The 55,209-nt window shown below is 71.7% G+C and carries 50 protein-coding genes (1 of these 50 only partly in view); 19 read left to right on the forward strand and 31 right to left on the reverse strand.

Annotated elements, in window-relative coordinates; genetic code table 11:
- Window positions 1-335: 335 nt before the first annotated feature.
- Window positions 336-3,239, reverse strand: coding sequence for a beta strand repeat-containing protein (locus tag FJ694_RS20285; RefSeq protein ID WP_157269144.1), 2,904 nt, complete (start codon window positions 3,237-3,239; stop codon window positions 336-338).
- A gap of 134 nt (window positions 3,240-3,373) precedes the next feature.
- Here FJ694_RS20285 and FJ694_RS20290 point away from each other — a divergent pair, with 134 nt between their 5' ends.
- Entirely contained in the window at window positions 3,374-4,261 is an 888-nt protein-coding gene (locus FJ694_RS20290) for an arsenate-mycothiol transferase ArsC (protein WP_157269145.1), read from the forward strand.
- Here FJ694_RS20290 and FJ694_RS20295 read toward each other — a convergent pair.
- From FJ694_RS20295 to FJ694_RS20320, 6 genes are all read right to left on the reverse strand, one after another.
- Window positions 4,258-4,737, reverse strand: coding sequence for a hypothetical protein (locus tag FJ694_RS20295; protein ID WP_157269146.1), 480 nt, complete (start codon window positions 4,735-4,737; stop codon window positions 4,258-4,260). The two genes, FJ694_RS20290 and FJ694_RS20295, sit on opposite strands and share 4 nt — an antisense overlap.
- Window positions 4,738-5,016: 279 nt before the next feature.
- Entirely contained in the window at window positions 5,017-5,811 is a 795-nt protein-coding gene (locus FJ694_RS20300; RefSeq protein ID WP_157269147.1) for a (5-formylfuran-3-yl)methyl phosphate synthase, read from the reverse strand.
- Window positions 5,808-6,383, reverse strand: coding sequence for a DUF447 domain-containing protein (locus tag FJ694_RS20305; RefSeq protein WP_157269148.1), 576 nt, complete (start codon window positions 6,381-6,383; stop codon window positions 5,808-5,810). The genes FJ694_RS20300 and FJ694_RS20305 overlap by 4 nt, the downstream gene beginning before the upstream one ends.
- Entirely contained in the window at window positions 6,380-7,810 is a 1,431-nt protein-coding gene (locus tag FJ694_RS20310; RefSeq protein WP_157269149.1) for a DUF6513 domain-containing protein, read from the reverse strand. Before FJ694_RS20310 ends, FJ694_RS20305 begins: the two co-directional genes overlap by 4 nt.
- Window positions 7,789-8,397 (reverse strand): flavoprotein, encoded by a 609-nt coding sequence (locus FJ694_RS20315; protein ID WP_232540146.1) that lies wholly within the window; start codon window positions 8,395-8,397, stop codon window positions 7,789-7,791. Before FJ694_RS20315 ends, FJ694_RS20310 begins: the two co-directional genes overlap by 22 nt.
- A 7-nt stretch (window positions 8,398-8,404) precedes the next feature.
- Window positions 8,405-10,444, reverse strand: a complete 2,040-nt coding sequence (locus FJ694_RS20320; RefSeq protein ID WP_157269151.1) for a sigma-54-dependent Fis family transcriptional regulator — start codon at window positions 10,442-10,444, stop codon at window positions 8,405-8,407.
- Window positions 10,445-10,707: 263 nt separating this feature from the next.
- Here FJ694_RS20320 and FJ694_RS20325 point away from each other — a divergent pair, with 263 nt between their 5' ends.
- On the forward strand, window positions 10,708-11,181 hold the full coding sequence (locus FJ694_RS20325; protein ID WP_232540147.1) for a dihydroneopterin aldolase: 474 nt from the start codon (window positions 10,708-10,710) through the stop codon (window positions 11,179-11,181).
- 87 nt (window positions 11,182-11,268) lie between these two features.
- Here the strand turns inward: FJ694_RS20325 and fae are convergent, their stop codons facing one another.
- From fae to FJ694_RS20360, 7 genes are read right to left on the reverse strand one after another with little or no spacing between them, the layout of a single operon-like run.
- Entirely contained in the window at window positions 11,269-11,781 is a 513-nt protein-coding gene (gene fae, locus FJ694_RS20330; protein WP_157269152.1) for a formaldehyde-activating enzyme, read from the reverse strand.
- Between the two features lie 58 nt (window positions 11,782-11,839).
- Entirely contained in the window at window positions 11,840-12,715 is an 876-nt protein-coding gene (locus tag FJ694_RS20335) for a triphosphoribosyl-dephospho-CoA synthase (RefSeq protein ID WP_157269153.1), read from the reverse strand.
- Entirely contained in the window at window positions 12,708-13,658 is a 951-nt protein-coding gene (locus FJ694_RS20340) for an ATP-grasp domain-containing protein (protein ID WP_375140242.1), read from the reverse strand. Before FJ694_RS20340 ends, FJ694_RS20335 begins: the two co-directional genes overlap by 8 nt.
- Window positions 13,655-14,647 carry a methenyltetrahydromethanopterin cyclohydrolase gene (mch, locus tag FJ694_RS20345; RefSeq protein WP_157269154.1) on the reverse strand — a complete coding sequence of 331 codons (993 nt, stop codon included), beginning with the start codon at window positions 14,645-14,647 and terminating at the stop codon, window positions 13,655-13,657. The genes FJ694_RS20340 and mch overlap by 4 nt, the downstream gene beginning before the upstream one ends.
- Window positions 14,631-15,806: an ATP-grasp domain-containing protein gene (locus FJ694_RS20350; protein WP_157269155.1), complete on the reverse strand. Its 1,176-nt coding sequence runs from the start codon at window positions 15,804-15,806 to the stop codon at window positions 14,631-14,633. The genes mch and FJ694_RS20350 overlap by 17 nt, the downstream gene beginning before the upstream one ends.
- On the reverse strand, window positions 15,766-16,668 hold the full coding sequence (locus FJ694_RS20355) for an NAD(P)-dependent methylenetetrahydromethanopterin dehydrogenase (RefSeq protein WP_157269156.1): 903 nt from the start codon (window positions 16,666-16,668) through the stop codon (window positions 15,766-15,768). The genes FJ694_RS20350 and FJ694_RS20355 overlap by 41 nt, the downstream gene beginning before the upstream one ends.
- Window positions 16,669-16,727: 59 nt before the next feature.
- Complete coding sequence (locus tag FJ694_RS20360) at window positions 16,728-17,771, reverse strand: beta-ribofuranosylaminobenzene 5'-phosphate synthase family protein (RefSeq protein ID WP_157269157.1); 1,044 nt, start codon at window positions 17,769-17,771, stop codon at window positions 16,728-16,730.
- 228 nt (window positions 17,772-17,999) lie between these two features.
- On the opposite strand from FJ694_RS20360, the gene FJ694_RS20365 reads away from it, so the two are divergent.
- Entirely contained in the window at window positions 18,000-20,126 is a 2,127-nt protein-coding gene (locus FJ694_RS20365) for a sigma-54-dependent Fis family transcriptional regulator (protein WP_157269158.1), read from the forward strand.
- Between the two features lies 1 nt (window position 20,127).
- The gene (locus tag FJ694_RS20370; RefSeq protein WP_157269159.1) at window positions 20,128-20,724 is read left to right on the forward strand and encodes a DUF3280 domain-containing protein; all 597 of its coding nucleotides are present in this window, start codon (window positions 20,128-20,130) and stop codon (window positions 20,722-20,724) included.
- An 18-nt stretch (window positions 20,725-20,742) separates the two neighbouring features.
- On the opposite strand, the gene FJ694_RS20375 is transcribed toward FJ694_RS20370, so the two are convergent.
- From FJ694_RS20375 to FJ694_RS20405, 7 genes are all read right to left on the reverse strand, one after another.
- Window positions 20,743-21,132, reverse strand: coding sequence for a hypothetical protein (locus FJ694_RS20375; protein WP_157269160.1), 390 nt, complete (start codon window positions 21,130-21,132; stop codon window positions 20,743-20,745).
- Entirely contained in the window at window positions 21,129-21,833 is a 705-nt protein-coding gene (locus FJ694_RS20380; RefSeq protein WP_157269161.1) for a hypothetical protein, read from the reverse strand. Before FJ694_RS20380 ends, FJ694_RS20375 begins: the two co-directional genes overlap by 4 nt.
- A 35-nt stretch (window positions 21,834-21,868) precedes the next feature.
- Entirely contained in the window at window positions 21,869-22,951 is a 1,083-nt protein-coding gene (locus FJ694_RS20385) for a trypsin-like peptidase domain-containing protein (RefSeq protein WP_157269162.1), read from the reverse strand.
- An 8-nt stretch (window positions 22,952-22,959) separates the two neighbouring features.
- On the reverse strand, window positions 22,960-23,874 hold the full coding sequence (locus FJ694_RS20390; RefSeq protein WP_157269163.1) for a quinoprotein dehydrogenase-associated putative ABC transporter substrate-binding protein: 915 nt from the start codon (window positions 23,872-23,874) through the stop codon (window positions 22,960-22,962).
- Window positions 23,874-24,275 (reverse strand): c-type cytochrome, encoded by a 402-nt coding sequence (locus FJ694_RS20395; RefSeq protein ID WP_157269164.1) that lies wholly within the window; start codon window positions 24,273-24,275, stop codon window positions 23,874-23,876. The genes FJ694_RS20390 and FJ694_RS20395 overlap by 1 nt, the downstream gene beginning before the upstream one ends.
- A gap of 181 nt (window positions 24,276-24,456) precedes the next feature.
- On the reverse strand, window positions 24,457-26,280 hold the full coding sequence (locus FJ694_RS20400) for a methanol/ethanol family PQQ-dependent dehydrogenase (protein WP_157269165.1): 1,824 nt from the start codon (window positions 26,278-26,280) through the stop codon (window positions 24,457-24,459).
- Between the two features lie 166 nt (window positions 26,281-26,446).
- A complete protein-coding gene (locus FJ694_RS20405; protein WP_157269166.1) occupies window positions 26,447-27,406 on the reverse strand; it encodes a LysR family transcriptional regulator in 960 nt (319 codons plus the stop codon).
- Window positions 27,407-27,546: 140 nt separating this feature from the next.
- Between FJ694_RS20405 and FJ694_RS20410 the strand changes: the two genes are divergently transcribed.
- From FJ694_RS20410 to tkt, 8 genes are all read left to right on the forward strand, one after another.
- Window positions 27,547-29,013 (forward strand): form I ribulose bisphosphate carboxylase large subunit, encoded by a 1,467-nt coding sequence (locus FJ694_RS20410; protein ID WP_157269167.1) that lies wholly within the window; start codon window positions 27,547-27,549, stop codon window positions 29,011-29,013.
- Window positions 29,014-29,036: 23 nt separating this feature from the next.
- Complete coding sequence (locus tag FJ694_RS20415) at window positions 29,037-29,462, forward strand: ribulose bisphosphate carboxylase small subunit (RefSeq protein ID WP_157269168.1); 426 nt, start codon at window positions 29,037-29,039, stop codon at window positions 29,460-29,462.
- Between the two features lie 16 nt (window positions 29,463-29,478).
- The gene (gene cbbX / locus FJ694_RS20420) at window positions 29,479-30,426 is read left to right on the forward strand and encodes a CbbX protein (protein WP_157269169.1); all 948 of its coding nucleotides are present in this window, start codon (window positions 29,479-29,481) and stop codon (window positions 30,424-30,426) included.
- A 2-nt stretch (window positions 30,427-30,428) separates the two neighbouring features.
- Window positions 30,429-31,220, forward strand: a complete 792-nt coding sequence (locus FJ694_RS20425; RefSeq protein ID WP_375140243.1) for an HAD-IA family hydrolase — start codon at window positions 30,429-30,431, stop codon at window positions 31,218-31,220.
- On the forward strand, window positions 31,220-31,906 hold the full coding sequence (locus FJ694_RS20430) for an HAD-IA family hydrolase (RefSeq protein WP_157269171.1): 687 nt from the start codon (window positions 31,220-31,222) through the stop codon (window positions 31,904-31,906). The genes FJ694_RS20425 and FJ694_RS20430 overlap by 1 nt, the downstream gene beginning before the upstream one ends.
- Before the next feature lie 49 nt (window positions 31,907-31,955).
- Complete coding sequence (locus FJ694_RS20435; protein WP_157269172.1) at window positions 31,956-32,996, forward strand: class 1 fructose-bisphosphatase; 1,041 nt, start codon at window positions 31,956-31,958, stop codon at window positions 32,994-32,996.
- Between the two features lie 182 nt (window positions 32,997-33,178).
- Window positions 33,179-34,057 carry a phosphoribulokinase gene (locus FJ694_RS20440; protein WP_157269173.1) on the forward strand — a complete coding sequence of 293 codons (879 nt, stop codon included), beginning with the start codon at window positions 33,179-33,181 and terminating at the stop codon, window positions 34,055-34,057.
- Between the two features lie 272 nt (window positions 34,058-34,329).
- Complete coding sequence (tkt, locus tag FJ694_RS20445) at window positions 34,330-36,357, forward strand: transketolase (RefSeq protein ID WP_157269174.1); 2,028 nt, start codon at window positions 34,330-34,332, stop codon at window positions 36,355-36,357.
- Window positions 36,358-36,693: 336 nt separating this feature from the next.
- Here the strand turns inward: tkt and FJ694_RS20450 are convergent, their stop codons facing one another.
- The 4 genes from FJ694_RS20450 to purT form a co-directional block, all read right to left on the reverse strand.
- Complete coding sequence (locus FJ694_RS20450; protein ID WP_157269175.1) at window positions 36,694-37,362, reverse strand: hypothetical protein; 669 nt, start codon at window positions 37,360-37,362, stop codon at window positions 36,694-36,696.
- Window positions 37,363-37,764: 402 nt separating this feature from the next.
- Window positions 37,765-38,775 (reverse strand): ribonuclease Z, encoded by a 1,011-nt coding sequence (locus FJ694_RS20455; protein WP_157269176.1) that lies wholly within the window; start codon window positions 38,773-38,775, stop codon window positions 37,765-37,767.
- 114 nt (window positions 38,776-38,889) lie between these two features.
- On the reverse strand, window positions 38,890-39,285 hold the full coding sequence (locus FJ694_RS20460; RefSeq protein ID WP_157269177.1) for a PilZ domain-containing protein: 396 nt from the start codon (window positions 39,283-39,285) through the stop codon (window positions 38,890-38,892).
- Between the two features lie 236 nt (window positions 39,286-39,521).
- The gene (purT, locus tag FJ694_RS20465) at window positions 39,522-40,733 is read right to left on the reverse strand and encodes a formate-dependent phosphoribosylglycinamide formyltransferase (RefSeq protein WP_157269178.1); all 1,212 of its coding nucleotides are present in this window, start codon (window positions 40,731-40,733) and stop codon (window positions 39,522-39,524) included.
- A gap of 225 nt (window positions 40,734-40,958) precedes the next feature.
- Here purT and FJ694_RS20470 point away from each other — a divergent pair, with 225 nt between their 5' ends.
- The 3 genes from FJ694_RS20470 (at window position 40,959) to FJ694_RS20480 (ending at window position 43,883) form a co-directional block, all read left to right on the forward strand.
- A complete protein-coding gene (locus FJ694_RS20470; RefSeq protein ID WP_157269179.1) occupies window positions 40,959-42,467 on the forward strand; it encodes an adenosine deaminase family protein in 1,509 nt (502 codons plus the stop codon).
- Between the two features lie 196 nt (window positions 42,468-42,663).
- Entirely contained in the window at window positions 42,664-43,155 is a 492-nt protein-coding gene (locus FJ694_RS20475) for a BLUF domain-containing protein (RefSeq protein WP_157269180.1), read from the forward strand.
- 14 nt (window positions 43,156-43,169) lie between these two features.
- Window positions 43,170-43,883, forward strand: coding sequence for an EAL domain-containing protein (locus tag FJ694_RS20480; protein WP_157269182.1), 714 nt, complete (start codon window positions 43,170-43,172; stop codon window positions 43,881-43,883).
- A gap of 14 nt (window positions 43,884-43,897) precedes the next feature.
- Here the strand turns inward: FJ694_RS20480 and FJ694_RS20485 are convergent, their stop codons facing one another.
- Complete coding sequence (locus FJ694_RS20485) at window positions 43,898-44,602, reverse strand: fumarylacetoacetate hydrolase family protein (protein ID WP_157269184.1); 705 nt, start codon at window positions 44,600-44,602, stop codon at window positions 43,898-43,900.
- 299 nt (window positions 44,603-44,901) lie between these two features.
- On the opposite strand from FJ694_RS20485, the gene FJ694_RS20490 reads away from it, so the two are divergent.
- Window positions 44,902-47,133 carry a CHASE3 domain-containing protein gene (locus FJ694_RS20490; RefSeq protein WP_157269185.1) on the forward strand — a complete coding sequence of 744 codons (2,232 nt, stop codon included), beginning with the start codon at window positions 44,902-44,904 and terminating at the stop codon, window positions 47,131-47,133.
- A gap of 7 nt (window positions 47,134-47,140) precedes the next feature.
- Here FJ694_RS20490 and FJ694_RS20495 read toward each other — a convergent pair whose 3' ends face one another.
- The 4 genes from FJ694_RS20495 to FJ694_RS20510 all read right to left on the reverse strand — a co-directional run bounded on the left by FJ694_RS20495 (window position 47,141) and on the right by FJ694_RS20510 (window position 51,535).
- Window positions 47,141-48,058 (reverse strand): sugar phosphate isomerase/epimerase family protein, encoded by a 918-nt coding sequence (locus FJ694_RS20495; protein ID WP_157269186.1) that lies wholly within the window; start codon window positions 48,056-48,058, stop codon window positions 47,141-47,143.
- A gap of 10 nt (window positions 48,059-48,068) precedes the next feature.
- Window positions 48,069-48,971: a VOC family protein gene (locus tag FJ694_RS20500; protein WP_157269188.1), complete on the reverse strand. Its 903-nt coding sequence runs from the start codon at window positions 48,969-48,971 to the stop codon at window positions 48,069-48,071.
- Window positions 48,972-49,034: 63 nt separating this feature from the next.
- A complete protein-coding gene (locus FJ694_RS20505; RefSeq protein WP_157269190.1) occupies window positions 49,035-50,054 on the reverse strand; it encodes a TRAP transporter substrate-binding protein in 1,020 nt (339 codons plus the stop codon).
- An 86-nt stretch (window positions 50,055-50,140) separates the two neighbouring features.
- Window positions 50,141-51,535, reverse strand: coding sequence for an MFS transporter (locus FJ694_RS20510; protein WP_157269191.1), 1,395 nt, complete (start codon window positions 51,533-51,535; stop codon window positions 50,141-50,143).
- A gap of 178 nt (window positions 51,536-51,713) precedes the next feature.
- Here FJ694_RS20510 and FJ694_RS20515 point away from each other — a divergent pair, with 178 nt between their 5' ends.
- The 3 genes from FJ694_RS20515 to FJ694_RS20525 are packed head-to-tail and all read left to right on the forward strand — an operon-like array spanning window position 51,714 to window position 54,399.
- Complete coding sequence (locus tag FJ694_RS20515) at window positions 51,714-52,520, forward strand: IclR family transcriptional regulator domain-containing protein (RefSeq protein ID WP_157269192.1); 807 nt, start codon at window positions 51,714-51,716, stop codon at window positions 52,518-52,520.
- A gap of 17 nt (window positions 52,521-52,537) precedes the next feature.
- A complete protein-coding gene (locus tag FJ694_RS20520; protein WP_157269193.1) occupies window positions 52,538-53,779 on the forward strand; it encodes an AAA family ATPase in 1,242 nt (413 codons plus the stop codon).
- Entirely contained in the window at window positions 53,779-54,399 is a 621-nt protein-coding gene (locus FJ694_RS20525; protein WP_259373174.1) for a DUF4276 family protein, read from the forward strand. Before FJ694_RS20520 ends, FJ694_RS20525 begins: the two co-directional genes overlap by 1 nt.
- Window positions 54,400-54,412: 13 nt before the next feature.
- Here the strand turns inward: FJ694_RS20525 and map are convergent, their stop codons facing one another.
- Window positions 54,413-55,209, reverse strand: the 3' portion of a protein-coding gene (gene map, locus FJ694_RS20530; protein WP_157269197.1) for a type I methionyl aminopeptidase. Its footprint extends 31 nt past the window's final position; 797 of the gene's 828 nt are visible here — the last part of the coding sequence; its start codon lies off the right edge, out of view; it ends in the stop codon at window positions 54,413-54,415.

Genomic DNA, 55,209 nt, shown 5'->3' on the forward strand with positions numbered 1-55,209 from the left:
CGAGGCGTCCAGGGCAGCGCGCCACGACGGGTCGTCGCTGCTGCCGGGATCGGGGCGTGCGGGTGAAGCGGCTGGAGGGGGAGTCATGGCGCGCACCAAGGACCGGGCCGCCGGCGCATGCCGGCGGCGTCAGGCCCGTGGGTACGCACAAGCACCCGCGGCGGATGCGGTGCCGGGCAACGAGAGTGCAACCCCGTGTATCACGGGCGGGCGCACGGGCGGGGCCGCGACGGGCCGCCCATGGCACGGGCATGTGTGGGACAAGAAAAAGCCCCGCCGAAGCGGGGCTGGCAGGCCCGGCGCGGCGTGGCGCCGGGAAAGGGAAGGCGGATCGCTCAGAACAGCACGATGCCGGCGTTGGTCAGCGCCGGGTGCGTCGTGGTGCCCAGCACGGCGAACTGGACGGCCTGGCTGTTCGAGCCGGAGCCGTCGGCGTCGAAATAGAGCGCACCGGACGTGGTGTCGTAGATGAAGCGCTGCGAGGCGTTCAGCGCCTGGGTCAAACCCGCGCCGGAGACGAAAGCCGAGGCGGCCAGCGTGCCGGTGACGCCGGAAAGGCTGCCCAGCCCGGCCTGGCTCACGTGAATGACGTCCTGCCCGGCGGTGAAGTCGGTGATCGTGTCCACGCCGTTGAGGCTGGCGCGGGAGGCCACTTCGTAGAACTGGAAGTAGTCGCTGCCCGTGCCGCCGGTGAGCTTGTCGTTGCCGAAGCCGCCCACCAGCGTGTCGTTGCCGCCGCCGCCGGAGAGCACGTTGCTGCCCGCATTGCCGACGATCAGGTTGTTCAGCGCGTTGCCGGTACCAGAGAAGTTCGCCGTCCCGACGAGCGTGAGGTTCTCGAAGTAGTTGCCCAGGGTCCAGCCGGACCGGGCGATGACCTGGTCGATGCCGCCCGCATCCGTGGCGTCGGTGCTGCTCACGGCCTCGCTGATCACGTCGCTGGAGATGTCGACGATGTAGACGTCGTTGCCCGCGCCGCCGAACATCGTGTCCCGCCCGGCGCCGCCATCGAGCGTGTTGGCGCCGGCGTTGCCGTTGATAAGGTTGTCCAGGGCATTGCCCGCACCGTAAGCGGCGCTGCCGGTGAGCGTGAGGCGTTCCACATAGGTGCCCAGCTTGAAGTTCACCGAGCTGGTCACTTGGTCGATGCCGCCCGCATCGCCCGTGTCCGTGTCGCTGCGCTGCTCGCTGACCACGTCATCCACGTTGTCCACGAAGTAGAGGTCGTCGCCGCTGCCGCCGAACATCGTGTCCACGCCGCCGCCGCCGTCGAGCGTGTCGTTGCCTGCGTTGCCCTGGAGCAGGTTGGCGCTGCCGTTGCCGATGAGTTCGTTGTTCAGCGCGTTGCCGGTGCCCACGATGGCGGAGCCGGTGAGCGTCAGGTTCTCGAAGCGGTCGCCCAGTGTCCAGGACACCGAGGACACGACCCGGTCGGTGCCGCCGGCGTCGCCGGCGTCGGTGCTGCTGATGTCCTCGCTGATCACGTCGCCGAGGCTGTCGACGGTGTAGGTGTCGTTGCCCGCGCCGCCGAACATCGTGTCGGCGCCGGCACCGCCGTTGAGCGCGTTGGCGCCCGCGTTGCCGATGAGCAGGTTGTTGAGCGCGTTGCCGGTGCCGTTGATGGCGGCGCTGCCGGTGAGCGTCAGGTTCTCGACGAAGCTGCCCAGGGTGTAGCTGACGGAGGCGAACACCCGGTCGGAGCCGCCGGCGTCGATGCTGCCGTTGAGGACGGTGGCCTCGCTGACCACGTCGAGGCTGCTGTCGACGGTGTAGCTGTCGTCGCCCGCGCCGCCGACCATGGTGTCGTTGCCCAGGCCGCCGTCGATCGTGTCGTTGCCCAGGCCGCCGCTGAGCGAGTTGTTGCCGGTGTTGCCGGTGAGCGAGTTGTTGAGCGCGTTGCCGGTGCCGTTGACGTTGCCGGCGCCGACGAGGATCAGGTTCTCGAGATAGTTGCCCAGCGTGTAGGCGACGGTAGCTCTGACCGTGTCGTTGCCGCCGGCATCGGCGGTGTTGACGGCGCTGACGGCCTCGCTGACCACGTCAGCCGTGCTGTCGACGATGTAGAGGTCGTTGCCCGCACCGCCGTACATCGTGTCGTTGCCGAGGCCGCCGTCGAGCGTGTTGTCGCCGTCGTTGCCGGTGAGCAGGTTGGCCACCGCGTTGCCGGTGGCGCTGAGGTTGGCGCTGCCGAGGAGCGTGAGGTTCTCGAAGAAGTTGCCCAGGGTCCAGGAGACGCTGGATTGCACCGTGTCGGTGCCACCGGCGTTGATCGTGCCGCCCAACACCGTGGCCTCGCTGACCACGTCCAGGGCGCTGTCAACGACGTAGGTGTCGTTGCCGGCGCCGCCCTCCATCGTGTCGTTGCCGGTGCCGCCATCGAGCGTGTTGGCGTTGCCGTTGCCGACGAGCGCGTTGTTCAGCGCGTTGCCGGTGGCGGTGAGGGCGGCGGCCGCGCTGGCAGCGAGCGTCAGGTTCTCGAAGTAGCTGCCCAGGGTCCAGTTGACGCTGGAAACCACCGTGTCGATGCCGCCGGCGTCGGCGGCGCCGGCGACGGTGCTGATGCCTTCGCTGGCCACGTCGCTGACGCTGTCAACGACGTACCGGTCGTCGCCCGCGCCGCCGTACATCGTGTCGTTGCCGGAGCCGCCGTCGAGCGTGTCGTTGCCCGCTTCGCCGTAGATGGTGTCGTTGCCCGCACCGCCGCTGAGCGAGTTGTTGCCCGCGTTGCCGGTGAGCACGTTGTTCAGCGCGTTGCCGGTGCCGCTGATGTTGGGGTTGGCGACGGGGACGCTGTTGAAGCTGTCGAGAAGCGTCAGGTTCTCGAGGTAGTTGCCCAGCGTCCAGCTGACGGTGGAGTACACCATGTCGGTGCCGCCGGCGTCGGCGCTGCCGGTGACGGTGGAGTTGCCTTCGCTGACCACGTCGAAGCCGCTGTCGACGTAGTACACGTCGTTGCCGGCGCCGCCGTACATCGTGTCGTTGCCCGCGCCGCCAATGAGCGTGTCGTTGCCGCCGCTGCCGTTGAGGCCGACGGTGCTGGCGCCGGAGACGGTGGCATCACCGAAGATCACGTCGTTGCCGTCGCCGCCCAGCATGCTGTCGTTGCCGGCATAGCCGCTGAGCGTGTCGGCGAAGGTCGAGCCCGTGACGGTGTCCGTGCCGCCCAGGGTGGTGACGTAGCTGGCCGTCAAGAACATGTTGACGCCGTTCGGACTGCCGTTGAAGTTCAGAATCGCCATGCCTCTTCCCTCGAACCGTAAGTTTGTTGTTGCTCTTGCGGAACGACCCGACTTCAGCAGTCACCGCTTGCCCAGACCCTAACTGCATGAGTCTGTAATAAAATGAATCATGCCTGATATGGCTATCGGCCACCTTGCAGTCATCGAAAAAATTTGCCGATCCGGCCTTAACGCGGCATCCCAGCAACAGTTGTAAGCGCGGCCAGCCGGACGAAGGCGGGGCGGGAGCCCGTGGCGGCGGTGCCGCGGCATGGCGCGCCCGCCGCGCGCCATCGCGCCGGGCCAGCCCGGGCACGGACGGCTGCAGGCGCCACTGCCGGCAGGATCTGCCCGGGGCGCATGCCACAATATTGCGTACGCTCCAGTATGACCTTGATTATTCGCTGAATATGGCGCACATGCCCGTCAAAAAATACCGAGAAGAGGGCGGCGCCGCCGAGAGGCTGAAGATCCTGGTGCAGCAAAACTTCGGCGGATTTCGCGGCCTGCGGCGCCTGCTGCTGACCTACACCGACCATCTGCTGGGCACCACCCTGAAATTCACCCGGCCGCAGCTCTCGGGCGTGGACCGGCTGGTATTCGTCTGCCTGGCCAATCTGCAGCGCAGCGCCTTCGCCCAGGCGGTGGCACGGCAGGCGGGCTTGCCCGCGGCCTCCTTCGGGCTGAATGCGGACGACGACGGCACCGTGCCGCCCCTGGCCGAGCGCATCGCCGCCGAGTTGGGCTGTCCGATCCAGGGACACCGGCCGACGCATCTCGCCGCCTTTGAGCCGCACGCCGGCGACCTCTACCTGGTGATGGAACTGCGCCACGCCCACCACCTGCTGGGCCAGGGCTTCCCGCCGCAGCGCATCGCCCTGCTGGGGCACTGGTCGCGCCCACGGCGGCTGCACCTGCACGACCCCTTCACCGCGCATGAGGATTACATGCGCACCTGTTTCACGCTCATCGGCTCGGCCGTGCTCAACGTCGCGCGCGAATTGCGGGAGCACAACCCGGGCCGGCCGGACGGGCGGCGCTAGGAGCCCGGACGGTCCAGCTCCCAACGCCAGCCCGGGCCGGCGGCGGGAACGATGCGCAGGTCGTGATAGCGCCCGCCGCCGAACTGCAGCACCGTCTCGCTGAAGCTCGATCCGCGCCCGGAAGCCGACCAGCCGTCCGGCGCCGCGGTCTGGCCGGCATGGCGCAGCCCCAGCACGTGCGGCCCGGGGGGCAGGCGCAGCAGCAGGTTCTCACCATCGCGGATCTCGGCCACCTCACGGCCGTCGAGCGTCAGCAGGGTCGGCATGGCCCGCCCCCGCGCCCGGGCCTCGCGAATGACGTGCAAGGTGGCCACCGGCTCGTTGGACGCCAGCGCCGGCATCCAGCGGATGCGCTCCACCGGCACGGGCCGGCTGCTCACCTCGACGGCGGCATGCCGGGTGGCGACCGACTGGAACAGCAGCACCGGAATGGCCACCGACAGCAACTGCATCAGCGTGGCGTGAAAGGCCTTCATTTCCGTGGGCAGACCTGAAAAGCTGGCAATTCATCGGCACAGGGCACTCCCGGAGAAACCGGGGCAATACCTTGCAAAAATCTTTCAAGCGGCTTGCGAATACCTTGCAGCATTCGAAATACCCTCAATCAAGATCGACGAATATTGTTGGCAGCTTTCGGGCCAAGCACGAGAAACCTCGGCCGAAATACGTGAGAATTTTCACGCCCGCATGTCCGGCCGCATGGGAACATGGTTTGGCTGGCGGGCCAAACGGTGTAAATCGTTGTTTCGAAAGTTTTACCGAAACTCGGCCGCCAGGGTGGCGACGCGCTGCGGATCGAGCGCCGAGCCGCGCCCGTCGGCGCACGCCGCGCCGCGAAAGCCCGCGATGTCCGGCGCGAGCTCGCGCACCAGGGGAATGTGCGCGAGGCGCAACGACCCGGCGACGCCGGCGAGCTTGCCGGCGCCGCGCACGCGGCCGATGAAATGGCGCAGCGCCACGGCGTCGAGCACGTCGGGCAGGCTGCCCGCGCGCTTGTCGGCGGTGTCGAGCATGAGCGCGGGAAACCGCAGCCAGCACGCCAGCGCCAGCAGCGCCTCGTCCAGCCCCTCGTCGGCGAAGAACACCGGCACCACGGCGGCCGGGCTGCCCGCCAGCGCCGCCAGCAGCGCCGTGGTGCCGTCACCGCGCGCGATGCCGACCTTGACCAGGTCCACGCCGCAGGCGGCCGTGGCGCGCACGCGCTCGAGCAGCGCCTCGCGCGCGGCACCGGCCGGAAAGTCGCCCACCGTGGCGCTGACCGGCTGCGCATGCCCGGCCGCGCGCAGTGCCTGCACCACCTCGTGCACCACGTGCAGCGGCACGGCGCCCAGCGCGCCCGCGTCGGGCTCCTTCAGGTCGATCAGGTCCGCGCCCGCGGCGGCCGCGGCCAGCGCCTCGCGCACGTCGCGCACGCTCACCAGCAGCCGCGCGCCACCCCGGGCGCCGGCATTTCGCGCCAGCCGTGCCGCCACGGCCTCGGCCCGCGGCGGTTGCGCGGGCGCGGCGCCGTCGCCGCCCCGCTCCAGGCCCACGCCCGTGTCCAGCGTCATGCCACCTCCCAGGCCCGGTGGTCGGCCACCGCCATGCGCAGCCAGTCCCAGGCCTCGTGCTCCTCGGGCCCGGCGGTCTTGTCGATGGCGATCTGCAAATAGCGCATCTCGCCCTCGACCTTCTCGCGCGGCAGCAGGTGCAACCGGCTCACCAGCACCGAGCCCTCGACCACCGCGGCCTGCGCGCGGTTGAAGCCCATGAACTCGCCGTGCGATTCCTCGTGCACGCGCACCATGCGCAGCGACGGGCGCTGCGGGTCGTCCTGGGTGTGCAGCAGGCGCAGCTCCAGGTGGCGCAGCGCGCACTCCAGCCGCACGCCGCGCACCACGCGCGCCGGCAGCACGGGCCAATTCCGCCGCCCGGTGACGCAGCCGGCGATCACGCGCGTGTCCACCACCACGTTGAGCACCGCGCAGCCCGTGCCCAGCAGGTTCATCAGCGTCGTGGACGGCTTGAAGGGCATCAGCACCACCTCGTTGCCGCGGTAGCGCACGCCCAGCGGCGCGTGGTGCGGCTGGCCGTCCGGCGACAGCGTGCTCACCACCACCTCGAAGATCTGGTCGTTGGTCATGACTTCCCGTCCTTTTTTCGCAGCGTGGTGCCCGGCGCGCACCACGTGTCGAGGTTGTCCCTGTTGCGCGCCACGGCGCAGCCCCAGTCCAGGGGCTGATCCTGCACGTAGCGCTTGCCCAGCTGCCAGGCGACTTCCGCCCGCGCCAGCTCCACGCCCATGTAGAAGGCATGCGCGCCATCGGCTTCGAGCTTCAATCCGGGCCACAGCGCGAAGGCGTCGCGCTCGACCCGGTGCCCGTCGCGGTTGTAGACGTGGATGCCGTCGCCGGCCACCTGCACCCGGAAGTTCGGGTCGCGCACCCCGGCGGCGTTCTGCGCGATTTCTTCCGGCGTATCGGGAAAGGGCCGGCGGGCGTGCACGGTCAGCAGCTCGTCGGTGAAGCCCTTGGCCAGGCTGCGCCCGGCGTGCGCGGCGTGCATCAGGCGCCGCGCCACGTCGGCCTCGCGCACCGCGCGCCGGGCGTGGGCACCGACCTGCGTGGTCAGGATCGCCGAGGCCTGCAGCTCCTCGCACAGTCCCAGCAGCAGCGCGTTCATGCCGGCGGTGTCGGCGTCGGTCAGCTCGGTGACGTTGCCCACGCCGACCAGGATCTCCACGTCCGGGAAGCGATCCCGCAGCCGCTGGTAGCGGCACAGCGACTTCAGCAATCCGAAGGGCAGCGGGTCGAGGATGGCGTCGGCCAGGAACGGCCGCCCCTTGGCCCGCATCGCCTCGATCGCCTCCGCCAGCGAGGCCTCGTCCTCGGGCGTCCTCGGGATCAGCACCGGCGTGCTCGGCACCTCGTCGGCGATCCACAGCGTGTCGGCATTGAGGCTGAGCAGGTAGTCGGCGCCGGCGCGCCCGCCGCGCAGCAGCTCGGCGGGGTCCAGCGAATCGACGCTGACCCTGAAGCCCTCGGCTTTCAGGGCCCGGACGCCGTCCTCAAGGTGCGGAAAGGGCGTGGCCGGCAGCCCGCCCAGGTCGATCACGTCGGCGCCGTCGGCGGCATAGGCGCGGGCACGCTCCACGATGCCGGCCACGTCCAGCCGCGGCGCGTCGACGATCTCCGCGAAGATCCTGACCCGGTACTTCGACAGGTCCACGGCCTTGGCCTGGCGGTTGAAGAAGGCGGGCAGGTCCTTGAGCTCCTCCGGGCCGCGCTGCACCGGGATGCCGTAGTGGGCTTCGAGCGCGGCGACGTCGCCGCGGCAGCGCCCGGGCAGCAGCAGCCGGTCGGCGCGCCGGGGCGCGCCGCCTTCGGCCTCGGGCTCGGACAGCACCGGCGCGGCGACGCGGCGGCGCACCATGTCGGCGGTCATGAGCCCGGCGACCTGCAGCCCGATGTCGCGCACTTCCCAGGTGAAGGGCGCGTCCGGCAGGGACGCCAGGACGCGCTGCAGCGCCGGCTGGGCCAGGTGGCCGGTCAGGAAGACGATGTGTTCCATTCCAGGGACAACTCGCGCAGCCGCCGCGAGAGCTCGGCCTCCAGCTCCGCGGGCGAGCACACCACGCGGCAGTGGTCGATGCCGCGCAGCCGCTGCACGTTCTCCAGCTCGATGCGGCGCGGATGCAGCGTGACCCACTCGTGCGGCGCCTTGGTGATGACGGTGGGCTCGGTGTCGCACGCGAACACGATGCCCGGGATGCCCAGCTTGCCGGCCTGCGCGAACATGTTGGTGGGCAGCGTGTCGGAGATGCCCAGGGCGCACTTGGCCACCGTGTTGCTGGTGGCGGGCGCAACGATCACGGTGTGGTAGACGTCCGAATAGAGCATCCCGACCGGCACCGAGCTGGCGCTCTTGTCGCGGAACACCTTGAACGTCTTCCTCAACGACTCCAATGTAAAGCCGTACTGCGGCAGCACTTCCTCGGCCGCGGCGGAGAGGAACAGGTCCGTCGCCGGCAGCCGCACCGCCAGCGCCATGGCCTCTTCGAGGTAGTGGCCCGAGCCGGTGACGGCGAAGGCGAAGCGCGAGCGCGGCGGGCCGTCGGGAGCGTCCAGGGCCTGCAGCTCGGCTTCTTCGTGCAGCACGTCCTCCTCAAGCCCGCTGGGAGACGGCAATCTGGAGCTTGTGGAGCTTTCGGTAGAGGGTGTTTCGGCTGACATCGAGCGCCTTGGCGACATTGCTCACGTTCCAGCGGTGCTGCTCCAGCAGTTGCAGCAGCACCTGTCGCTCATGCGACTGGATCAGGTTCAGGCCCTGCGGGGCCGCCGGCGCTTCCGCAGGAACCATGCCCGAGGCCAGCAAGGATACCGAGGCGGCGGCCGAGGCCGTGACGGGCGCCGCGCCGCCGGCGGGCACCGCACTCGGGACGGGCGTGGCGGGCGCGGCGTCCGCGCGCAGCGAGGGCAGGTGCTCCAGGCCGACGCTCGCGCCGTCGGCCAGCGCCACGGCCGCGCGCAGCACGTGGCGCAGCTGGCGCACGTTGCCGGGCCAGCGGTGGCTCATGAGCAGCTGCTCGGCCTCGGGGCGCAGCGCCAGCGGCGCGCCGTTCTCCTCCTGCAGGATGCGCTGGATCAGCTCGCGCCGGTCGCTGCGCTCGCGCAGTGGCGGAATGGCCAGCTCGATGCCGGCGAGCCGGTAGTACAGGTCCTCGCGGAAGGCGCCTTGCGCCACCAGCTCCAGCAGGTTGCGGTGGCTGGCGCTGATGAGCTGGAAGTCCACCGGCAGCGTCTCCTCGGTGCCCAGCGGCGTGACGCGGCGCTCGTCGAGCACGCGCAGCAGCCGTGCCTGCAGCTCCAGCGGCATGTCGCCGATCTCGTCGAGGAAGAGCGTGCCGCCGTCGGCCTGCAGGATCTTGCCGCGCCGCCCGTTGCGCTGCGCGCCGGTGAAGGCGCCGGCGCGGTAGCCGAAGAGCTCGGACTCGATCAGCGACTCCGGCAGGCTGGCGCAGTTCACCGCCACGAACGCGCCCGCGGCGCGCGGGCTGCGCTCGTGCAGCGCGCGCGCGAACACCTCCTTGCCCGCGCCGGTCTCGCCGCGCAGCAGCAGCGGCGTGCCGCGCGAGAGCACCCGGGAGCCGGTGTGCAGCTGCTGCGCCAGCCGCGCGTCGGACAGGCCCACGGCCGGCGCGGCCAGCGACCGGGCCCGCGCGGGCGCCGTGGCCGGGGCAGGGACGGCGGCGGGGCCGGGCCGCAGCGGCAGCGCCTCGGACGCGGGCGGGCGCGCCACGGCGAAGAAGCGGTGCGCGCCGTTGACGCGGTACACCGGCACCGGGTGGAACGAGGCGGCGCGGCTGCGCTCCAGCAGGTCGTCCAGCGTCGTCTGGAACACCTCCTCGACGCGGTGGCCGCACAGCGCCTGCGGCGACTCGGCGCCGAGCTGGAACAGCGCGCTGCGGTTGGCGGCGCGGATCACGCCCTCGCCGTCGAGCGCGAGGCGGCCCTCGTGCAGCGTGTGCACGAGCTCGGGCCGGGTGTGGAAGTGCAGCGGGTGCGCGTCGCGCCAGCGCTGGTCGATGAGGCGGTTCTCGATCATGCGCGCCGTCATGCCCAGCAGCACCAGCACGTGCTGCTGCTGCAGCGCCGAGCGGCTGGTCACGTCGAGCACGGCCACCATGCGGCCCTCCGGGTCGTGCACCGGCACGGCCGAGCAGGTCAGCGAGGTCAGCCGGGTGAAGAAGTGGTCCTCCTGGCGCACCGACACCGGCTCGGCCAGGGCCAGGCAGGTGCCCATGCCGTTGGTGCCGGCACAGGCCTCGTTCCAGAGCGCGCCCACGGTGAAGCCCACGGGCTCCAGCTCCTGGGCGAACTCCGGGGAGGAGACGAGGTGCAGGATCACGCCCTCGCCGTCGGTGAGCACCACGGCCGTCTCGGTGTCGGCGAGCTGCTGGTAGAGCGTGCTCATCTCCAGGCGCGCGGCCTCGATCACGTCCGCCAGCCGCCGGCAGCGCAGCGCCAGCGCCTGGCCGTCGAGCACGGGCGGGTGCGGCTCGCCGTCGGGGTCGAGCCGGTAGTCGTTGAGGCAGCGCGTCCACGACTGCGCCACCTGCTCGTGCAGGCCGCCGCGCATGCCGCGCAGCACGGCGCCGAGCACGCGTTGTCCATGTTCCGCAGATGCCAGCAGGCCCTGTGTCATGCAATGGTTCCTTGACTTCTCTGTCCGAAGCGGTGTCCCCCGGAAGGGGTGACCCGAACGGGGGACATTGTGTGTCGTGTCACAGGGGGGGTCCGTGTCGGGAATTGCCCGCGGTCGGGGCCGGATGTGCGTCATTCCGTGACAGGGCCCGGGCGTGCCGCTTGCCCGTGCGGCGGGCCTGCCGGGCCACTGGCGCGCTACTTGCGGAAAGCGCCGCTCCTGAAGATTGCCTGGAGGCTCCTGCCGTGCCGATGTCCGCCCTCATGCCCGTCCCGCCCCTGCCCCGCAGCGACACCACCGGCGCCGCGCTGGACCTGGTGTTCATCGAGGGCCTGACCGCCGGCACCGTCATCGGCATCCACCACGACGAGCTGCACGACCCGCAGCCGGTGCGGCTGGACCTGGCCGCCGGGCTGCCGCGCGCCGCGGCCTGCGACAGCGACCGCATCGCCGACACCATCGACTACTCGGTGCTGCGCCAGCGGCTGCTGCGCCTCTTTGCCGAGCACCGGCTGCAGCTGCTGGAGGCGCTGGCCGAGGAGATCGCGCGCATCACGGTGTGCGAGTTCGGCGCGCACTGGGTGCGCGTGGCGCTGGCCAAGCCGCGCAAGTTCGAGGACGTGCAGGCCGTGGGCGTGGCCATCGAGCGCCGCGCGGCCGACTTCGACTGCAGCGCCGCCAAGGCGCGGCCGGTGCTGGCGGTGATCGGGGAGGGGATGGTGCCGGGGAAGGGGTAAGGCAAAAGGGTCAGCCGATGGCTGACCCTGCGTACCAACTGCCTCGTCATGCCCGCTTTCGCGGGCATGACGAACTTGTTTCCTGCCTCAACCCTGCGCCTGGAACGGATGCGCGCTGGAGCCCTTCTTCGAGACCACGTCCTGCGCGCTGGGCTCGCCGCGCACGGCACGGGCGATGGACTCGCGCGTGGCCTGGTAGTTGTAGTCCTGGATCTTCTTGTCGTCCTCGGCCTGCCAGTGGATGAACACGCCGACGCAGATGAACAGGTTGTCGGCCTCGTCGGCCGGGATGGTGCCGTCCTCGACGCTGTCGGCCACCGCCATGGCCACGCCGCGCTGGGCCGGGCCGAACATCTGCACCGCCTGCTTGGCGCCCTTGATCGTGACCTTGTTGAACATGACGGTGGCGGGCTTGGCCATCAGGTTGGGCGCCACCACCGCCAGCAGCGCCGTGAACCCGTCCTTGTTGTTGGTCAGCGCGTTGGCGAAGGCGCTCTCGGCCGGGCTGCCGCGCGGGCCGATGATCAGGTCGATGTGGGCAACCTCGTTGCCGTCGCCGACCAGTGATTCGCCGACGAGCATGCGGTCGATCTTTGCCATGGGTCAGTCTCCGTGTGGGTTTCGCGAGCAACGCCGCGGACGCGGCGCCGGAGCCCCTTCAATCACGATCCGTGCCACGCGCAACCAATTGGCCCAGCAGCGCGCTGGCCACGGCCAGGTCGGCGCTGGTGCCGGGGTTCAGTCCCCGGGACTTCAGGGCTTCGTCCCAGTCGGCGAGCTCGTCGGCCGCCTTCGCCGCGCCCTCGCGCGCGAGCCGCGCCCCGAAGCCCGCTGCCGCCTTCAGGACAGTCTGTGCCACGGCCTCACCCTGCTTTCGCACAATGTGTGAATCGGGCCAGCGCGCGAGGAACGCCAGGAAGGCGCGCAGCATCCCGTCCGCTGGCGTGGCGCCGGACTGGAAGGCGGGCAGGCCGACCTCGAACAGGTCGCCGAAGCCGTCGGCGTACTGGCGCGCGATGCTGTCGCGGTGCGCGGCCAGCGCCATGGCCGAGCGCAGGTCCAGCGTCGGCGCCACGTGCACGTCCTGCGCCTCGGCGCGGCCCAGGCCGCCGGGATGCGCCGCGGCGATGGCGCGGAAGGCGCCGGCCGCGTCCTCCACGCTCAGGCCGCGCAGCACGGCCGCCACCGCGGCGCGCAACTCGCCGGCGCCGCGCGCCCGCGGGCAGCGCTCCAGCGCCGCGGCCACCGGCGCCGTGAGCAGCACGATGCCCAGGTTGGTGTTGCAGCCGGCCACGGCCAGCGTGGCGCGCACGGCGCCCTCGATGCGCTGGCCCACGGCGAGGCCCGGCGCGAACAGCGCCTCCTGCGCCGCCGCGGCACTGTCCAGGAATTGAGCCGCCTGCATGCCGTGCCCGGGCGAGTGCACGCTGACGTTGCCGGGCTTGCGCACTTCCACGTCGAGGCGGCAGGCAGCGAGGAAGGCGGCGCGGCCGCGGGCGAGGGCGGCACGTGAGTCGTCCGGGGTGTCACGCACTGCGCCGCTCCCGGGACGCCGCCAGCTTGCGGTCGATGAGGTCGTCCACGATCGCCTGCGCGATGTCGAAGGGCGTGACCCGCTGCAGCCCCTGCCAGGCCGCCACGCCGTTGACCTCCAGCACCTGCGGCCCGTCGGGCGTGGGGATCAGGTCCACGCCGGCGTAATCCAGGCCCAGCGCCTGCGCGGCGCGCACGGCCGGGCGCGCCAGGTCATCCGTCACCGCGGCCGGCTCGCAGCGCGCGCCCTGCGCCACGTTGTGGATCCAGTGGCGGCTGACGCGCCGCATCGCGGCCACGGCGCGGCCGCCGATGACCAGCACGCGCCAGTCGAAGCCGGGGTTGTCCATGGGCGGCACGAAGCGCTGCAGGTAGGCCAAGCCGCCGCAGGGCGCCAGGTCGGGCAGCGGCACGAAGGCGCCGTCCACCTGGCCGACGAGTTGCAGCCCCTTGCCCTGCGAGCCGAACAGCGGCTTCAGCACCAGCGCATGGCCGGCCGCCGCCTCGCGCAGCACGATGCGCTGCGCCTGCGCCGGGCACTCAGTGGTCCAGGCCGGCGGCGAGGCGATGCCCGCGGCACGCAGCAGCAGGCTGGTCATGGCCTTGTCCACGCTGCGCTCGATGGCGCGCGCCTCGTTGTAGACCGGCACGCCCAGGGCGGAGAGGGCGTGCAGCACCGTCAGCCGCTTGGTGACCTGCTCGAAGCTGCCCGCGGCCACGCCGCGCACGATCACGGCGTCGGGCAGCTCGCGCCCGAAGCCCGGCAGCACCAGCCCGTGGCGCGAGGCATGGGTGGCGACGCCGCACTGCGCCAGGTCCAGGCAGCGCACCAGCGCCGCCCCGCGCGCGAGCAGCGCGCGGCGCAGCCGCCGCACGTGCCAGCCGGACTCGTCGCTCATGAGGGCGACGCGCAGGCCGGTGCCGGTGTTGGACGCCTGTCTCACGCCATCTCCAGCCACAGCCCGCGCAGCAGCGCCATGTCGGTGCCGCCGGCCTGGAAGGTGCGGCCGGACTCCAGGTGGCTGACCCAGGCCACGGCCGGGGCGAAGAGCGCGCCGTCGATCTTGTAGAAGTCGTAGCCGGCGTCCTTGAAGATGTCGGCGAAGCTGCGGCCGTGGTCGCGCGAGTTCTTCGACGGCAGCTGCTCGGCCAGGCGCCGCGCCTCCTCCAGCGTGCCGCGCACCTGCAGGTGCACGCAGCCGCCGTAGAGGATGGCGTCGTTGGTGCGGCCCATGGCCTGCAGACCGTCCGCGCCCGGCGCCGGCAGCGGCGCGCTGGCGCTGCCGGCGACGATGTTCGTCAAGTCGAACTTCAGCTCGTGCGCCTTGTGCAGCGCCACTTCCAGCACCCGCGCCACCACCTGCGTGGTGCCGGCCAGGCTGGCGGTGGGGGTGACGACGAGGGTCAGGCCCTGCGGCGGCAGCGCGCAGTCGCGCAGCACCTTCTCCACCACCACCGCGGGGGGCAGCCGGTCCACCTCCAGCACCAGGCAGCCGGCGTCGGCGCGGTCGCGGTAGCGCAGGTCCTCGAACAGCGGCTCGCGCCCGGCCAGCGCCCGCGCCGGGCCGGAGCCCAGCGCGAAGAACTTCTTGCCGCCCGTCTCCTCCTTGCTCGCCGCCAGGCTCCAGCCGGCGTACTGGCTGCCCAGGCAGGCCAGCACCGGCTGCGCGCTGTGCACCTGCACCCAGGTCGGCCAGCCCTCCTGCGGCGCGCTGCGCAGCGACACCTCGCCCAGCCCGCCCATGCAGATGCGCGCGATGGCGAGCCCCGCCTCCACGCTGCCCGGCGCCTCCAGCCCGGCATCGACGACCTGCACGCCGAACTCGTCGCGCTGCACGCGCACGCGCAGCGCCGCGGCCTCGTCGAGCAGGCGCTGCAGCAGCGGCTGCGCCAGGCGGTTGACGCTCAGGGTTTCCTCAGCAGGCGAGTTCATCGACGGTGTCCTCCAGCAGTTCGATCAGTTCGGCATGGCGCCGGCGCAGCAGGGCGTGCACGGCGTCGGCGCGCGGGGCCGTGGCGCCGAGGCTGCACACGGGCTCGCCGGCGCCGATGCCGGTGGGTGTCAGGGGCAGGTCGTGCACCCAGGCGCGGCGCGCCAGGCGCCGCAGCGTGTCGGCCGACAGGTGCAGGGCGCGCGGCGCATACAGCACCCGCAGGCCCATCACCGGCTGCGGCCGCGGCCGCGCCGGCAGCCCTCCCTCGCCGCGGCAGCCGCGCAGGTGCAGCGCCAGCGGCGACTGCGGCGCGTAGAGCTGCAGCGTGCCGCCGGGGCGCGGGTTCACTTCCAGCAGCGCGACGCCACCGCCGGGCCGCAGCATGAAGTCCAGGCTGGCCAGGCCGCGCAGGCCGCAGGCCGGCACGAGCCGCTGCAGCGCGGCATCGAGCCGTTCATGCAGCGCCCCGGCCACCGGCAGCGGCCCCACGGCGCCGGCCCAGGCGAAGGGCGCGTGCGGCGCCCCGGCCAGTTGCTCGTTGACGCCCAGCAGCAGCGCGCGGCGGCCGTCGGCGACGAAGGCGACCGACATCGGCGTACCGGCGACGCGGCGCTGCCAGAAGGCCGTCGGGCCGGGAGCAGCGCCGACACCGGCGGCAGGCCGGACGTGCACGCCGCCGCAGCCGGCGCCGTCCTTCACGAGCCAGTCCGACGAGTCGGCCGGCGGACCGTCCCAGCGGGTGTCGGGATGCGGCAGCCCGAGGTCGTCGAGCAGCGGAAAGAACCGGCGCGGGTCGCGCACGCGGCGCCAGCCGTCCGGGGCCGTGCCCAGCAGCGGCAGCCGCTCGGCCGCGGCGGCGAGCAGGCCGGGGTGCGCCTCGAAGCCGCTGCCGGCGATCCAGCCCGCCGCGCCGGCCCGTGCGGCCTCGTGCAGCGCGTCGAGCAGATTGCCGGCGTCGAAGCCGCGCCAGGCCTGCCAGCGCGCGGCCGCGCGCGTGTCGCGGTCGCCGAAGGCGTCGAGCGCCAGCGCCGGGATGCCCTCGGCCGCGGCCGCCTGCGCCAGCTGCCGCACCGACTGCCCGGCCAGCACCAGCGCCGGCGCGGCGGCGCCGACCGCTTCAGCCGGCACGCAGCTCGCAGGCGAGGCTGAAGGCGTCATCGAAGCTCAGGGCCAGGGGTTTGTCGGCGCCGCGCATGCGCTGCAGCAGCTGGTGCTGCACCTGGTACTTGACGTTGCCCACGGCCAGCGCGCCGATGCCCACGGCCCGCGTGCCGGCCAGCGGCTTGCCGTCGTCCATCACGCCCACGCCGGCGATGCCTTCGGGCGGCACGGCGTTCACGTCCGCGGCCACCAGCAGCTTTTCACCGGCAGCGGCCAGGTCGTCGGCGCCGAGCACCTGCACGCCGGCCGCGGCGGTGGCCAGCACCACGTCAGTCGTCTGCAGGGCCTCGCGCACGGCGCCGGCGTCGGCGCTGGAGGCGCCTTGCACGGCGGTCTTGAAGCGGTCGTTGACGGCACGGGCCGTGTCCTCGGCGGCCTGCAGTCCCTTGTGGCTGGCGATGCGCACCTGCGCGCCGGCGCGGGCCGCCAGCACGGCCACGACGCGGCCCACCGGGCCGGTGCCGCCCAGCACCAGCACCTGGCGCCCGGACAGCTCCGCGCCGTGCGCCTTGCGCAGCTGCTCGCGCACGCAGGCCAGCATCGCCGCGGCGGTGGTGAAGGCGCCGCTGGGGTCGGCCATCACCGAGACCACGAAGGGCGGCACCATGGCCTTGCGCGCGGCGTCGAGCATGTCCACGGCCTGCATCACGTCGCGCCCGCCGATGAACAGGCCCGTGCGTGCCACGCCCTTGGGGCCGCGCGAGAAGATTGCGTCCTGCGTCAGGTTGGGCGTGGCGGCCACGTCCACGCCGCAGTACGGGACGATCACCTGGTAGCCGGCGTCGGCGGCCATGTTGACGTCGAAGGGGCTCATCCAGGGCCCGGGCGTGAGCATGTGCAGGATGTAGGGTCGTTCCATGGCGTGGACTGCGGCGCGGGGCCGGTTGAGGGTGAAGCGAAACGGAAGGTGACGCCCGCTCAGGCGCAGGCGGCCGCCGCCGGGGCGGCCAGGATCTCGACGTCGGCGCCACGGTTGCGGGCCTGCACCAGCTGCAGCTGCAGCCCCGGCGCCACGGCGCCGGCGGCGCGCGCGGCCTGCAGCAGCGCCAGCGCGGCCTCCGCCGAGGGCACGACGGCAAAGCCCGCCGGCCCCCAGGAGCTCTGGCCCACGGCCGCGTCGCCATGGGCGGCGATCCAGGTCATCAGCCCATCGACCAGCGGGCTGGTGTAGGCGCGTCCGCCCTGCGCCGGCGCGAAATAGGCGCCCAGCAGCGCCTGCATGCGGTTGAGCCCCTCGGCAAACAGCTTGAAGTCGCCGGCCGCGGCGCCGGGCAGGATCTGCATCACCACGCGGTGGCACAGCTCGGCCGCGAGCCCGCGCGGGAAGGGCGGCAGGGTGGCCAGGGCCTGCTTCTCCTGCGCGCCGGAGAGGCCGCGGCGTGCCGGGTCGAGCGCCAGCAGCACGCGCCAGCGCGCGGGCAGCTCCAGCCGCGAGGTCACGGCCGCGGGGCGGCCGTCGCCCTGCGGGCCGCCGTCGAGCAGCAGCCCGCCGCGCTCGAAGCCGGCGATGCCCACGCCCGAGCGCAGGCCGCGATGGAGCATCTGCGCCACCTGCGCCGCCGGCAGCGCCAGCCCGTGCAGCCGCGCGAAGGCCGTGCCCACCGCCAGCGCCAGCTGCGTGCCCGAGCCCAGGCCGGCATGCGCGGGCAGCAGCCGGGAAAGCGCCAGGTGCAGCGGGCGCGCGAGGCCGGTGGCGGCCTGCAGCGCCGCGAGGTGGGCGGCGGCGCGGTCGATCTCGGCCGGGTCCAGCCCCGGCGCGCCCGTCACCGCCTGGCGCGCCGCCCGGGTGAGTTCCAGCCGGGTCTCCAGGCCCTCGACCACCAGGCCCAGGCTGCCGAAGCGCCGGCCCAGCGAGGCGCCCGGATCGAGGAAGCCCAGGTGCAGCCGGCCCGGGGCGCTGACGCGCACGCCCTCGCAGAACTCGGCAGCGGGTGCGGCGACGGCGGCGGCGGCAGGGGTCATGGCGGCGGGGGCGGCGGGACGCGGCTCGGAGTCGGGCTCCGGGAGGTTGCAAGCCCCGTTCCACGCGGCGGCCATGGCGTGCTTGTTGCAATACGGGTCGTCTGACAACCCTGTTGCTGCCCTGGAATCAGGACACAGTGTCACGGCAGGCGGCGGGCGTATGCTGCGCGCCGCCTGTACGAAAACCCAGAGGAGACGTCCGCCTTCGGGCGGATGGAAAGGATGCGAATGCTCACGACCCGTCCAGGAGATGTCACGACGGCCGGCCGCAAGCGCGATCTCGGCTTCGGGCATTCGGCCACCAGCGGCTTGCTGCCCAGCGACCCGGCGCATGTCGAGGCTATCGCCCGGTCGCACGAGCGCTGCGCGGCGCTCGGGCTCACGCGCATCGGGCATGGCGACTTCACGCCGCTGCCGCGCGCCGACCTGGCGCTGGCGCACGAGCGCAACCGGCGGCTGTTCGTGCACGCCGCGCCGGTGATGGAACTGCTGCTGGAGCAGATCCTGGTGAGCAAGAGCATGGTGGTGCTGGCCGACACGCAGGGCACGGTGCTGCACTCGGTGGGCCACTCCGACCTGCTGGAGCGCACGGCCAAGGTGGCGCTGGCGCCCGGCGTGAACTGGGCCGAGGCCAGCAAGGGTACCAACGGCATGGGCACGGCGCTCATCACCGAGGAGCCGGTGTTCGTGCATGCCGACGAGCACTTCATGTATGCCAACGACTTCCTGACCTGCTCGGCCGCGCCCATCTTCGACCCGCGCGGCAACCTGCTGGGCGTGCTCGACGTGACCGGCGACCACCGCTCCTACCACGCCCACACGCTGGGGCTGGTGAAGATGTCGGCGCGCATGATCGAGAACCACTGGCTCACCGACGACGCCGGCCACGTGCTGCGGCTGCACTTCCACAGCCGGGTGGAGTTCATCGACACGCTCATGGGCGGCATCGTGGCCGTGGGCGAGGACGGCCGCTGCGTGGGCGCCAACCGCAGCGCGCTGGACCTGCTGGGCCTGAGCGCGGCGGCGCTGCGCATGAACGGCGTGGAGAGCCTCTTCGGCCTGGACCTGCCGCACCTGCTCGACCGCTTCCGCACCGCGTCGGGCGCGCCGCTGGCGCTCACGCTGGGCAACGGGCTGCAGCTGCACGCGCGGCTGCAGATGAACTGGCCGCTGGGCCGTCCGGCCGTGAGCCTCGGGCAGCTGCCGGCGCCGGCTGCGGCCGACGTGGAGCACGTCGAGATGGAGCCCGCGCCGGTCCCGGCGGCGCGGCCGGTTGCGCCCGCAACGCCGGCGACGCCCGTGGCGCGCGAGCGCGCCCGCGCCGCCGCCGACGGTGAGGCGCCGCACGACCTGTCGTGGCTGCAGACCGGCGACGCGCAGATGGACACCGTGGTGGCCAGGCTGCGCCGCGTCATCGACCGCGACATCGCGGTGCTGATCGTGGGCGAGACCGGTACCGGCAAGGAGGTGCTGGCGCGCGCCATCCACCAGGAGTCCTCGCGCGCCGGCAAGCCGTTCGTGGCGGTGAACTGCGCCAGCATTCCCGAGGCGATGATCGAGGCCGAGCTCTTCGGCGGTGAGGACGGCGCCTTCGCCGGCGGGCGCCGGCACGGCGCGGTCGGGCGCATCCTGCAGGCGCATGGCGGCACGCTGTTCCTGGACGAGGTGGGCGACATGCCGCTGGCGCTGCAGGCGCGGCTGCTGCGCGTGCTGCAGGAGCGCGAGGCCGTGCCGGCGGCCGACGTGGCCGTGATCAGCGCCACGCACTGCGACCTGCGCGACCTGATCGAGCGCCAGGCCTTCCGCGAGGACCTGTACTACCGGCTCAACGGGCTGTCGCTGCGGCTGCCGCCGCTGCGCGAGCGCAGCGACCTGATGGCGCTGGCGCAGCGCATCCTGCGCGGCCGGTGTCCCTCGGCCCCGGCCTCGATGCGCGCGCCGGTGCTGGAGCCGGAGGTGGCGCAGATGCTGCTGTCGCACCACTGGCCGGGCAACGTGCGCCAGCTCGTCAACGTGCTGCGCGCCGCCGCGGCGATGGCCGGCGACGACGGCGTGATCACGCGCGCGCACTTGCCCGACGACTTCGTCGAGGACGTGCAGCGCGGCGCGGCGCGGCGTGGCGCGGCGCCGCCGGGATCGGCCGCGGCCGGCAGCGCCGCGGTCGCGGCCAACGACGCCGCGGCACCGATGCTGGCATCCCAGCCCGACCCGGCCGAGGCCGAGGTGACGCTGGAGGAACTGGAGATGCAGACCATCCTGCGCGTGGTGCAGGAACTCGACGGCAACATCTCGCTGGCTTCCAAGCGGCTGGGCATCAGCCGCAACACCATCTACCGCAAGCTGCGCCGGCGCTGACATGGAACGGCACACCCCCACCCATCCCGGAGCATTCACCGCGCGGCGCCGCCGCGCGCTGGCGCAGCTGGCGGGGCTGCTGGGCGGCGCGCTGGCCGCGGCTGCCGGCGCGGCCCGGGCCCAGGCGACGCCGCCGCCCAGCGCCGTGGTCATCGACTTCGACCTGGTGGACGACCATCCCAACCCCGACACCGCGCAGCAGGCCGCGCTGCAGCGCCGGCTGCGCCAGGCGCGCGACGACCTGGAGCGGCAGCTGCAGGACAAGGGCCTCTACCGCATCGTGGCGCTGCAGCCGGCGCGCGCGCTGATGGACAAGCTGCGCAACGAGCAGGAGTTCATGCACCGCTGCGAGGACTGCGCGCGCCAGGTCGGGCAGCAGCTCGACACCGACTACGCCATCACCGGCTGGGTGCAGAAGGTCAGCGAGCTGATCCTGAACGTCAACATCGAGGTCCACGACGTGCGCCGCAAGCGCGTGGTGCTGTCGAAGTCGGTGGACATGCGCGGCAACAACGACGACTCGTGGGCGCGCGCGGTGCGCTTCCTGGTCAACGACATGGCCGCGAAGCGGCAGGCGAATCCGAAGTACGGGACGTGAACCCCGCGCCGCGGCGGCTCAGCGCGCCGCCGCCGTCGGCTGGATGAAGCACCCCTCCCGCGCCGCCGACTGCAGCTTGCGGAACTCGCGGATCTGCTTTTGCAGCGGCTCGGTGTCGCGGATGGTGTTGCCGCGCTCGCCGCCGATGCTGTTGGCGTTGGTGGCGGTGCTCATGGCCACGAAGTCGTCGAAGGGCACCGTCGCGGCCAGTCGGTCCAGCGCGCAGGAGCACTTGTTGAGCATCTCGTAGTAGCTGCCCGGGTGCTCGCGCATGCAGGCCTGCACGTACTCCACGCGCGCGGCGGTGGGGTAGTCATGGGCCCAGGCCCCGGTGGTGGCGGCGGCGGCCAGCAGCGCCGCGGGCAAGTCGCGACGCAAGGCGCGGAAGCAGGGAAGGTGAAAGGTCATGGCTTGTTCGTGGCGGCGCCGACGACTTCGGCACCTTCGAGGGTAAGGGTCTCTTCCAGGCGGGGCGGAGCGCCGGGCGTGTCGCCGGGCAGCAGCGTGCGCAGCTGCACCACGCCGCCGGGCACGTCGCCGAGCACGAACTCGTAGCGCTTGGCCGCGTAGGCTTCGAAGCGGTTGCGCATCGGGTCGCCCAGGTAGGGGCTGACCTGCAGCCGCCGCGCCGGCAGCTCGCGGCCCTGCCAGCGCACGCGCGCGTCCTCGCTGCTCGCCTCCTCGGCCAGCGCCAAGCGGATGCGGCGGCGGAAGTGGTTCATCGTCCCGCGCGTGAGGCGCTGCATCTCGCGCAGGTCGTGCTCCAGGAAGTACAGGATCACGGGGTTGGCGCTGGCCCCTTCGACGCCGGGCAGGGCGCGCGCGCCGCCGGCCTCGGGAAAGCCGCCAGCGCTGGCCACGTCGCAGCAGCGTCCGCCCGCGCCGGCGCTGAGTTGCAACTCCACCGGCCCGCCGTAGCCGGCCTCCAGCGTGCCGCCGTGCACGAAGGCGTAGCGCAGCACGGTGCCCGGGCGCAGGCCCTGCAGGTGCGGCGCCAGGAAGACCTGCTGCTCGGCCGCGGAGATGGCGCCCGAGCCGGCGACGCGCGGCTCCTCCTGGGCAGCCGAGGCAGGCATGCCGCCCAGCAGTGCGGCGGCCAGTGCGGTCACGGCCGCGGCAACCCGGCGGCGGACGAAGTTGAATCTCATTGGCGTGTAGGTTGTTCCGGAGAGAGGGTCGGGTCGGCGGGGTCGGCACGCAGTCGGTCCGACACCTCGAGCGCTAGCCCGGGGTTGAGCGCGGTGAGCGCCTCGATGGCCTGCTGTGCCTGCACGGCCTGGCCGCTGCGATGGTAGAGCTGGGCCAGCGCGGCCCAGCTGCGGCTGTAGCCGGGATCGACGTCCAGGCTGCGCTGCCAGTCCTGCACCGCCGCGGCGTCGCGGCCCAGCCGCTCGGAGGCCAGTGCGCGCAGGTACAGCGGCTCGGCGTCGGCGCCGTCCTCGCGCACCCAGCGCTCGGCCAGCTGCAGCAGCGCGTCCCACTGGCCGGCGCGCTCCAGCGAGGCGGCCTGCAGGAACAGCGGCTGCGCCTGGGCCGGGCGCTGCCAGAAGCCCAGGCCCTCATGCGGCCGGACCTCGGCGAAGCGCAGCCGCCGCTCCAGCGTGTCGGCCAGCCATTCGGCCGGCACGGCGTAGTAGTGGGTGCGCCCGCCGGGCAGGCGGAAGGTGAGGATGCCCACGAGGCGGCCGTCGCGGTCGAACAGCCCGCCACCGCTGGCGCCGGAGGTGAAGCCGTTGCTGCACTGGATCACGAGGTTGCCGCCCCAGTGATGCAGCGCCACGACGCTGCCGCCGCTGATCGCCAGCGCAGGCCCGCCGGTGTAGCCCAGCGCGGCGAGTTCCTGGCCCTCGCGCAGCGTGGCGGCGCGGCCCAGCTCCACGGGCGCCATGGGCAGCCCCGGCACCTGCAGCACACACAGGTCGCGCTCGGCGTCCACCGACTGCGCCTGCACCGCCCAGCGCGCGCCGGCCTGCACCACCGAGAGGCTGCGGGCATTGCGCGTGACGTGGCAGTTGGTGACGACGCGCTCCTTGGCGATGACGACGGCCGAGCCCAGCTGCAGCCGCCCGCCCTCACCCTCGGCCTCGACGCGCAGCACGCTGCGGCCGAGCAGGATGAGCGAGCGGCGGTCGAACTCGGCATGCGCGCCGCTGGTGCTGAGCAGGCAGGCCGCGACCAGGGCCGAGCCCAGGAGGCTGCGCTGCCTCGGCGAGGGCCCGCGAGCCATGGCGTGCCTCAGTTGGCGGTGGCGGCCCGCCCGGCCGCGCCGCCGCCGGTATCGAGCAGCGGCACGCCGTAGTCACGCAGGATGGCCTGGATCTCCGGGCGCCGGCGCTCGATCAGCCCTTCGATCTGGCTCTTCCACTGCGGTTCGCCATAGCGCACGCCCATGGCCATGGCGTAGTCGAAGCGCACGCCGGGCTCGGAGGCCAGCGGCACCACCGCCAGGTCGGCGCCGCTCTGGCGCTTGGCGGCGTAGCCGGCCATGGGCCCCCACAGGATGGCGGCGTCGATGCGGCCGGCCACGAGGTCGGCCTCGACGGCCTGGCCGGGGTCGCGCTCGGTGTCCGGATTCATCATCGGATACACCACGGCGCGGTCCACCAGCTGGTGCAGCGCCAGCCACTTGCCCGCGGGCGAGCGGTCGTGCACGCCGATGCGCAGCTTGGCGAGCACGGCCGGGTCGAGCTTGAGGAAGTCCTGGCCCGTGCGCACGCCGTCGAGCCCCTTGCCGCGCGGGAATACCAGCGCGTAGGTGGAGCGGTAGTAGGGCTTGGTCACCGACACCTGGTCGAAGCCCTCGGGCACGCCCAGCACCACGTCGCAGCGCCAGTCCTCGCCGGGGAGCTTGTAGCGCAGCGTGTTGCGGATGAAGGCCAGGCGGTTGGGGAAGTCGTAGTACTGCAGCGGCAGGCCCAGGTCCTTGGCGAAGAGCTCGGCGATGCGGTTCTCGATGCCGGTACGCTGCGCGCTGGAGAAGGGCAGGTTGTTCGGGTCCTGGCAGACCTTGAAGGCCGTGCGCGGGGGCTGCTCGTCCTGGGCCTGCTGGGCCGCCGCCGGCAGGGCCACGCCCAGCGTGGCCAGCGCGCCCAGCAACGCCGCCGCGACCCGGGCGCGGGCGCGCGCACGCGTGGGGGTGGCGGCGCTCATCACGGCATCTCCTGCACCCGGGCGGAGGTGATGGCCCCGTCCGAGCGCCCCTTGAGGTAGGCGTAGAGCTGGTCGATGTTGTCCTTCACGGCCGGGTTGGTGCCGAAGGAGGGCATGCCCTTCTCCAGCCGGCCTTCGAGCACGACCTTCGTGAACTCGTCCTTGCTGAGGTTCTTGAGGCTCTCGATGAGCGAGGGGCCGACCATGCCCTCCTGGTTGGGACCATGGCAGCGGTCGCAGGCGGCGGAGCGCCAGGTGCGGAAGCCTTTCATGGTGTTCGGGTCAACCTTGTTGCCGTCCACCACGGTGTAGAGCTGGTTGCCCTGGGCCCCGCTGTGCGCGGCCAGGCCGAACAGGCCGATGCAGGCGAAGGCGGCCAGGGCCGCGTGGCGGTAATTCATGAAACCTTGTCTCCAACGATCGTCTGTTTGAGGAAAACGGGGCAACGGACGCGCCCGTGCCGGCATCGCGGGGCGGGTGCCTGCGATGGCTGTTGCGTGCCCGGCGCCGTGAGAAGCAGGAGGGGGCGCCGGGCCGGCGAAGCGGGCCGGCGGCCGCAGCCGACCGGCCCGGGCTCCGCGCTCAGTTGGGCAGCGCGAACACAGTGAGCGAGCCGCCGAGCTCGGTGTACTGGCTCAGCTCGCGGTAGCCGCCGACGGCGCCCAGGCCGTCGGTGTCCTTCTCCAGGCCCGCGGCCATGCCGATGCCGGCCCAGCCGCCGATGCCCGAGAACACGCCCATGTACTGCTTGCCCTTGTGCTCATAGGTGAACACGTTGCCGATGATCCCCGAGGGCGTCTTGAACTTGAACAGCTCCTTAGAGATGTCCTTGGCGTCCACGCACTTCAGGTAGCCCTCGAGCGTGCCGTAGCAGCTCAGCCCGCCCGCGGTGTTGAGCGAGCCGCTCCACACCGAGAACTTCTCGGGCTTGCTCTGCACGATCTTGCCGGTGCCCGCGTCCCAGGTGATGTAGTTGCCCATGCCACCATGGCTGCCCGGGGCGGGGTACATCGACAGCGTCGCGCCGACGTACGGCTGGCCGGCGGTGTACTCGACCTTGAACGGCTCGTAGTCCATGCACACGTGGTTGGTGGGCACGTAGAAGAGCTTGGTGTTGGGGTCGAAGGAGGCGGGCTGCTGGTCCTTGGTGCCCAGCGCCGCGGGGCAGATGCCCTTGGTGTTGACGTCAGGCCCGTTCTGCGCCGTGGAGTACTGCTTGACGACCTGCGGGCGGCCGGTGCGCATGTCCACGTGCGTGGCCCAGTTCACCTTCGGGTCGTACTTCTCGGCCACCAGCAGCGCGCCGGTGACGCGGTCCATGGTGTAGGCGAAGCCGTTGCGGTCGAAGTGCACCAGGGCCTTGGTCTGCTTGCCCTTGACGGGGATGTCGGCCAGGATCATCTCGTTGACCCCGTCGAAGTCCCACTCGTCGTACGGCGTCATCTGGTAGGCCCAGCGCGCCACGCCGGTGTCGAGGTCACGCGCGAAGATGGTCATGGACCACTTGTTGTCGCCGGGGCGCTGCGCCGGGTTCCAGGTGGACGGGTTGCCGGTCCCGTAATAGACCATGTTGGTACCCTTGTCGTAGCTGAACCAGCCCCAGGTGGTGCCGCCACCGGTCTTCCACTGGTCGCCCTGCCAGGTCTTGAGCGAGGAGTCCTTGCCCACGGGCTTCAGGCCGCCGTCGGCCCAGGTCATGGTCTTCTCCGGGTCCATCAGCATCTCGTTGTCCGGGCCGGTGGAGTAGGCCTTCCAGACCTGGCGCCCGGTGTTGATGTCATAGGCCGCGAGGAAGCCGCGCACGCCCCACTCGCCGCCGGAGATGCCGGTGATGACCTTGTCCTTGAAGACGTGCGGGGCGTTGGTGTTGACGGCGCCGAGCTTCGGGTCGCCGTTCTTGACGCTCCACACCACCTTGCCGTCGGCCGCATTGAGCGCCACCAGCGTGGAGTCGGCCTGCTGCAGGAAGACCTTGCCCTCGGCGAAGGCCAGGCCGCGGTTGACGGTGTCGCAGCACATCTGCGCGATCACGGACGTGTCCTGCTTGGGCTCGTATTTCCACTTGATCTTCTGCGTGTCGAGGTCGATGGCGAAGACCTTGTTGGGGAAGGGCGAGTGCAGGTACATCGTGCCGTCGATCACCAGCGGCGAGCCCTCGTGGCCGCGCAGCACGCCGGTGGAGAAGGTCCAGGCCACCTGCATCTTGCCGACGTTGCCGGTGTTGATCTGCTTGAGCTGGCTGTAGCGCTGGTTGAACATGTCGCCCGCCTGCATGGCCCAGTTGCGCGGGTTGGCGATGTTCTTCTCCACGTCGGCGTTGGCCAGCGCCAGGGTGGGCGCGGCAAGCAGCAGGCCGCCGAAGGCATGGGCCAGCACGGCGAGGGAAGGCTTCAGTCTCAAGCTCATTTGTCGTCTCCTGGTGATGTCAGGACTGTTTGCGGGCCCACCGTGGCGTCCTCGACGGGTTCCCAGAAGCGCTTTTTAGTGACCGTCTCGCCCCCCCACCACTAGGTGCAGACCCTTTGGGCAAAGCCAAAATTGAACAGTCGGGCGCGCGGCGCGCCCCATCGCGTTACAGCCGCGCTTCGGGTGTGTGGGCCGGCACACGCGGCTCCAGCTGCGCGCGCACCAGCGCCTGGCCGCGCTCGCACAGGAAACGCTCGAAGGCCGCGGCCACGTGCGGCAGCTGGCGCGCGGCCAGGTGCATGACGTGCCAGTCACGCTCGATGGGGTTGCCCGGCAGCGGCAACAGCGCCAGCAGCCCGGCGCGCATCTCCAGCGTGCAGGTGTGCAGCGACAGGAAGGCCACGCCCAGCCCCGCGGCGGCGAGCTGCTTGATGGCCTCGTTGCTCGACATTTCCGAGCCGATGCGCAGCGGCAGCCCGGCCTCCCGGAACAGCGTCTCCACCGTGGCGCGCGTGCCCGAGCCGCGCTCGCGCACGAGCAGCTCGGCGTCGAGCAGCTGTGCCAGATTGAGGCGCGGCTCGCGCATGAGCGCATGGCCCGGCGCGGCCAGGAAGGCCATCGGGTGCCGCGCGAAGGCGGCCGACACCGTCTTCAGCTCCGCGGGCGGGCGGCCCATGATCACCAGATCCACCTCCTGGCCGGCGAGCATGCGCACGATCTGGTCGCGGTTGCCGACCTGCAGCTTGACCTTTACGCGCGGGTGTTCGTTTGCAAATGCAACCAGCAGGGGCGGCAGCAGGTACTCGGCCGTGGTGACGGCGCCCACGCGCAGCGTCCCCGAGAAATCCCCGTGCTGCGCGGCCATCTCGTCGCCGGCCTCGCGCCAGAGTTCCAGGATGCGCCCGGCATAGCCGGCCAGCAGCTCGCCCGCCTCGGTCAGGCGCACGCCGCGCCCGGTGCGCTGCAGCAGCGGCGCGCCGGCCGCCTCCTCCAGCGCGCCGATCTGTATCGACACCGCCGGCTGCGTGAGGCTCAACTCGGCCGCGGCGGCCGAGACGCTGCCCAGCCGGGCCACCGCGTGCAGGGCGGCGAGCTGCTTGAAGGTGGCATGGCGCAAGGCTGACATGCCACGATATTAGTCAAACCTGATCTCAACTTAAAAACAATTAACTTTTCCTGATTTCACCCCCTCCCTAGAGTCGGTCCCAAGCCGATGCAAACCGGTGTCGGACAGCAACCGAAGCAGCCGCCAAGGAGCACAGGACCATGGGTGAAATGAACGAGCTCAAGCAGATCGTGGACGCCACCAGGCGCTACAGCGCCGGCGTGCTGAAGTACGCGCAGATGGGCTACTGGAACCCGGACTACGAGCCCAGGGACACCGACATCCTGGTGCTGTTCCGCATCACGCCGCAGGAGGGCGTGGACCCGGTCGAGGCCGCCGCGGCCGTGGCCGGCGAGTCCTCCACCGCGACCTGGACCGTGGTCTGGACCGATCGCCTCACCGCCTGCGACATGTACCGCGCCAAGGCCTACCGGGTCGAGCCGGTGCCCAATCAACCGGGCCAGTGGTTCTGCTGGGTGGCTTACGACCTGAGCCTGTTCGAGGAAGGCTCGATCACGAACGTGGCGGCGTCGATCATCGGCAACGTCTTCAGCTTCAAGCCCCTGAAGGCCGCGCGGCTGGAGGACATGCGCTTCCCGGTGGCCTACGTCAAGACCTTCAGCGGCCCGCCCACGGGGATCATCGTGGAGCGCGAGCGGCTGGACAAGTTCGGCCGGCCGCTGCTGGGCGCGACCACCAAGCCCAAGCTGGGCCTCTCCGGGCGCAACTACGGCCGCGTCGTCTATGAAGGGCTGAAGGGCGGGCTGGACTTCATGAAGGACGACGAGAACATCAACTCGCAGCCCTTCATGCACTGGCGCGACCGCTATCTCTTCGTGATGGACGCGGTCAACAAGGCCAGCGCCGCCACGGGCGAGGTCAAGGGCAGCTACCTCAACGTCACGGCCGGCACGATGGAGGAGGTTTACAGGCGCGCCGAATTCGCGAAGGAGCTTGGGTCCGTCATCATCATGATCGACCTGGTCGTCGGCTACACCGCCATCCAGAGCCTGAGCCACTGGTGCCGGCAGCACGACATGATCCTGCACCTGCACCGCGCGGGGCATGGCACCTACACCCGGCAGAAGAACCACGGCGTGAGCTTCCGCGTCATCGCCAAGTGGATGCGCATGGCGGGCGTGGACCACATCCACGCCGGCACGGCGGTGGGCAAGCTCGAGGGTGACCCGATGACGGTACAGGGCTATTACAACGTGTGCCGCGACGCGCACACCGTGCCCGACCTGCCGCGCGGCATCTTCTTCGAGCAGGACTGGGGCGCGCTGCGCAAGGTCATGCCCGTGGCCTCGGGCGGCATCCACGCCGGGCAGATGCACCAGCTCATCGACCTGTTCGGCGACGACGTGGTGCTGCAGTTCGGCGGCGGCACCATCGGCCACCCGCAGGGCATCCAGGCCGGCGCCACGGCCAACCGCGTCGCGCTCGAAGCCATGGTGCTGGCGCGCAACGAGGGCCGCGACATCAAGGCCGAAGGCCCCGACATCCTGCGCGCCGCGGCGAAGTGGTGCACGCCGCTGCAGGCCGCGCTCGATACCTGGGGCGAGGTCAGCTTCAACTACACCCCCACCGACACCTCCGATTTCGTGCCCACCGCGTCGGTGGCCTGATCGTTGCAACCTGGAGCCGCGCCATGCGAATCACCCAAGGCACCTTCTCGTTCCTGCCCGAGCTCACGGATGAGCAGATCCTGAAACAGGTGGAGTACGCCCTGGACAAGGGCTGGGCGGTGGGCATCGAGTACACCGACGACCCGCACCCGCGCAACACCTTCTGGGAGATGCACGGCAACCCGATGTTCGACCTGCAGGACCCGGCCGGCGTGCTCATGGAGATCAAGGACTGCCGCAAGGCCTTCCCCAATCACTACATCCGCGTCACGGCCTTCGACTCGACCCACGGCGTGGAGTCGGTGGTGCTGTCCTTCATCGTGAACCGGCCCCGGGACGAAGCGGGCTTCCGCCTGGTGCGCTCCGAGGGACCAGGACGCACGCAGCACTACCGCATGGAAAGCTACGCCGTGACGGCGCGCCCCGAGGGCGCGCGCTACGGCAGCTGAAGTCGGGAGCACCGCCATGAGCGCCGCCGTGCTCGACGCCCCGGACGCCACCGCCGCGGCCCCCGCCGACCTGCCGCAAAGCCCGCGCCAGCTCTTCGAGAGCAGCGGCGTCAAGGCGGTGCTGGCCCAGCTCGACGCCGAGCTGGTCGGCCTCGCGCCGGTCAAGGGCCGCATCCACGACATCGCCGCGCTGCTGCTGGTGGACAAGCTGCGCGCGCAACAGGGTTTCAATTCGCAGCCGCCCTCGCTGCACATGTGCTTCACGGGCAATCCCGGCACCGGCAAGACCACCGTGGCGCTGCGCATGGCAGAAGTCCTCAAGCAGCTGGGCTACGTGCGCAAGGGCCACCTCGTCGCCGTCACCCGCGACGACCTGGTGGGCCAGTTCATCGGCCACACCGCGCCCAAGACACGCGAGGTGCTCAAGAAGGCCATGGGCGGCGTGCTGTTCATCGACGAGGCCTACTACCTGTACCGGCCGGAGAACGAGCGCGACTACGGGCAGGAAGCGATCGAGATCCTGCTGCAGGTCATGGAGAACCAGCGCGAGGACCTCGTGGTGATCCTGGCCGGCTACAAGGACCGCATGCAGACCTTCTTCGGCTCGAACCCGGGGATGGCCTCGCGCATCGCGCACCACATCGACTTCCCCGACTACAGCGAGGCCGAGCTGCTGCGCATCGCGCAGCTGATGCTGCAGCAGCTGCACTACCGCTTCGACAGCGGCGCCGAGGACGCGTTCGCGCGCTACATCGCGCTGCGCCGCGCCCAGCCGCATTTCGCCAACGCGCGCTCGATCCGCAACGCGCTCGACCGCATCCGGCTGCGCCACGCCACGCGGCTGTTCGACAGCGACGCGCCGCTGCGGCCGGAGCAGCTCGTCACGCTGCAGCCGGCCGACGTGCTGGCCAGCCGCGTGTTCTCTTCCGACACATCGTCCAACACCGCCGGGAGCCGCCCGTGAGCATCCGAGCCCTGATCTTCGACGTGGACGGCACGCTGGCCGACACCGAGGAGCTGCACCGCCAGGCCTTCAACGCCGCCTTCGCCGACGCCGGGCTGCGCTGGGACTGGCACCGCGCGCTCTACCGCGAGCTGCTGCACGTGACCGGCGGCAAGGAGCGCATCGCGCACTACATCGGCACGCTGGGCCTGGACGAGCTCGACCGCCGCGCCGCGCTGGCGCGCGTGCCGGCGCTGCACGCGGCCAAGACGCGGCACTACGCCGCGCTCGTGGCCGGCGGCGCGCTGCGGCTGCGCCCGGGCGTGGCGCGGCTGCTGGCCGAGGCGCGCGCGGCCGGGCTGCACCTGGCCATCGCCAGCACCACCAGCCCGGCCAACGTCGAGGCGCTGCTGCTGGCCACGCTCGGCCCGGACGGTCCGGGACTCTTCGACCTCATCGCCAGCGGCGACCTGGTGGCGCGCAAGAAGCCCGCGCCCGACGTGTTCGAGCTGGCGCTGCGCACGCTGGGGCTGGACGCCGACGAGGCCGTCGCCTTCGAGGACTCGGCCCCGGGCCTGCGCGCCGCGCGCGCCGCCGGGCTGTGGACCGTGGTCACGCCCACGCCCTGGACCGGGGACGACGACCTGTCCCTCGCCCAGTTGCTGCTGCCGCACCTGGGCGACCCGGAGACGCCACTGCCCGGCGAGCCCGGCGTGCGGCTGCCCGATGCGCCGTGGCTGACGCTCTCCGCCCTGGAGCAGCTGCGCCACCCGCCCAGAGCCTGCACGGTGCGCCGCCTCTACGAAAGCGCCTGATGCGCGCCGACGCCCTGGCCCTGGACCTGGACGGCACGCTGGTGGACAGCGCGCCTGACATCGCCGCGGCGCTGGCGCATGCGCTGCGCGCCGAAGATTTGGACCATCGCTTCGAGCTGCGCACGGTGCGCGCCTGGATCGGCGACGGGCCCGACGTGCTGATCCAGCGCGCCCTGGCCGCGCGCGGCGTGCGCGAGCCGCACCCGGCGCTGGCGCAGCGGCTGCGCGCGCATTTCGACGCCGCGACGCTGGCCGCGCCGCTGGCGCATGGGCACGCCTTCGAAGGCGTGGCCGAGACGCTGCGGGCGCTTTCGCGCACGCTGCCGCTGGCCGTCGTCACCAACAAGCCCACGCCGCTGGCGCGCGCGGTGCTCGACGCCGCCGGGCTGCTGCCCTTCTGCAGCGCGGTGCTGGGCGCCGACACGCCCGGGCTGCGCAAGCCCGCGCCGACGTTGCTGCTGGCCGCCGCCGAGCGCTTCGGCGTGCGCCCGGCGCGGCTGCTGATGGTCGGCGACGGCCCGGCCGACCTGCAGGCCGCCGCGGCCGCCGGCTGCCCGGCGGCGCTGGTGGACTGGGGCTACGGTGGCATCGCCGACCCCGGAGCGGCGGTGTGGCGGCTGCAGTCGCCGCGGCAGCTGCTGGCGCTGCTGCCGCCGGGCGCGGCCGAGCGCGCCGCCATGGGCTGAGCGCTCCGGGAAGAAGCATCCAGAACACGCGACAACGGAGACCGCCACCATGCTGATCGAAGGCCGCAGCAATCTCACGCAGTTCCTGATCGAGGAGCGCAGGCGCCACCCGCGCGCCACGGGCGAGCTCAACGCGCTGGTGACGGACGTGTCGCTGGCCTGCAAGGCCATCGCGGCGCGGGTGGCGCGCGGCGCGCTGGGGCAGGACGCCGGGAAGGAGCCCACGCCGCAGTTCGCGCGCGATGCATTCACGCGCGCCTGCGAGTGGGGCGGCAACCTGGCGGGCTGGAGTGCCTGCGGCGACGCGGCCCCCACGCCGATTCCCGAGGCCTATCCGCGGGGCAAATACCTGCTGCTGTTCCAGGCGCTGGACGGCGCGGGCAACCTGGACATCAACCATGGCGTGGGCAGCCTGTTCTCGGTGCTGCGCGCGCCCCGGGCCGGCGCGGAGCCCGGCAGCCACGACTGGCTGCAGCCTGGCAGCGGCCAGGTCTGCGCCGGCTACGCGCTGTACGGGCCGGCGACCATGCTGGTGCTGACCTTCGGCAACGGCACGCACGGCTTCACGCTCGACCCGCAGCTGGGCGAGTGGATGCTGAGCCACCCGAACCTGCAGGTGCCGCGGCGCACGCGCGAGTTCGCCATCAACGCCTCGCACAGCCGCTTCTGGGAGCCGGCCGTGAAGCGCTACGTCGATGAATGCCTGGCCGGCAGCGCCGGCGTGCGCGGCGCGGACTTTTCTATGCGCTGGATCGCCTCGCTGGTGGCGGAGACGCACCGCATCCTGATGCGCGGCGGCGTGTTCCTGTGCCCGCGCGACGGCACCGACCCGCAGCGGGCCGGTCGGCTGCAGCTGCTGCACGAGGCCAATCCGGTGGGCCTGCTCATCGAGCAGGCGGGCGGTTGCGCCAGCACCGGGCGGCACCGCGTGCTGACGCTGGAGCCCGAAGGCCTGCAGCAGCGCGTGGGCTTCATCTTCGGCTCGGCGGAAGAGGTCGAGCGCATCGAGGGCTACCACGAGGAACAGCTGCTCGACGGCGGCTACCGCTCGCCGCTGTTCGGGACACGCGGGTTGTTTGCGCCGGTTTGACCGAAACAGACCTGTCGCCGTGAGCCGGTAGGAGGCCCGCTTGCGGGCCGAATGACGCTGCCATGCGAGTCCGCTCTCGCCACCGGGTTCGGCCCGCAAGCGGGCCTCCTACCGGCTTCGTACAGCATGCGCGTCCGGCAAGGACCAGACCCACAAAATCGACCATTCCAGGAGCAGCCGCCATGTCCGTGAAACACCCCATCGTCGCCATCACCGGCTCCTCCGGCGCCGGCACCACCTCGGTGACGCGCACTTTTGAAGCCATCTTCAGGCGCGAGGGCGTGCGCGCCGCCGTCGTCGAGGGCGACAGTTTTCATCGCTACGACCGCGCGGAGATGAAGCAGAAGATGGCGGAGGCTGAAGCCGACGGCAAGCCGCACTTCAGCCACTTCGGCACCGACGCGAACCTCTTCGCCGAGCTGGAGAACCTGTTCCGCCACTACGCCGAAACCGGCACCGGCCAGGCGCGCAAGTACCTGCACGACGAGGCCGAGGCGGCGCCCTTCAAGCAGCCGCCGGGCACCTTCACGCCCTGGGCGCCGTTGCCCGAGTCCGAGCTGCTGTTCTACGAAGGGCTGCACGGCGGCGTGAAGACCGGGGAGTTCGACGTGGCGCGCTTCCCGGACCTGCTCATCGGCGTGGTGCCGGTGATCAACCTGGAGTGGATCCAGAAGATCCACCGCGACAAGGCCACGCGCGGCTACTCGACCGAGGCGGTGACGGACGTGATCCTGCGCCGCATGCACGAGTACGTGCACTACATCTGCCCGCAGTTCACGCGCACGCACATCAACTTCCAGCGCGTGCCGGTGGTGGACACCTCCGACCCCTTCATCGCCCGCACCATTCCCACGCCCGACGAGAGCCTGGTCGTGATCCGCTTCGCCAATCCCAAGGGCATCGACTTCCCGTACCTGCTGAGCATGCTGCACGACTCGTGGATGTCGCGCGCCAACACGCTGGTGGTGCCCGGCGGCAAGATGGACCTGGCCATGCAGCTCATCTTCACGCCCATGATCCTGCGCCTCATGGAGCGGCGGCGGCAGGCGATGGTGGCGTGAGCAACCTTCACGCACGCTAACCACAAGCCAAGGATCGTCATTCCGGCGAAAGCCGGAATCCACGATCGCTGCCATGCCTCGCTGGCAGGAGCAGGCACATGCCGACGCCGGCTGTTCCACCGCAGCAGTGCGCGTGGATTCCGGCTTTCGCCGGAATGACGGATCGGGGTGCAGGGCGCCGTCGCTCACGGGCTGACAGTCTTCATCTGTCCTTGTCTCGCCTCTCCCAGTTCCCTGACACCAGACCGCTCGTCTCATCGGAAGGAGAACCCATGCCCCCCACCGCCACCGCCGACCCCATCCGCCGCCGCTGCGCCAATGCCCTGCGCGTGCTGGCCATGGATGCCGTGCAGGCCGCCAACTCGGGCCATCCCGGCATGCCCATGGGCATGGCCGACATCGCCGAGGCGCTGTGGCGGCATCACCTGAAGCACGACCCCTGCGACTCGCAGTGGCCCGACCGCGACCGCTTCGTGCTCTCCAACGGCCACGGCTCGATGCTGCTGTATGGCCTGCTGCACCTGAGCGGCTACGCGCTGCCCATGGACGAGCTGAAACGCTTCCGCCAGAGCGGCTCGCGCACGCCCGGCCACCCGGAGTTCGGCCACACGCCCGGCGTCGAGACCACCACCGGCCCGCTCGGCCAGGGTTTTGCAAATGCCGTGGGCATGGCGCTGGCCGAGAAGCTGCTGGCGGCGGAGTTCAACCGGCCGGGACACGAGATCGTGGACCACCGCACCTGGGTCTTCCTCGGCGACGGCTGCCTGATGGAGGGCATCAGCCACGAGGCCGCGTCGCTGGCCGGCACCTGGGGGTTGAGAAAACTCGTTGCCTTCTACGACGACAACGGCATCTCCATCGACGGCAACGTGAAAGGCTGGTTTGCCGACGACACGCCGGCACGCTTCGAGGCCTGCGGCTGGAGCGTGCTGCGCGGCGTGGACGGTCATGATTTTGCCGCGCTGGACGCGGCCATCGCCCAGGCGCGGCAGTCGGACAAGCCCGTGCTGGTGTGCTGCCGCACGCGCATCGGGCAGGGCTCGCCGAACCGCGCCGGCAGCGCGGAGGTGCACGGTGCGCCGCTGGGCGCGGCCGAGATCGCGGCCACGCGCCAGGCGCTGGACTGGGATGCGCCGCCCTTCGAGGTGCCCGGCGACGTGCGCCAGGCCTGGGACGCCACCGAGCGCGGCGCCGCGCTGCAGCGCCAGTGGCAGCAGCGATTCGGGGCCTACGCGCAGGCCCACCCGGAGCTGGCCGCGGAGTTCCTGCGCCGGCGCCGCGGCGCGCCGCTGGGCCAGGCGGCGCGACAGGCGCTGTCGCGCGCCGTGCTGGAGGCCGAGCAGCGCGCCGGCAAGCCGGCCACGCGCAAGGCCTCGCAGGACGTGCTCGACCTCGTCGGCCCCGCCGCGCCGGAGCTGCTGGGTGGCTCGGCCGACCTGACCGGCTCGAACCTCACCGACTGGAAGGGCAGCCGGTCGCTGACCGGCGCCGGCACGGGCAACCACGTGCACTACGGCGTGCGCGAGTTCGGCATGGCGGCGGTGATGAACGGCATCGCGCTGCACGGCGGCTTCCGGCCCTACGGCGGCACCTTCCTGGTGTTCAGCGACTACGCGCGCAACGCCATCCGCATGGCGGCGCTGATGGGGCTGCCGGTGGTGCACGTGTTCACGCACGACTCGATCGGCCTGGGCGAGGACGGGCCCACGCACCAGCCGGTGGAGCACGCGCACAGCCTGCGCCTGATCCCGAACCTGGACGTGTGGCGCCCGGCCGACGCCACCGAGACGGCCGTGGCCTGGCAGCAGGCGCTGCTGCGCACGGACGGGCCCAGCTGCCTGCTGCTGAGCCGCCAGGCGCTGCCGCATGCGGGCGATGGCAGCGAGCGCGCCGCATCGATCGCGCGCGGCGCCTACGTGCTGCGGCGCGCGCGCGACGAGCGCGTGGTGCTGCTGGCCACCGGCTCCGAGGTGCAGCTGGCGCTGGCGGCGGCGCGGCTGCTGGGCGACGAGGGCATCGGCGCGCGCGTGGTGTCCGTGCCTTGCCTGGAAGCCTTCGAGCGCCAGGACGACCCGTACCGGCGCAGCATGATCCCGCGCCACCTGCCGCGCCTGGCCATCGAGGCCGGGCGCAGCGGGCTGTGGTGGAAATACGTGGGTGAGCACGGCGACGTGGTGGCGCTGGAGCGCTTCGGCGAGTCGGCCCCGGCGCCGTGGCTGTTCGAGCACTTCGGCTTCACGCCGCAGGTGGTGGCGGCCCGGGCGAAGCGGCTGATCGGGCAGGGCGCGCGGCTGCAGTAGGCGTGTAGCCCGGTAGTCCTGTGGCCCTGTGGCCCTGTGGCCCTGTGGCCCTGTGGCCCTGTGGCCCTGTGGCCCTGTGGCCCTGTGGCCCTGTGGCCCTGTGGCCCTGTGGCCCTGTGGCCCTGTGGCCCTGTGGCCTCCACGCTGGCCGAAGCCGACGCGCCACGCACCCTACTTCGTCATTCCCGCGAAGGCGGGAATCCAGGCGGCCCCCAGGCCAGCCGCAAGCTGACGCGCTGCGCCTGTTGTGCCCTGAGCCTTGGTAAGCCAACCGACCAACTCCCGGCTGCAGCGTGGACTGGCGCCGGCAGCGTAGCCGCGCAGGCCGCGTGCGCCTTACTTGACCTTCTTCAGCGGCCCGGCCAGGTCGGGGAAGTTGCTGGTGTTGAGCACCTGGATGCCGGCGGTGTGCTCGCCGCTGAAGGGCGTGACGTTGCCGGGGCAACCAGCCTTGGCGGCGTCGGTGGCCTTGTTGAACCACATGCCCAGGTGATACTGGTGCAGCGGCGGCGTCAGCGGGTTGGTGGTGGCGTCGGGGAACGGGCTGTGGGGGTGCGTGCCCGGCGCCGGGGCCGGCGTGCCGATGGCCAGCGAGAAGGTCTCCTGGCTGAAGCGGCCCACGAACTTCTGCTGGCCCTTGCCCTGCCAGTTGGTGCGGATCTCGCCCTGGTACCAGCCCATGCCGAAGGGGAAGTTGGGCACCTGCAGCACGAAGAAGGCGAAGTCGGTGTTGGGCGGCAGGCCCTGCACCTGCACCGTCATCTCTTCGACGCCGCCGACCTTCTGGATGGCGACGCGGCCCCGCGCCCAGCGCACGCAGCTGGGCTGCGAGGCCAGCCCGGGCGAGCGCACCATGTTGAAGACGACCGGGTCGTTCCAGCCGGCGGCAGCGGCGGCCGTGGCCTCCTCCTCGGCAGCCAGCGCGGCCGTGGAAGACGCGGCCGCGGCAGCGATCAGGCTGGCGGCCAGGGCGACGCGGTGCAGCGGGAAGGCAGATCGGTTCATGCGGGGACTCCTTTGATGGGGACAGCCCAGGCGCTGATGGGGTGCTGAAGAGGGCCGGCGCCCGGTGCCTGGAAGTCCGGCGCCGGCCCACGAGGTCCTCGGCGCACGCCGCCCACGCCGGCTGCCCGTTGCACGGGCAACCGGATGAAGCGAAGCGCCTCGATCAACCCTGGCGGGCCGCTCGCGCTCAACGTGTTCCGATTGCCCGCTCAGTTGCCAGCCCCCGGCAGGCGGGTTCAGCGTCCCGATGGGGGATGCGGCGCATCCCTCCGCGGGGGGATGCAGCGGCGGCCTCAAGACCGTTCGCGAGACCCATGAAGAAGCTCGCGGCCGGCTGCCCGGCCTCTGAGCCGTGTTGCCACACGTCGGGTGAGCAACTCCTGCCGGGCGCTGGAGGTCAGGTCAGTCCGCCCGCCAGACCCGCATCGCCTCGTCCCTCAGCGCCTCGCTGCGGCCCTCGTAGCGCGGCGAGAAGTGGAAGGGAACCAGCTCGCGCGCACCCACCAGGCGCGCGATCTCGCCCGCGCGCCGGGCGGTCAGGTGGTGCTTGCGCTCGGCATGCGCGCGGTCCGCGTCCAGGAACACGCACTCGATGTGCAGCTGGTCCACGCCGCGCAGCAGCTCGGCAAGAACCCGCGCGTCCGCCTCGCTGCCGCACAGGTCCGTGACGTAGCCGATGCAGCGCCCGGGCCGCTCGTCGAGCACCAGCGGACGCAACTCATCGACCGTGCGCCGCCGCACATGCTCGCCGCCGCGGTCGGTCCAGCGCACCTCGATGGGCGTGGCGCCGGGCGCGCCGGCCAGCACCGCGCTTTTCAGCTCGCGCAGCCAGGCGCCGGTGGTGAAGCCCGCTGCCTGGAGCCGCGCCATGTTGACCGCCACGCGCGCCTTTTCCTCCAGCGCGAAGGCCAGCACCGGGATGCCGTGGTCCACGAAGCGGCCGCGCACGCGGAACTGGTCCTCGTCGTGCAGCAGGTCGCCGTCCCAGTCGGCCTCCTCGTCCTGGGTGCGCTCGAAACGGTCGCGGCTGGAAAAAAGGGCGCGGCGCCGGCGCCCTTCCGGGCGGAACTCGTGCGCCTCGATGTCGAGCGCCACCTCGTAGTTGTGGACCAGGTTCCACGTGTAGGCCGCGAGCTTGTGGCCGAGCCGATCGACGAAGCCGGGCCCGCCCATGAGCACCAGCCGCGGCTGCCGGCCCAGCACGACGCGCAGCAGGTGATCGAACCCCGCGAAATGGTCCATGTGGGTGTGGCTGACGAAGGCATGCGAGACGCGCAGCAGCTCGCGCGGCATCAGCGCCGTGACGTCGCCCAGGTCGAACAGCAGCCCGCGGCGCTGGCCCGTCATCTCGCAGTACAGGCCGGGATCGCCGGTGGCGCCGTTGACGAGGCGGGAGGTGAAGAGACAGGGCATGCGCGCAACTGCGGGACGGAGACGAGGGTGGGCGCCAGGCAGCGGCCCGGCCAGCCCTTGCGGCAAGCGCCGCGCCGCCCCCCGATGGCCCGTCACTGGCCCTTCAGTCGCCCCTCAATCCCCCCAGTTCCGCGCCCAGGCCAGCGAGTCCACGTACTGCTGGACGATGGCCGTGACCTCCAGCGGGGGGTCGATGAACTCCAGGCCCAGGATGAAGCCGTGCTCGCGCGCGCTGAGCACGCTGTGCGCCACGCGCGCGGGCAGGATGAAGATGTCGATGCCCAGCCCCAGGATCGGCGCGCGCACGCGCACTTCGCACAGGGTTTCAAGCTTGAGGTTCAGGGGCGAGACGATGCCGATGCCGCCGGGACAGATGTCGAAGCTGCGCGCCTCGACCAGCGATTCGTCGGCCAGCCGCAGGTGCGCCGGCGCCCGGAATCGCTTGCGGTCCTTGCGGCGGCGCCCGACATCCATGCTGGCCCAGGCCGCGATGTCTCGCGACTCCATCATGGTGGGCGTTTCCCGGAGAGACCTTGTTTTCGCACGGCTCGGGGCAAGTTCTCCGCCGCGGGGCGCGCGGCGGCTGGGGCCGATCCAGCCTTGCCGCAGCCGGACTCACCTGGCACAAAAACCGGGGTTATCGGGTTTTCAGTGGCGCACTGAAGGGCTCGCGCCCGGCTCAGGGGCCGTTTCGTGACGAACTCACGCTTCACGGCGCCGCGCGGACGCGGCCCGGCCCCGGCGCCTCAGCCCAGCCGCGGCTTCACCTTGCCCGCCGCCTCCTTGGCCCGCGCGCGCGCCGTGTCCACGTCCGGCGCATGCGCCAGCGCCACGCCCATGCGGCGCTTGGCAAAGCTTTCGGGCTTGCCGAACAGGCGCACGTCGCTGCCCGGCACGCGCAGCGCCTCGGCCACGCCCTCGAACACCACGCTCGTGCCCTCCACGCCGCCGTAGATCACGGCGCTGGCGCCGGGGCTCTTGAGCGAGGTGTCCACCGGCAGGCCCAGGATGGCGCGCGCGTGCAGCTCGAACTCGCTCTGCCACTGCGTGGCCATCGTCACCATGCCGGTGTCGTGCGGGCGCGGGCTGACCTCGCTGAACCAGACCTGGTCGCCCTTGACGAACAGCTCCACGCCGAAGAGGCCCTGGCCGCCCAGGTCCTGCGTCACGCTGCGCGCGATGTGCTGCGCCTTCTCCAGCGCAGCCGGCGACATCGGGTGCGGCTGCCAGCTCTCGACGTAGTCGCCGCTGACCTGCACGTGGCCGATGGGGTCGCAGAAGCTCGTCTCGACCTGCCCGTCGGCGCCCAGGCTGCGCACCGTCAGCAGCGTGATCTCGTAGTCGAAATCGATGAAACCCTCGACGATGACGCGGCCGTGGCTGACGCGGCCGCCGGCCATGGCGTAGTCCCAGGCTTTCTGCACGTCCTGCGGCCCGTCGAGCTTGCTCTGGCCCTTGCCGGAGCTGCTCATCACCGGCTTCACGATGCAGGGGTAGCCGATGCCCGCGTCGATCGCCGCCTGCAGCTCCTGCAGCGAGTCGCAGAAGGCATAGGGGCTGGTGGCCAGGCCCAGCGTCTCGGCGGCCAGGCGGCGGATGCCCTCGCGGTCCATGGTCAGCCGCGCGGCGCGCGCGGTGGGGATGACGCGCACGACACCCCGCGCTTCGAGCTCCTGCAGCACCGGCGTGGCGATGGCCTCGATCTCCGGCACCACCAGCGCCGGGCGCTCGGCCTCGATCAGCGCGCGCAGCGCCTCGGGGTCGCTCATGGCGAGGGTGCGCGCGTGGTGCGCCACCTGCTGCCCCGGCGCGTGCTCGTAGCGGTCCACGGCGATGGTCTCCACGCCCAGGCGCTGCAGCGCGATCAGCACTTCCTTGCCCAGCTCGCCCGAGCCCAGGAGCATCACGCGCGTGGCGCTGGGGGACAGGGGCGTGCCGAGGCGTATCGGTTCGGTCATGGCGGGACTCCGGTGAAAGGGTTCGTGCGAAGGAAAAAGCGGGGCGCCATCGTAGTGGCTGGCGCCGGCCGCGGACCTTGCGGCAACGCACGCGCCGGGCCGGGGCCGGGCCGGGACACGGCGGCGCGCCCGCTACGATGGCGCCCGCAGTGCGTACCCGGGTCCTGCGGGCACAAGAGCAGGACGTGCCGGCCCGGTCCTCTCCCACCTCCCGTCCTGACACCCATGTCCAAGCAACTCCTGCTGGCCCTGAGCTGCGCGCTGGCGCTGCCGCTGGCCAACGCCCGCGACAACGCCGCCACCGCCGCGCAGGCCAACTTCGCCGCCACGCGCAGCCACTATGCCCAGCTGCTGGCCGGCCCGGCGCCGAAGGTGGCCGAGCTCACGCTCTTCACCAACCTGCTGCCCAAGGGCGCCGACCTGCACCACCACTACTCCGGCGCGATCTACGCCGAGACCTACCTGGACTGGGCCAAGGCGCTGGGCTGGTGCATCTACCGCGCCAGCGACCCGGCGCTCCGGATCGAGCAGTTCAAGGTCGAGACGAAACCGCAGGCGCTGCAGGGCGCCGCGCGCGACGCGTGCCTGGACGTGGACGCCGTGCGCAAGGACAACGACCTCTACCGCGGGCTGCTCACGCGCTGGTCCGACAAGGACTACCACAACCACTTCCACCACCAGCCGCCGCCGGACAAGCAGTTCTTCGACACCTTCAACTACTTCGGCCCGGTCTCGGGCTACGACTACAACCTCGCGCTCAAGCACCTCAAGGCCCGCGCCCAGGCCGAGAACGTGGGCTACATCGAGACCATGCTCAAGGGCGGGCCCGGCCTGCGCGACGTCGCGGCCTACTCGCCGCTGCTGGACAGCCTCGGCGCCGCCGCCACGGCCGACCAGGTGGACGAGGCGCTGATCCGCGCCTACACGTACCTGCGCAACGACCCGGCCACGCAGCAGCTGATCAAGGAGCACGTCGAGGTCCACGAGGCCGCCGCCGCCGGCGTGGACGACGCCACGTTCCGGCTGCGCTTCCAGGGCTACGCCTCGCGCAACAGCGACCCGTCGGTGGTGTTCAGCAGCCTCTACACCTCCTTCGTGGCGGCCACGCTGCGGCCGCAGCTGATCGTGGGCGTGAACATCGTCGGCCCCGAGAACGGCATCGTCGCCATGCGCGACTACAGCCTGCACATGAAGATGCTGGGCTTCCTCAAGCGCCAGTTCCCGCAGGTGAAGCTGGCGCTGCACGCCGGCGAGCTGGCGCTGGGCATGGTGCCGCCGGAGGGGCTGCGCTTCCACATCCGCGAGGCGGTCACGGTCGCGGGGGCCGAGCGCATCGGCCACGGCATCGACATCGCGCACGAGGACGGCGCGGTGGAGCTGATGGCCGCCATGAGGCAGCGCCCCGTGGCGGTGGAGGTCAACCTCAGCAGCAACGACTTCATCCTCGGCGTCAAGGGCGAGGCGCACCCGGTGCTGCTGTACGCGCGCCACGGCGTGCCGTTCGTGCTGTCCACCGACGACGCGGGCGTCTCGCGCAACAACCTCAGCCACGAGTACATGCTCTACGCCACGCGCTACAAGCCCGACTACGCCGCGCTCAAGCGCCTGTCCTACGACAGCCTGCGCTACTCGTTCCTGCCCGAGGAAGTGAAGCGCGACGAGATCGCGCGGCTGGACGCGCGCTTCGCCGAGTTCGAGGCCCGCATCGCGCGGCTGCCGCGCGCGCCGCGCTGACCGCGCCCGTGAATTTTCCGCACCACGGCAGGGGAAATCCGGCATGCGCTTGCTGCAAGTCACGCCGACCGGATCGATTTAACAGTGCTGGGACAGTTTGAGCCGGCGCGCGGGCGCTGACGGCGGACGCTCTCGCTAACATCCCGGAAGCCCGTTCCACCGTCTCCCGGCGCGCCCGTGCCGGGCCCTTCGCGCCATGCCGTCCCGCCTGATCCACTGCATCTACGCCAGCGCCGCCACGCGGCACTTCACGACGCAAGAGCTCGACGCGCTGCTGCGCAACGCGCGCCAGAAGAACGCGCGGCTCGACATCACCGGCATGCTGCTGCATGCCGCGGGCAGCTTCTTCCAGGTGGTCGAGGGTCCGGCCGACGCCATCGACCGCCTCTACGCCAGCATCGAGAACGACCCGCGCCACGAGCAGGTGACGCTGATCATCCGCGAGCCGATCGCGCGGCGCATGTTCGGCGACTGGAGCATGGGCTTCCACGACGTCGCGCACGCGGCGCTGGAGGGCAGGGAAGGCGTCAACGACTTCTTCAGCGCCCGCGCCGTCACGGCCATCGATGCCGGGCGGGCCCGCAAGTTGCTCGCCGGCTTTCGCGACGGCCGCTGGCGCAAGCAGTGCGCGGCGCTGATGCCGCCGCGGCCGCCGGCCCTGCTGCCGCAGCAGGCCCTGGCCGCCTGACCGCCATCGAGCCCATGGACGCACCGCCGCTGCCCGCCTTCTCCTACGCCTTCCAGCCGATCGTCAATGTCGCCGCGCGCGAGGTGTACTCGGTCGAGGCGCTGGTGCGCGGCGCGGGCGGGGAGCCGGCCTGGCACGTGCTGCGCCAGGTTTCGGCGCAGGACAAGTACCGATTCGACCAGGACAGCCGCGCCGCGGCCATCGCGCTGGCCGCGCGCCTGGGACTGCCGCACCACCTCAACCTGAATTTCCTGCCCAAGGGGCTGTTCGCCTCGCCCACGGCCATCACCTCCACGCTGGAGGCGGCGCGGCGCCATGGCATCTCCATCGAATGCCTGGTGCTGGAGGTGACCGAGGACGAGGTCGTGGACGACCAGGCCCAGTTCGCCGAGCAGCTGCACGAGTACCGCAGCCAGGGGCTGAAGGTGGCCATCGACGACTTCGGCGCCGGCTACTCGGGGCTGAACCTGCTGGCCGAGTTCCAGCCCGACCAGGTCAAGATCGACATGAAGCTCGTGCGCGGCATCGAGCGCCACGGCCCGCGCCAGGCCATCGTGCGGGCCATCGCCCAGGTCTGCGCCGACCTGGGCATCGACGTCATCGTCGAGGGCATCGAGTCCCTGGGCGAGTACCAGTGGTTTGCCGACCAGGGCATCGCGCTGTTCCAGGGCTACCTCTTCGCCAAGCCGCGCTTCGAAGGCTTCCCGGAAGTCACCTACCCCGCGTAGCGGCGCGGCACGGCTCAGCGGGGCCTCGGGCCCATCTCGAACTCGAACGTGGCCACGCCCTCGACGCCGCCGCGCACGCGGTCGCCCGGCTGCAGCGCGCCCACGCCGGCGGGCGTGCCGGTGAAGATCAGGTCGCCCGGCTGCAGCGCCACGGCGCGCGAGACATGGGCGATGACGTCGGCTACCGGCCAGATCAGCTCCCGCAGGTCGCCGTCCTGGCGGACGTCACCGTTGACCTCCAGCCACACGCGCCCGGCCGACGGGTGGCCGCCCAGCGCACTCACCGGCCGCAGCGCGCTGCACGGTGCGGAGGCATCGAAGCCCTTGGCCCAGTCCCAGGGCCGGCCCATCTTCTTGGCCACGTCCTGCAGGTCGCGCCGCGTCAGGTCCACGCCGACGCCGTAGCCCCAGACCAGCGCCAGCGCATCGGCCGCCTCGACGTCGGTGCCGCCGCGGCCGATGGCCACGACCAGCTCCACCTCGTGGTGCAGGTTGTCGGTGAGGCTGGGGTAGGGCACCACGCTCGCGGCGGGCACCACCGCGTCGGCCGGCTTGGAGAAGAAGAACGGCGGCTCGCGCGTGGGGTCGTTGCCCATCTCGCGGGCATGCGCGGCGTAATTGCGCCCGACGCAGAAGACGCGGCGGATGGGGAAGCGCGCCACGCTGCCCTCGACGGCGACGCTGGGCTGCGCGGGGGCGGGGATGACGAAGTCGGTCATGGGGTGTCCTGTGGGTTCACTGGGCGAAGGGCTCGCATGGGGATGGATGCGGGCCACGTCCGGCGGCAAGGATAGGCCCGGCCGCGCCCTGATCGGGAAGCCCTGGCCGCCGCGCAACGGCTTGATGCACCTCAAGCCGCATCCCGCCGCTGCCGATACAGTCCCCTTGACATGGCGGCCGGCGGAATCGCTCCCGGCTGCCGGGCCGGTGCGGGGCCGCGGCGCCCCGCCATGCCGCCATCGCGCCGCCTGGCTGAGGCCGAGGCCGCGCCCCACCACGAAACACAGGAGATCCGGGCATGGCCCAGGAACACGCCGGCGTGCCCGACGCGCGCCGGCTTGGAACATTGCGCCTTGGGCGCTGGCGCCTGGGCTGGGCGACCGTGGGCGCGGTGGCGCTGACCGTGGTCGTCGCGCTGGTGGCGCTGGGCAGCATCCTCAAGCTGCGCGAGGACGCCCAACGCGTGGCCCACACCGAGGAGGTCATCGCCGCGCTGGGCCAGGCGCTGGTGCTGACGGTGGACGCCGAGACGGCCCAGCGCGGCTTCCTGCTCACGGGCAACGCGGACTACTTGCAGCCCTACCGGCACGCGACGCGCACGATCCTGCTGGAGCTGGACCGGCTGCGCCGGCTCGTGGCCGACAACCCGCTGCAGTCCGGCCGCGGCGCCACGCTGGCGACGCTGACGCAGCAGCGCATCGAGCAGGTGGACCGGGTGATCGAGCTGCAGATGGCGCAGGGCTTCGAGGCGGCGCGCACGGCCGTGGCCGGCGGCGAGGGCAAGCAGCTGCAGGACCGCATCCGCGAGCTCGTGGCGCAGATGCGCGCCGAGGAGGAACGGCTGCTCGGCGAGCGCGAGGCGCGCTCGGACGCCAGCGCGCGGCTGGCCGTGGCCAGCATCGCGCTGGGCGCGCTGCTGTCCATCGCCATCGCCATCACCGCGGCCGTGCGGCTCGAAGCGCGCAACGAGGAGCTGGCGCGGGCCAACGCGGCCAAGAGCGACTTCCTGGCCCGCATGAGCCACGAGATCCGCACGCCCATGAACGCCATCGTGGGCCTGACCCAGCTGCTGGCGCGCCAGCCGATGACGGCCGACCAGCTCGACATGGTGCAGCGCATCGGCACTGCCGGGCGCTCGCTCACGGCGCTCATCAACGACATCCTGGACCTCTCCAAGATCGAGGCCGGTCACCTGCGGCTGGAGCGGCGCGGCTTCGCGCTGGGCCCGCTGCTGATGCAGCTCGACAGCCTGCTCGGCCCCACGGCGCGCCAGAAGGGCATCGCGCTGCGCCTGGAGCTGCCCGCGGGCGACGTGCCCGGCGGCCTCGTGGGCGACGCGCAGCGGCTGGAGCAGGTGCTGGTGAACCTGATCGGCAACGCCGTGAAGTTCACCGAGCAGGGCGAGGTGGTGGTGCGCCTGCGCGTGGTGGCGCAGGACGCCGCCGGGCTGACGCTGCGCTTCGAGGTCGCCGACACCGGCATCGGCATCGCCCCCCACCTGCTCGACGGGCTGTTCCAGCCCTTCACGCAGGGCCATGTCGGCACGCAGCGGCGCTACGGCGGCACGGGCCTGGGCCTGTCCATCGCCAAGCAGCTGGTCGAGCTCATGGGCGGGCGCATCGGCGCGCACAGCACGCTGGGCCTGGGCAGCACCTTCTGGTTCGAGCTGCCGCTGGAGCGCGCCGCGGCCGGCGACGTGCAGCAGCCCGTGTACGCCGCCCAGCCGCCGACGGCCGCCCTGCAGCCGCGCCTGGCCGGGCTGCACGTGCTGACCGTGGACGACAACGACACCAACCTCGACCTCACCGAGCGCGCGCTGCGCCTGGAGGGCGCGCGCGCCACGCTGGCGCGCGACGGCCAGCAGGCCGTGCAGGCGCTGCGCGCGCAGCCCGAGGGCTTCGACGCGGTGCTGATGGACCTGCAGATGCCGGTGATGGACGGCCTGACCGCCACGCGCACGATCCGTCAGGAGCTGGGCATGGCGGCGCTGCCGATCATCGTGTTCTCGGCCTCGGTGCTGCCGCGCGAGCGCGACGAGGCGCTGGAGGCCGGCGCCACCGACTTCCTGGCCAAGCCGGTGGACATCGAGCAGCTGGTGGCCGTGCTGGTGCGCCACGGCCGGGTGCCGGCCGCCTTGGCCGGGGCGGCACCCGGGCCGGCGCCATGGCCGGCCATCGACGGCATCGACGCCACGCTGGTGCGCGCGGCGCTGCAGGGCGACTTCGATCGTTTCCTGCAGTTGTGCGCGCAGTTCATGGCCCAGGCCGTGAGCGCACCCGCGGAGGTGTCGGCGGCGCTGGACCGGCAGGATGCCCAAGCCGCGCTGGCCGCGCTGCACGCCGTGCGCGGCGCGGCGCTGACGCTGGGGGCGAAGCGCCTGGCCGCGGCGGTCGCCGCCCTGGAGGACGCCATCGACGCCGGCCAACCGGCGCGGGAGCCGCTGCGGGCCTACGCCGCCGAGCTGGCCGCGCTGCAGGGCGCGCTCGCGCCCTGGCAGGCTGCGCCGCGCCAGGCGCGCGGCCCGGCCTGACGCCCGCTCAGCGCGCCGCGCCGCGCAGCCGCATCGAGTTGGGCAACGGCGCCGAGCGGCGCAGCACGTCCTCGGCCAGCCACTGCGCGGCGCGCGCGCCGCGCCGGGCCACCAGCGCCGGCGGCAGCTGCAGGTTGTCGTCGTTGACGACGCTGAAACCCCAGTCGCCGCGGTAGCCCAGGCGGTCCAGGCGCAGCGCCAGCGCGGCCAGCCGGGACGCCAGCACGCCTTCGCCCGGGAACACGCTCAGGGCCGCCACGCCGCCGCCGGCCGCAGCCGCCGGCTCGCAAAGCAGGTCCGACAGTTGCACGAGGAACAGCTTTTCCGGGTCGATCTCGTCGAGGCTGTCCAGCGGCGTGCACGCGCCCAGCGCGTGGCAGGCGTCCAGCGCCAGGCCCAGGTTGGGGCAGTCGGCGCGGCTAACCGCGTCCCAGGCGACGATGAAGTCGTTGACGTGGCGCCCGGCCGCCACGGCCTTGTAGGCGATGCGGATGCCCAGCGGCACCGCCAGCAGCGCCAGCTTGCGCAGGTCGCGCGCGATGGCGTCGAGGTCGCCGCCGGGCTGCGCCGCGGCGGTGGAGGAGGTCACCACCAGCAGCCGGCAGCCCACGGCGCGGCAGGTCTCCAGCATCGCGCGCGCGATCTCGACCTTGTAGTCGTGCAGCGGGCCGGCCAGGCCCTCGAAGTCGCGCAGCGCCTCGAAGGCCGAGACGCGCAGCCCGCTGGCCTTGACGGCCGCCACCGCGGCGTCGAAGCCGCCGGCGTCCGCCGCCAGGTCGCGTGCCTGTAGCAGCACCTGCGCGAAGCCCGCCTCGCGCATCGCGCGCAGCCGCTCGCGCAGCGGCCCGGCCAGCGTGGCGGTGTCCAGGCCGAAGTCGGCGATGCCGGCACTCCCGGCGATGTCGGCGATGTCGTTGCCCGTCATGGCACGCGCCTCAGGCCGTGGCCGACACAGGGGCCGGCGTCGCGTGCTGCACCAGCTCGAAGCTCACGCCGCCCAGGTACGGCCTGGTCAGCGCGCCGCGCGCGTCGGTGTGCACGGCGCCGGCCTCGATGAACTCGATGCCGCGCGCGCGCAGCTCGCGCACGGCCGCGAGCACGTCGGGCGTGCCCAGGGCGACGCGGTGCAGCGTCTCGTCCTGGTCGATCTCCAGCGCGTCGAACTGCGGCTCGATGAGCTGGAGGTAGAAGCTGCCGTCCGGGCTGCGCAGCACGCGCCCGGTGGGCAGGATGCCGAAGCGCTCCTCGTCGGGCAGCGCCGCGAAGCCCAGCAGCTCGGCGTAGAACTCGGTCCAGTCCTCGGTGCGGCCCAGCCCGATGTACTGCACGAGGCCGAAGCCGTGCAGCCCGGCCACCGCCGGCGGGTGCGTCTCCGCGCCCGGGATGGGCGTGAAGTCCACGTCGTAGATCGAGAACTCCCTGTAGCGGTCCACGAAGTAGATGCGGCTGGAACCGACGCCGTGGATGGCCGGGATGTGCAGCTCCATCACCTCCACGCGCGGCGGCAGCCCCCAGGCGCCGCGTTCCAGCGCGCGGCGGTACGCGGCCGCCGCATCGCGCACGCGCAGCGCCAGCGCCGTGATCACCGGGGCCTCGGGCAGCGGCGCCGCGGCCACGCCGGCGCTGCCGTGGGCATTGACGATGAGGTTCATGCCGCCCTGGCGGTAGAGCAGCACCTCGCGCGAGCGGTGCCGCGCCACGGGGCGGAAGCCCATCATCTCCAGCACCTGCCCGAAGGCCTGCGGCCGCGAGGTGGCGAACTCGATGAACTCGATGCCGTCCAGGCCCAGCGGGTTCGGGGCGGCGCCGATGGCTTCGCGGTCGGTGGGGTCGGGCATGTGCAGGCTTTCCGGCAATGGGGTCAGGGCAGGGAAACGGGGATTCTGCCCCGTCGCCCCGGCTTACTTCGAAGCCGCGCGCACCTTCTCCACTTCCGCCATCACCTCCCTGACCAGCCCCTCACCCACCTGCGCGGTGAGCTTGTCGGCGGCGGGCCTGGCGCGCTCGCGCAGCTTGGCGACCTCGGCGGCGGGCAGCTCGTGCACCTGCATGCCGCGCTTCTTCAGGTCGTCGAGCGCCTTGGCGGCCTCGTCGCGCGCGACCTTGCGCTGGTACGCGGCGGTCTCGGTGGCGGCGTCCTGCAGGATCTTCTTCTCGTCGGCGGAGAGCTTGTCCCAGAACTTCCTGCTCACGATCACCGCCTGCGGCGTGTACATGTGGTTCGTCAGCGTGAGGTGCTTGCTGACCTCGTAGAACTTCTCGTTGACGATGTTGAGCAGCGGGTTGGTCATGCCGTCGATGGCCCCCTGCTCCAGCGCGGTGTAGGTCTCGGTGTAGGGCATGGGCGTGGCCACGGCGCCGGTGGCGTTCATGAAGTCCACGTACTGCGACGTGGGGATCACGCGCATCTTCATGCCCTTGAGGTCATCGGCCTTCTGGATCGGCTTCTTGACGGTGTGCATCTGGCGGAAGCCCAGGTCCCAGTAGGCCAGGCCCACCAGGCCGCGCTCCTGCAGCTTGTCGAGCAGCTTGCGCCCGACCGGGCCGTCGGCCACGGCATCCGCTTCCTTGACGTTGTTGAACAGGAACGGGTAGTCGAAGACCGCCATCTCCTTGACGTTGCCCGCGAGCAGGCTGGCGTTCATGACGTTCATCTCGACCGTGCCGCCCTGCATGGCCGACACCACCTGCGCATCCGGCCCCAGCGTGCCGCCCGGGAACGGCTTCACGGTCAGCTTGCCGCCGCTCTTCTGGGCGACCAGCTCGGCGAACTTCTCCACGCCCATCACCTGCGGATGGCCCTTGTTGCTGGCCGCGGGGAACTTGATGGTTCGGGCCTGGATGTCGGCGGCGGTTGCCGGCAGGCTGGCAAGCGTGGCGGCGGCCACGGCGGCGGCGAGCACGGTGCGGCGGATGGTCATGGAGGTCTCCTTGGTTGGTGTTGGAAGGTCGAGATTGTCTCAAGCGAATGGGGCCGCTCCCGCACCGGGCGCGCCCCGGCGGGGCCTCAGCCCTGGACGGCCGGTTGCGATTGCGCGCGCAACCGTTCGTACTCGTCGCGCGCCAGCGGCTCGGCGCGGGGGTTGCCCAGCTCGTGCATCGGCACGCGGTAGGTCTCGCGGGCGCTCCACGCCGCCAGCGCGGCCACGACCGTGATGCCGAAAGTGATGGCGCCCACCGTCATGGGGATGCCGGCCGCCCCGGGCGGGGCCACGGCCGTGAACACCGCCGGCAGCATCGCCGTCACCAGCGTGCCCAGGTTCTGCGAGATGGCCATGGCCGACACGCGCGTGCGGGTGGGGAACAGCTCGGGATAGAAGCTGGGGAACACGGCGTTGTAGCCCTGGTACACGATGCCCCACATCAGGATCGACATGGCGATGGCCAGCGGCACGTTGTGGATGCTGATGGCCCACAGGTAGCCGAAGGACAGCGCCCCGGAGGCCAGCGCGCCGACGATGATGGGCGGGCGCCGCCCGACGCGGTCGGAAAGCTTGCCGACGAAGGGGATCACCAGCACCGCCACGATGTTGCCCAGCACGGGGATCCACAGGTACACGTCCTTCTCGAAGCCGATGCCGTAGCCCGGCTGCACCGCGTAGGCCGCGCCGAAGATGGTCGTGACGACGGGGATGACGTTCATCAGCGCCATGCACACCACGCGCAGCATGTCGCGCCAGCTCTCGGTGATCGCCTGCACGAAGGGCGCCCTGGGCACGTGGCCCTCCTGCACTTCCTCGGCGAAGGCCGGCGTCTCGTCCACCTCGCGGCGGATGTAGTAGCCCACCACGATGACGATGAAGCTCAGCAGGAACGGGATGCGCCAGCCCCAGCTGTTGAAGTCCTCGCTGGGCATGTAGTGCGCCAGCGGCAGGAACACGGCCGCCGCCAGGATCTGCCCGGCCTGCACGCCCTGCAGCGTGAAGCTGGCGTAGAAGCCGCGCCGCCCGAAGGGCGCGTGCTCCAGGATCATGGAGCTGGCCCCGGAGATCTCGCCGGCCACGGCGAAGCCCTGGATCAGCCGCATCGCCACCAGCAGCGCCGGCGCCAGCAGCCCGACCTGCTCATAGGTGGGCAGCAGGCCCACGCCGATGGTGGAGAAGCCCATCAGGAACATGCACGTCACCAGCACGCGCTTGCGCCCCAGCGTGTCGCCCCAGTGGCCGAGCACGAAGGCGCCGACGGGCCGCGCCACGTAGCCCACGCCATAGGTGGCCAGCGACGCGATGATGGCCGTGGTCGGGTTGGTGCTCGGAAAGAAGAGCTGCGGAAAGATCAGCGACGCGGCGGTCGCGTAGATGAAGAAGTCGTAGTACTCCAGCGCCGAGCCGATCCAGCCGCTGGCCGTGGCCTTCTTGGTCTGGTGGGCGCCGTGGGGCTCGCGGTCCGCGATGCTGGCCATGCAGGGTCTCCATTGAGGGGTTCAGGGCGCGCCGCCCGCTCAAGGCCCGGGGGACGGCGGCGGCGCAACGGGACGCAATGTAGGCAGCGCATGAACCGGCTGGTACAAAGCGTGCCCGCGTCCTGACCGACAATCGGACAGTCTTGTCCGGTCACCGGTCCGTTTTCTGGTTATCCCTATGACTTCCCTCAAGCCGCCCGCCTCCGGCATGCCCGGTACGCCGCTCTTTCCGATCGACCCGGCCGACCTGATCGCCGGGCTTGGGCGCGGGCTGCAGGTGATCGAGAGCTTTGACGACGAGCACCCGCGCATGACCGCCTCGGAGGTGGCGCAGCGCACGGGCATACCCCGCACTGCCGCGCGGCGCCACCTGCTGAGCCTGTGCCACTTCGGCTACGCCGAGACGGATGGAAAGCGCTTCTGGCTGGCGCCGCGGGTATTGCGGCTTGGCCAGGCCTACCTGGACGCGGCGCGGCTGCCGCGGCTGGTGCAGCCCTTCATCCAGCGCCTGTCGATGGTCACGGGCGAGACCGTGAACGTGAGCGTGCTCGACGCTGGGGAGGTGGTGTACGTGGCGCGCAGCAACAGCCCGCGCGTGGTGAGCATCGGCTTCCATGCCGGCGCGCGCGTGCCGGCGCACGTGGTGGCGCCGGGCACGGTGCTGCTGGCGGCGCTGCCCGACGACGCGCTGCAGGCCTGGGTGGCGGCGCACGGGCTGCCGGGCTTCAGCGCCGGCACCGTGACCGACCCGGAAGTGTTCCTGGCGCAGGTACGCGCCGCGCGCGGGCAGGACGGCTGGATCTCGCGCGGCGCGCTCGACGCCGGGCTGGTGGGCGTGGCCGTGCCGCTCAAGGACCGCCGCGGCCAGACCCCGGCGGCCATCGGCATGACGCTGCAGGCGCAGTTCTGGGACGACGCGGCCATCACCGCCCGGCTGCTGCCGGCGCTGCTGGAGACGGCGCAGACGCTGCGGGGGTTGGTGTGAGACAGAATGTTGGCGACATGGCATCCCGCAAACCAAGCCCTCAAGGCATTCCGCGCATCGAGTCGCTGCACGTACAGAACTACCGCGCGTTGCGTGATGTGGAACTGGACAAGCTCACGCCACTGACCGTGCTGCTGGGACCCAACGGCAGCGGCAAGTCCACCATCTTCGACGTCTTCAATTTCCTCTCCGACTGCTTCCAGTCCGGACTGCGCCATGCCTGGGACCGGCGCGGGCGGGGCCGGGAGATCAAGACCCGCGGATCGTCCGGCCCGGTGGTGTTCGAGCTGCGCTACCGGGAGCGCAAGGACACGCCGCTGCTGACTTACCGGCTGGCCATCGACGAGGGTGGCAAGGGGCCCGAAGTCGTGGAGGAATGGCTGCAGTGGCGCCGCGGCACGGCGGGCAAGCCTTTCCGTTTCCTGGACTTCCGGCGGGGAGAAGGCAAGGCCGTGAGCGGCGAGCTGCCGGACGCGGAAGACCAGCGCAAGGACACCAGGCTGCGCTCGCCGGACCTGATTGCCGTGAACACGCTGGGCCAGCTGGCGGAGCATCCACGCGTTGCCGCGCTGCGCGAGTTCATCACCGACTGGTACGTGTCCTACCTCTCGATCGACCAGACGCGCAACCAGCCCGAGGCCGGGCCGCAGGAACGGTTGACCAAGAGCGGCGACAACCTGCCCAACGTCATCCAGTACCTGAAGGAACAGCATCCGCAGCGGCTGGAGCAGATCTTTCTGCTTCTGCGCCGCCGCATTCCCCGGCTGGAGCGCGTGGAAGCCGACCCGATGCCCGACGGCCGGCTGCTGCTGCAGATCAAGGACGCACCCTTCGAGCAGCCGGTGCTGAGCAAGTTCGCCTCCGACGGCACGCTGAAGATGCTGGCCTACCTGACGCTGCTCCACGACCCGGAGCCGCCGCGCTTCATCGGCATCGAGGAACCCGAGAACTTCCTGCACCCGCGGCTGCTGCCCGAGCTGGCGGAGGAATGCCAGTCGGCGGCGGCGCGCTCGCAATTGCTCATCACCAGCCACTCGCCCTTCCTGCTCAACGCCATGCAGCCGGAGGAGGTCAGGGTGCTCTACAGGGACGAGCAGGGCTTCACGCGCTCGCAGCGGGCCTGTGACATCCCTGGCATCCCTGAACAGATGCGTGCCGGCGCCTCGCTGGGGCATCTCTGGATGGAAGGCCATTTCGGCCTGGGCGATCCGCTGGTGAACCAGGGCGCACCGCGCCGCCGCGCCGGGGGACGCGGCTGATGCTGGAAAAGCTCATCGTCTTCGTCGAGGAGCCGTCCATGGAGGCGGCGCTGGAAGCGCTACTGCCCAAGCTGTTGGGCGAGGTGGAATTCCAGATCCTGCGCTTCCAGTGCAAGGACGAACTGCTGTTGAGGCTGCCCCAGCGGCTGGCCGGCTACGCGAGCTGGTTGACGCAAAGCATGGCCATCCTGGTGTTGGTGGACCGGGACGACGACGACTGCATGTTGCTCAAGCAACAGCTGGAAAACGTGACTGCGCAGGCGCGCCTCGTGAGCAAGACGACCGCAGGGCCCGGGCGACGTTTCCAGGTGGCGAACCGCATCGCCATCGAGGAGCTGGAAGCCTGGTTCTTCGGCGACTGGCAAGCAGTGCAGGCCGCCTATCCCCGCGTGCCGGGCACCGTGCCGCAGAAGGCCGGCTACCGCAATCCGGACGCCATTGCCGGCGGCACCTGGGAGGCGCTGGAGCGGGTGATGCAGCAGGCGGGTTACTTCAAGCCGCGCCTGCGCAAGATCGAATGTGCCCGCGCCGTGGCAGAACACATGGACCCGGCGCGCAACCGCTCGCCCAGCTTCCAGGCCTTCGTATCGGCCATCGAAGCGGTCCTGGCCCGGCCCTGACCGGACACTGCCCTCAGCGAACCGCCTCGGCTTCCGGCACGCCCGGCGCCTCGATCGGCGCGTAGTCCCCATGCCCGTCGGGCCAGGGCGTGAGCACCTCGAAGCCCGTCTCCGTGACCGCCACCATGTGCTCCCACTGGGCCGAGAGCGAGTGGTCGCGCGTGACCACCGTCCAGCCGTCGGGCAGCTCGCGCACCGGGGCCTTGCCGGCGTTGATCATGGGCTCGATGGTGAAGACCATCCCCGGCTCCAGCCGCAGCCCCTGGCCGCGCTGGCCGTAGTGCAGCACCTGCGGCTCGTCGTGGTAGACCTGCCCGATGCCGTGGCCGCAGTACTCGCGCACCACGCTGAAGCCTTCCCGGTGCGCCACCGACTGGATGGCATGGCCGACGTCGCCCAGCGTGGCGCCGGGGCGCACCTGCAGGATGCCCGCGCGCATCGCCTCGTAGGTGGTGCGCACCAGGCGCCGCGCCAGCGGCCCGGGCTCGCCGACGAAGTACATGCGGCTGCTGTCGCCGTACCAGCCGTCCTTGAGCACGGCCACGTCGATGTTGACGATGTCGCCGGCCTTGAGCACCTTGGCCGACGGGATACCGTGGCAGACCACGTGGTTGACCGAGGTGCACAGCGTCTTCGGGTAGCCGTGGTAGCCGATGTTGGCCGGCACCGCGCCCTGCACGTGCACGATGTGCTCGTGGCACAGCCGGTCCAGCGCCTCGGTGGTGACGCCCGGGCGCACATGCGCGCCGATCATGCGCAGCACGTCGGCCGCCAGGGCGCCGGCGCGGCGCGCCATCTCCAGGCCCTCGG

It is taken from the genome of Azohydromonas aeria (assembly GCF_009760915.1).
Classification (GTDB): domain Bacteria; phylum Pseudomonadota; class Gammaproteobacteria; order Burkholderiales; family Burkholderiaceae_C; genus Azohydromonas; species Azohydromonas aeria.

Excerpts from the sequence above, each read along its gene's own strand:
- FJ694_RS20400 (WP_157269165.1), bottom strand. The coding sequence starts at position 26,280 with ATGAGCTTGAGACTGAAGCCTTCCCTCGCCGTGCTGGCCCATGCCTTC.
- FJ694_RS20480 (WP_157269182.1), top strand. The coding sequence starts at position 43,170 with ATGGACGCACCGCCGCTGCCCGCCTTCTCCTACGCCTTCCAGCCGATC.
- FJ694_RS20525 (WP_259373174.1), top strand. The coding sequence starts at position 53,779 with ATGCTGGAAAAGCTCATCGTCTTCGTCGAGGAGCCGTCCATGGAGGCG.
- FJ694_RS20515 (WP_157269192.1), top strand. The coding sequence starts at position 51,714 with ATGACTTCCCTCAAGCCGCCCGCCTCCGGCATGCCCGGTACGCCGCTC.
- FJ694_RS20375 (WP_157269160.1), bottom strand. The coding sequence starts at position 21,132 with ATGACCTTTCACCTTCCCTGCTTCCGCGCCTTGCGTCGCGACTTGCCC.
- FJ694_RS20320 (WP_157269151.1), bottom strand. The coding sequence starts at position 10,444 with ATGACACAGGGCCTGCTGGCATCTGCGGAACATGGACAACGCGTGCTC.
- FJ694_RS20325 (WP_232540147.1), top strand. The coding sequence starts at position 10,708 with ATGCCCGTCCCGCCCCTGCCCCGCAGCGACACCACCGGCGCCGCGCTG.
- FJ694_RS20450 (WP_157269175.1), bottom strand. The coding sequence starts at position 37,362 with ATGAACCGATCTGCCTTCCCGCTGCACCGCGTCGCCCTGGCCGCCAGC.
- FJ694_RS20360 (WP_157269157.1), bottom strand. The coding sequence starts at position 17,771 with ATGACCCCTGCCGCCGCCGCCGTCGCCGCACCCGCTGCCGAGTTCTGC.
- FJ694_RS20505 (WP_157269190.1), bottom strand. The coding sequence starts at position 50,054 with ATGACCATCCGCCGCACCGTGCTCGCCGCCGCCGTGGCCGCCGCCACG.
- FJ694_RS20485 (WP_157269184.1), bottom strand. The coding sequence starts at position 44,602 with ATGACCGACTTCGTCATCCCCGCCCCCGCGCAGCCCAGCGTCGCCGTC.
- FJ694_RS20440 (WP_157269173.1), top strand. The coding sequence starts at position 33,179 with ATGTCCGTGAAACACCCCATCGTCGCCATCACCGGCTCCTCCGGCGCC.
- FJ694_RS20435 (WP_157269172.1), top strand. The coding sequence starts at position 31,956 with ATGCTGATCGAAGGCCGCAGCAATCTCACGCAGTTCCTGATCGAGGAG.
- FJ694_RS20370 (WP_157269159.1), top strand. The coding sequence starts at position 20,128 with ATGGAACGGCACACCCCCACCCATCCCGGAGCATTCACCGCGCGGCGC.
- mch (WP_157269154.1), bottom strand. The coding sequence starts at position 14,647 with ATGAACTCGCCTGCTGAGGAAACCCTGAGCGTCAACCGCCTGGCGCAG.
- purT (WP_157269178.1), bottom strand. The coding sequence starts at position 40,733 with ATGACCGAACCGATACGCCTCGGCACGCCCCTGTCCCCCAGCGCCACG.
- FJ694_RS20385 (WP_157269162.1), bottom strand. The coding sequence starts at position 22,951 with ATGGCTCGCGGGCCCTCGCCGAGGCAGCGCAGCCTCCTGGGCTCGGCC.
- FJ694_RS20460 (WP_157269177.1), bottom strand. The coding sequence starts at position 39,285 with ATGATGGAGTCGCGAGACATCGCGGCCTGGGCCAGCATGGATGTCGGG.
- FJ694_RS20390 (WP_157269163.1), bottom strand. The coding sequence starts at position 23,874 with ATGAGCGCCGCCACCCCCACGCGTGCGCGCGCCCGCGCCCGGGTCGCG.
- FJ694_RS20455 (WP_157269176.1), bottom strand. The coding sequence starts at position 38,775 with ATGCCCTGTCTCTTCACCTCCCGCCTCGTCAACGGCGCCACCGGCGAT.
- FJ694_RS20500 (WP_157269188.1), bottom strand. The coding sequence starts at position 48,971 with ATGCCCGACCCCACCGACCGCGAAGCCATCGGCGCCGCCCCGAACCCG.
- fae (WP_157269152.1), bottom strand. The coding sequence starts at position 11,781 with ATGGCAAAGATCGACCGCATGCTCGTCGGCGAATCACTGGTCGGCGAC.
- FJ694_RS20475 (WP_157269180.1), top strand. The coding sequence starts at position 42,664 with ATGCCGTCCCGCCTGATCCACTGCATCTACGCCAGCGCCGCCACGCGG.
- FJ694_RS20430 (WP_157269171.1), top strand. The coding sequence starts at position 31,220 with ATGCGCGCCGACGCCCTGGCCCTGGACCTGGACGGCACGCTGGTGGAC.
- cbbX (WP_157269169.1), top strand. The coding sequence starts at position 29,479 with ATGAGCGCCGCCGTGCTCGACGCCCCGGACGCCACCGCCGCGGCCCCC.
- FJ694_RS20300 (WP_157269147.1), bottom strand. The coding sequence starts at position 5,811 with ATGACGCTGGACACGGGCGTGGGCCTGGAGCGGGGCGGCGACGGCGCC.
- FJ694_RS20305 (WP_157269148.1), bottom strand. The coding sequence starts at position 6,383 with ATGACCAACGACCAGATCTTCGAGGTGGTGGTGAGCACGCTGTCGCCG.
- FJ694_RS20520 (WP_157269193.1), top strand. The coding sequence starts at position 52,538 with ATGGCATCCCGCAAACCAAGCCCTCAAGGCATTCCGCGCATCGAGTCG.
- FJ694_RS20495 (WP_157269186.1), bottom strand. The coding sequence starts at position 48,058 with ATGACGGGCAACGACATCGCCGACATCGCCGGGAGTGCCGGCATCGCC.
- FJ694_RS20395 (WP_157269164.1), bottom strand. The coding sequence starts at position 24,275 with ATGAATTACCGCCACGCGGCCCTGGCCGCCTTCGCCTGCATCGGCCTG.
- tkt (WP_157269174.1), top strand. The coding sequence starts at position 34,330 with ATGCCCCCCACCGCCACCGCCGACCCCATCCGCCGCCGCTGCGCCAAT.
- FJ694_RS20295 (WP_157269146.1), bottom strand. The coding sequence starts at position 4,737 with ATGAAGGCCTTTCACGCCACGCTGATGCAGTTGCTGTCGGTGGCCATT.
- FJ694_RS20355 (WP_157269156.1), bottom strand. The coding sequence starts at position 16,668 with ATGGAACGACCCTACATCCTGCACATGCTCACGCCCGGGCCCTGGATG.
- FJ694_RS20470 (WP_157269179.1), top strand. The coding sequence starts at position 40,959 with ATGTCCAAGCAACTCCTGCTGGCCCTGAGCTGCGCGCTGGCGCTGCCG.
- FJ694_RS20510 (WP_157269191.1), bottom strand. The coding sequence starts at position 51,535 with ATGGCCAGCATCGCGGACCGCGAGCCCCACGGCGCCCACCAGACCAAG.
- FJ694_RS20350 (WP_157269155.1), bottom strand. The coding sequence starts at position 15,806 with ATGACGCCTTCAGCCTCGCCTGCGAGCTGCGTGCCGGCTGAAGCGGTC.
- FJ694_RS20490 (WP_157269185.1), top strand. The coding sequence starts at position 44,902 with ATGGCCCAGGAACACGCCGGCGTGCCCGACGCGCGCCGGCTTGGAACA.
- FJ694_RS20310 (WP_157269149.1), bottom strand. The coding sequence starts at position 7,810 with ATGGAACACATCGTCTTCCTGACCGGCCACCTGGCCCAGCCGGCGCTG.
- FJ694_RS20405 (WP_157269166.1), bottom strand. The coding sequence starts at position 27,406 with ATGTCAGCCTTGCGCCATGCCACCTTCAAGCAGCTCGCCGCCCTGCAC.
- FJ694_RS20365 (WP_157269158.1), top strand. The coding sequence starts at position 18,000 with ATGCTCACGACCCGTCCAGGAGATGTCACGACGGCCGGCCGCAAGCGC.
- FJ694_RS20415 (WP_157269168.1), top strand. The coding sequence starts at position 29,037 with ATGCGAATCACCCAAGGCACCTTCTCGTTCCTGCCCGAGCTCACGGAT.
- FJ694_RS20285 (WP_157269144.1), bottom strand. The coding sequence starts at position 3,239 with ATGGCGATTCTGAACTTCAACGGCAGTCCGAACGGCGTCAACATGTTC.
- FJ694_RS20410 (WP_157269167.1), top strand. The coding sequence starts at position 27,547 with ATGGGTGAAATGAACGAGCTCAAGCAGATCGTGGACGCCACCAGGCGC.